Annotated in this window: 49 protein-coding genes, 1 pseudogene and 1 other annotated feature (1 of these 51 only partly in view); of the genes and pseudogenes, 14 read left to right on the top strand and 36 right to left on the bottom strand. The window is 64.9% G+C overall.

Features of this window, described 5'->3' with window-relative positions; genetic code table 11:
* The first annotated feature begins 137 nt into the window (after positions 1-137).
* On the top strand, positions 138-647 hold the full coding sequence (locus WBP07_RS23335; RefSeq protein WP_395397470.1) for a hypothetical protein: 510 nt from the start codon (positions 138-140) through the stop codon (positions 645-647).
* A gap of 182 nt (positions 648-829) precedes the next feature.
* Here the strand turns inward: WBP07_RS23335 and WBP07_RS23340 are convergent, their stop codons facing one another.
* Positions 830-1,063 carry a hypothetical protein gene (locus WBP07_RS23340; protein ID WP_395397471.1) on the bottom strand — a complete coding sequence of 78 codons (234 nt, stop codon included), beginning with the start codon at positions 1,061-1,063 and terminating at the stop codon, positions 830-832.
* 309 nt (positions 1,064-1,372) lie between these two features.
* Positions 1,373-1,711 (bottom strand): annotated as a pseudogene (gene fdxA / locus WBP07_RS23345) (ferredoxin FdxA); the annotation flags it as partial.
* 481 nt (positions 1,712-2,192) lie between these two features.
* Between fdxA and WBP07_RS23350 the strand changes: the two are divergent.
* Both WBP07_RS23350 and WBP07_RS23355 read left to right on the top strand, forming a co-directional pair.
* Entirely contained in the window at positions 2,193-3,866 is a 1,674-nt protein-coding gene (locus WBP07_RS23350; protein ID WP_395397472.1) for a YadA-like family protein, read from the top strand.
* 96 nt (positions 3,867-3,962) lie between these two features.
* On the top strand, positions 3,963-4,460 hold the full coding sequence (locus WBP07_RS23355; protein WP_395397473.1) for a hypothetical protein: 498 nt from the start codon (positions 3,963-3,965) through the stop codon (positions 4,458-4,460).
* Between the two features lie 92 nt (positions 4,461-4,552).
* Here the strand turns inward: WBP07_RS23355 and WBP07_RS23360 are convergent, their stop codons facing one another.
* A complete protein-coding gene (locus WBP07_RS23360; protein ID WP_395397474.1) occupies positions 4,553-5,119 on the bottom strand; it encodes a TetR/AcrR family transcriptional regulator in 567 nt (188 codons plus the stop codon).
* A 122-nt stretch (positions 5,120-5,241) separates the two neighbouring features.
* Between WBP07_RS23360 and WBP07_RS23365 the strand changes: the two genes are divergently transcribed.
* Positions 5,242-6,846, top strand: a complete 1,605-nt coding sequence (locus WBP07_RS23365; protein ID WP_395397475.1) for an ABC-F family ATP-binding cassette domain-containing protein — start codon at positions 5,242-5,244, stop codon at positions 6,844-6,846.
* Positions 6,847-7,123: 277 nt separating this feature from the next.
* Here WBP07_RS23365 and WBP07_RS23370 read toward each other — a convergent pair whose 3' ends face one another.
* The 21 genes from WBP07_RS23370 to WBP07_RS23470 all read right to left on the bottom strand — a co-directional run bounded on the left by WBP07_RS23370 (position 7,124) and on the right by WBP07_RS23470 (position 31,908).
* Complete coding sequence (locus tag WBP07_RS23370; RefSeq protein WP_395397476.1) at positions 7,124-8,602, bottom strand: aldehyde dehydrogenase; 1,479 nt, start codon at positions 8,600-8,602, stop codon at positions 7,124-7,126.
* Positions 8,603-8,604: 2 nt separating this feature from the next.
* Complete coding sequence (locus tag WBP07_RS23375; RefSeq protein ID WP_395397477.1) at positions 8,605-9,444, bottom strand: MaoC family dehydratase N-terminal domain-containing protein; 840 nt, start codon at positions 9,442-9,444, stop codon at positions 8,605-8,607.
* A gap of 3 nt (positions 9,445-9,447) precedes the next feature.
* Positions 9,448-10,413 (bottom strand): SMP-30/gluconolactonase/LRE family protein, encoded by a 966-nt coding sequence (locus WBP07_RS23380; RefSeq protein ID WP_395397478.1) that lies wholly within the window; start codon positions 10,411-10,413, stop codon positions 9,448-9,450.
* A gap of 25 nt (positions 10,414-10,438) precedes the next feature.
* Positions 10,439-11,317 carry an NAD(P)-dependent oxidoreductase gene (locus WBP07_RS23385; protein ID WP_395397479.1) on the bottom strand — a complete coding sequence of 293 codons (879 nt, stop codon included), beginning with the start codon at positions 11,315-11,317 and terminating at the stop codon, positions 10,439-10,441.
* Positions 11,318-11,377: 60 nt separating this feature from the next.
* A complete protein-coding gene (locus WBP07_RS23390) occupies positions 11,378-12,565 on the bottom strand; it encodes a CaiB/BaiF CoA transferase family protein (protein ID WP_395397480.1) in 1,188 nt (395 codons plus the stop codon).
* Complete coding sequence (locus tag WBP07_RS23395) at positions 12,562-13,734, bottom strand: CoA transferase (RefSeq protein WP_395397481.1); 1,173 nt, start codon at positions 13,732-13,734, stop codon at positions 12,562-12,564. The genes WBP07_RS23390 and WBP07_RS23395 overlap by 4 nt, the downstream gene beginning before the upstream one ends.
* A gap of 142 nt (positions 13,735-13,876) precedes the next feature.
* Positions 13,877-15,085 carry a MaoC family dehydratase N-terminal domain-containing protein gene (locus tag WBP07_RS23400; RefSeq protein WP_395397482.1) on the bottom strand — a complete coding sequence of 403 codons (1,209 nt, stop codon included), beginning with the start codon at positions 15,083-15,085 and terminating at the stop codon, positions 13,877-13,879.
* 259 nt (positions 15,086-15,344) lie between these two features.
* Positions 15,345-16,832 carry a SulP family inorganic anion transporter gene (locus WBP07_RS23405; RefSeq protein WP_395397483.1) on the bottom strand — a complete coding sequence of 496 codons (1,488 nt, stop codon included), beginning with the start codon at positions 16,830-16,832 and terminating at the stop codon, positions 15,345-15,347.
* A gap of 69 nt (positions 16,833-16,901) precedes the next feature.
* Positions 16,902-16,957: a sequence feature (sul1 is cis-regulatory element that is thought to sense ions involved in sulfur or methionine metabolism; They are found in Alphaproteobacteria), on the bottom strand.
* A gap of 95 nt (positions 16,958-17,052) precedes the next feature.
* A complete protein-coding gene (locus tag WBP07_RS23410; protein ID WP_395397484.1) occupies positions 17,053-17,634 on the bottom strand; it encodes a cysteine hydrolase family protein in 582 nt (193 codons plus the stop codon).
* A gap of 116 nt (positions 17,635-17,750) precedes the next feature.
* Positions 17,751-18,641: an SDR family NAD(P)-dependent oxidoreductase gene (locus WBP07_RS23415; RefSeq protein WP_395397485.1), complete on the bottom strand. Its 891-nt coding sequence runs from the start codon at positions 18,639-18,641 to the stop codon at positions 17,751-17,753.
* 5 nt (positions 18,642-18,646) lie between these two features.
* On the bottom strand, positions 18,647-19,225 hold the full coding sequence (locus WBP07_RS23420) for a nuclear transport factor 2 family protein (RefSeq protein ID WP_395397486.1): 579 nt from the start codon (positions 19,223-19,225) through the stop codon (positions 18,647-18,649).
* Positions 19,215-20,111: an SDR family NAD(P)-dependent oxidoreductase gene (locus WBP07_RS23425; protein ID WP_395397487.1), complete on the bottom strand. Its 897-nt coding sequence runs from the start codon at positions 20,109-20,111 to the stop codon at positions 19,215-19,217. The genes WBP07_RS23420 and WBP07_RS23425 overlap by 11 nt, the downstream gene beginning before the upstream one ends.
* Positions 20,108-20,638, bottom strand: a complete 531-nt coding sequence (locus WBP07_RS23430; RefSeq protein WP_395397488.1) for a nuclear transport factor 2 family protein — start codon at positions 20,636-20,638, stop codon at positions 20,108-20,110. The genes WBP07_RS23425 and WBP07_RS23430 overlap by 4 nt, the downstream gene beginning before the upstream one ends.
* Positions 20,639-20,674: 36 nt before the next feature.
* Positions 20,675-21,685, bottom strand: coding sequence for an NAD(P)-dependent alcohol dehydrogenase (locus WBP07_RS23435; RefSeq protein ID WP_395397489.1), 1,011 nt, complete (start codon positions 21,683-21,685; stop codon positions 20,675-20,677).
* Positions 21,682-24,033 (bottom strand): TonB-dependent receptor, encoded by a 2,352-nt coding sequence (locus WBP07_RS23440; protein ID WP_395397490.1) that lies wholly within the window; start codon positions 24,031-24,033, stop codon positions 21,682-21,684. Before WBP07_RS23440 ends, WBP07_RS23435 begins: the two co-directional genes overlap by 4 nt.
* A 400-nt stretch (positions 24,034-24,433) precedes the next feature.
* On the bottom strand, positions 24,434-25,621 hold the full coding sequence (locus WBP07_RS23445; RefSeq protein ID WP_395397491.1) for a MaoC family dehydratase N-terminal domain-containing protein: 1,188 nt from the start codon (positions 25,619-25,621) through the stop codon (positions 24,434-24,436).
* Positions 25,622-25,752: 131 nt separating this feature from the next.
* Positions 25,753-26,403 carry a GntR family transcriptional regulator gene (locus tag WBP07_RS23450; protein ID WP_395397492.1) on the bottom strand — a complete coding sequence of 217 codons (651 nt, stop codon included), beginning with the start codon at positions 26,401-26,403 and terminating at the stop codon, positions 25,753-25,755.
* A 3-nt stretch (positions 26,404-26,406) separates the two neighbouring features.
* On the bottom strand, positions 26,407-27,648 hold the full coding sequence (locus tag WBP07_RS23455; protein ID WP_395397493.1) for a CaiB/BaiF CoA transferase family protein: 1,242 nt from the start codon (positions 27,646-27,648) through the stop codon (positions 26,407-26,409).
* Positions 27,649-27,725: 77 nt separating this feature from the next.
* Entirely contained in the window at positions 27,726-29,294 is a 1,569-nt protein-coding gene (locus WBP07_RS23460; RefSeq protein ID WP_395397494.1) for a DHA2 family efflux MFS transporter permease subunit, read from the bottom strand.
* Complete coding sequence (locus WBP07_RS23465) at positions 29,291-30,427, bottom strand: HlyD family secretion protein (RefSeq protein WP_395397495.1); 1,137 nt, start codon at positions 30,425-30,427, stop codon at positions 29,291-29,293. The genes WBP07_RS23460 and WBP07_RS23465 overlap by 4 nt, the downstream gene beginning before the upstream one ends.
* A complete protein-coding gene (locus tag WBP07_RS23470) occupies positions 30,424-31,908 on the bottom strand; it encodes an efflux transporter outer membrane subunit (protein ID WP_395397496.1) in 1,485 nt (494 codons plus the stop codon). Before WBP07_RS23470 ends, WBP07_RS23465 begins: the two co-directional genes overlap by 4 nt.
* A gap of 92 nt (positions 31,909-32,000) precedes the next feature.
* Here WBP07_RS23470 and WBP07_RS23475 point away from each other — a divergent pair, with 92 nt between their 5' ends.
* From WBP07_RS23475 to kdsA, 4 genes are all read left to right on the top strand, one after another.
* Positions 32,001-32,789: an AraC family transcriptional regulator gene (locus tag WBP07_RS23475; RefSeq protein WP_395397497.1), complete on the top strand. Its 789-nt coding sequence runs from the start codon at positions 32,001-32,003 to the stop codon at positions 32,787-32,789.
* Positions 32,790-32,867: 78 nt separating this feature from the next.
* Entirely contained in the window at positions 32,868-33,656 is a 789-nt protein-coding gene (locus WBP07_RS23480; RefSeq protein WP_395397498.1) for a hypothetical protein, read from the top strand.
* Positions 33,657-33,861: 205 nt separating this feature from the next.
* On the top strand, positions 33,862-36,300 hold the full coding sequence (locus WBP07_RS23485) for an EAL domain-containing protein (RefSeq protein WP_395397499.1): 2,439 nt from the start codon (positions 33,862-33,864) through the stop codon (positions 36,298-36,300).
* 129 nt (positions 36,301-36,429) lie between these two features.
* Entirely contained in the window at positions 36,430-37,272 is an 843-nt protein-coding gene (gene kdsA / locus WBP07_RS23490) for a 3-deoxy-8-phosphooctulonate synthase (RefSeq protein WP_395397500.1), read from the top strand.
* Between the two features lie 73 nt (positions 37,273-37,345).
* Here the strand turns inward: kdsA and WBP07_RS23495 are convergent, their stop codons facing one another.
* Positions 37,346-38,377 (bottom strand): SIS domain-containing protein, encoded by a 1,032-nt coding sequence (locus tag WBP07_RS23495; protein ID WP_395397501.1) that lies wholly within the window; start codon positions 38,375-38,377, stop codon positions 37,346-37,348.
* Between the two features lie 234 nt (positions 38,378-38,611).
* On the bottom strand, positions 38,612-39,649 hold the full coding sequence (locus WBP07_RS23500; RefSeq protein ID WP_395398228.1) for a phytanoyl-CoA dioxygenase family protein: 1,038 nt from the start codon (positions 39,647-39,649) through the stop codon (positions 38,612-38,614).
* A gap of 175 nt (positions 39,650-39,824) precedes the next feature.
* On the opposite strand from WBP07_RS23500, the gene WBP07_RS23505 reads away from it, so the two are divergent.
* The 5 genes from WBP07_RS23505 to WBP07_RS23525 all read left to right on the top strand — a co-directional run bounded on the left by WBP07_RS23505 (position 39,825) and on the right by WBP07_RS23525 (position 45,369).
* Positions 39,825-41,030 (top strand): DUF2279 domain-containing protein, encoded by a 1,206-nt coding sequence (locus tag WBP07_RS23505; protein WP_395397502.1) that lies wholly within the window; start codon positions 39,825-39,827, stop codon positions 41,028-41,030.
* 38 nt (positions 41,031-41,068) lie between these two features.
* Complete coding sequence (locus WBP07_RS23510) at positions 41,069-41,914, top strand: inositol monophosphatase family protein (RefSeq protein ID WP_395397503.1); 846 nt, start codon at positions 41,069-41,071, stop codon at positions 41,912-41,914.
* Positions 41,915-42,071: 157 nt separating this feature from the next.
* Positions 42,072-43,703 carry a beta-3-deoxy-D-manno-oct-2-ulosonic acid transferase gene (locus WBP07_RS23515; RefSeq protein ID WP_395397504.1) on the top strand — a complete coding sequence of 544 codons (1,632 nt, stop codon included), beginning with the start codon at positions 42,072-42,074 and terminating at the stop codon, positions 43,701-43,703.
* 136 nt (positions 43,704-43,839) lie between these two features.
* Complete coding sequence (locus WBP07_RS23520) at positions 43,840-44,586, top strand: glycosyltransferase (RefSeq protein WP_395397505.1); 747 nt, start codon at positions 43,840-43,842, stop codon at positions 44,584-44,586.
* Positions 44,587-44,742: 156 nt separating this feature from the next.
* On the top strand, positions 44,743-45,369 hold the full coding sequence (locus WBP07_RS23525) for an outer membrane protein (RefSeq protein WP_395397506.1): 627 nt from the start codon (positions 44,743-44,745) through the stop codon (positions 45,367-45,369).
* Between the two features lie 67 nt (positions 45,370-45,436).
* Here WBP07_RS23525 and WBP07_RS23530 read toward each other — a convergent pair whose 3' ends face one another.
* Positions 45,437-46,786, bottom strand: a complete 1,350-nt coding sequence (locus WBP07_RS23530) for a sugar porter family MFS transporter (RefSeq protein WP_395398229.1) — start codon at positions 46,784-46,786, stop codon at positions 45,437-45,439.
* 111 nt (positions 46,787-46,897) lie between these two features.
* Positions 46,898-47,305, bottom strand: coding sequence for a MarR family winged helix-turn-helix transcriptional regulator (locus tag WBP07_RS23535; RefSeq protein ID WP_395397507.1), 408 nt, complete (start codon positions 47,303-47,305; stop codon positions 46,898-46,900).
* Positions 47,306-47,471: 166 nt separating this feature from the next.
* Here WBP07_RS23535 and WBP07_RS23540 point away from each other — a divergent pair, with 166 nt between their 5' ends.
* Positions 47,472-49,166, top strand: coding sequence for a chloride channel protein (locus tag WBP07_RS23540; protein ID WP_395398230.1), 1,695 nt, complete (start codon positions 47,472-47,474; stop codon positions 49,164-49,166).
* A 13-nt stretch (positions 49,167-49,179) separates the two neighbouring features.
* Here WBP07_RS23540 and WBP07_RS23545 read toward each other — a convergent pair whose 3' ends face one another.
* The 8 genes from WBP07_RS23545 to WBP07_RS23580 all read right to left on the bottom strand — a co-directional run.
* Positions 49,180-50,979, bottom strand: a complete 1,800-nt coding sequence (locus WBP07_RS23545) for a hypothetical protein (RefSeq protein WP_395397508.1) — start codon at positions 50,977-50,979, stop codon at positions 49,180-49,182.
* Positions 50,976-52,064 (bottom strand): chemotaxis response regulator protein-glutamate methylesterase, encoded by a 1,089-nt coding sequence (locus tag WBP07_RS23550; protein WP_395397509.1) that lies wholly within the window; start codon positions 52,062-52,064, stop codon positions 50,976-50,978. The genes WBP07_RS23545 and WBP07_RS23550 overlap by 4 nt, the downstream gene beginning before the upstream one ends.
* 4 nt (positions 52,065-52,068) lie before the next feature.
* Complete coding sequence (locus WBP07_RS23555; protein ID WP_395398231.1) at positions 52,069-52,878, bottom strand: CheR family methyltransferase; 810 nt, start codon at positions 52,876-52,878, stop codon at positions 52,069-52,071.
* A 129-nt stretch (positions 52,879-53,007) separates the two neighbouring features.
* Complete coding sequence (locus tag WBP07_RS23560; protein WP_395397510.1) at positions 53,008-53,493, bottom strand: chemotaxis protein CheW; 486 nt, start codon at positions 53,491-53,493, stop codon at positions 53,008-53,010.
* Positions 53,490-55,310: a methyl-accepting chemotaxis protein gene (locus WBP07_RS23565; RefSeq protein ID WP_395397511.1), complete on the bottom strand. Its 1,821-nt coding sequence runs from the start codon at positions 55,308-55,310 to the stop codon at positions 53,490-53,492. The genes WBP07_RS23560 and WBP07_RS23565 overlap by 4 nt, the downstream gene beginning before the upstream one ends.
* A gap of 57 nt (positions 55,311-55,367) precedes the next feature.
* A complete protein-coding gene (locus WBP07_RS23570) occupies positions 55,368-57,053 on the bottom strand; it encodes a methyl-accepting chemotaxis protein (protein WP_395397512.1) in 1,686 nt (561 codons plus the stop codon).
* 13 nt (positions 57,054-57,066) lie between these two features.
* The gene (locus WBP07_RS23575; RefSeq protein ID WP_395397513.1) at positions 57,067-57,585 is read right to left on the bottom strand and encodes a chemotaxis protein CheW; all 519 of its coding nucleotides are present in this window, start codon (positions 57,583-57,585) and stop codon (positions 57,067-57,069) included.
* Positions 57,586-57,590: 5 nt separating this feature from the next.
* Positions 57,591-57,671: the 3' portion of a chemotaxis protein CheA gene (locus WBP07_RS23580; protein ID WP_395397514.1), read on the bottom strand. Its footprint extends 1,959 nt past the window's final position; the window shows 81 of its 2,040 coding nt (coding positions 1,960-2,040); the start codon falls outside the window, past its right edge; it ends in the stop codon at positions 57,591-57,593.

Raw genomic sequence — 57,671 nt, forward strand, 5'->3', positions numbered from 1 at the left:
CGCCTGCTATCTGGCCCCGCGAATAAGCCACCCGCCGACCAAGCCCATCAGGAATGTCGCGGCTTTAGCCGAGACCAGTCGTTTCGAACGCGCCAACAACATTGCAGACAGACCGAGAGCATCTAATAGTCATGGGCATGACGAAATCGACCGGTACACGCTTTGTATCCTCAATCATTCTCGTATTGGCCGCTATCCCTACATTGTACCTCTTCGGCCTTGGCTTGAACCGCACCATCGCGCCAGTCGCAGACCCGCAGGAATCTGGGAACCTGCTTATTCAACTTGAAGCAGCCGACTTCCAGGAGACCGTCGGCATTTGGCCGATCGTTTCCACGGTCAGCTATCCGAACGCAGGACCTATCAGAGGACAAATTCGCAACCGGGCGGGGGGCAAACGCAGCGCAGACTATAAAATCACGATTTCCTCACAGGCAGGCGTAACAACGGAAACCCGATGCCATCAAGATTATCCTGATACCTGCTACTTCAATGCGGACCTCGGCCAGACTGACCTGACGAAAGGTATTCTAATCACGGTCACCGATGCCCATGATGGCCACGCACTCGCTCCTCCCCGGTTCGTCAATTTCGCGCGGAGGTCGACATATTCCTTCGCTCTATGGGACGGACTCATGGGTATTTGAAACGCATTGCGCGGAGGACGCTACATCCGCTTCCCCCAAAATAGGCGCCCTGTGGCGCTCTTCTCGGCTCTTCGAAAGCGGCGGCTCGTTGTCCCAACCACACCTGAACCGTTTGCCGCTTTGGATGCCTCGGTTCGAGGTTTGCTATTACCAGAATGTTGGGGGAAGCGGACGCAGGTGAACTAACCGAAGAGCTGAACAAAATTGTCGGTCTCTTCATCAGAAGCCTGCCAAGCCTCGCCTCTAACTTCCGCCATCGCGATCAAACCGAGAACAGCGACAGGGCCATCGGCTGCGAAAGAGTTTTCCGCGCGCTCCGCGAACATTAGGCCGCCTTCTGACCGCACCGAATACCCCCTCGACAAGATCGCCAGATAGGCTGGAGTCATCGTGTTCGCGGCGTCAACGAGGCGCATGTAGGTTTGCTCCGGTAGAATATTGCCAACGTATCAGCAGTAATCATGAAAATCTGCAACGTTGGCGTCTCCGGAACGGTAGCTCTCCGATAAAATTTCCAAAAGCTGCCCTTCAGTTGAACGAACGACGGCTCCTGGCGCTCGATCTAGTCGCCTTCAATGCCGGAAAAGTCGGGGGAAGCGGTCGGTTCAACAAATATCGTGCTATCTCCAAAATCTCCGGATCATCCGCATCATTTTGGCTAAAGTGGTTTCACTATCGCACCGATTACACGCACTGGACCGAGCAGGTCTGACTGGCGATGCGATATCCCCTGCACCGGGTTCAGGCGAAAAGTGGCGCTCAAACTTTCCAGACACGGACTGAAAATGATCTGCATCGGGGGGAGTTTGGCCTCCATCGAAGGTCACATTCGGCCACAAGGTCGAGTATTTTGCGTTGAGTTCAAGCCATGGTTCGGCGCGCGGTTCGGTGTCAAAAACGATTGCGTCGACAGGGCATGCCTCAATGCAACACCCGCAATCGACACATTCGAGGGGATTGATGACGAGCATGTTCTCGCCCTCGTAGAACGCGTCGACAGGGCACACTTCGACGCAATCCATATACTTGCACCTGATGCATGCGTCAGTGATCACCCCAGCCATGCGTTCCCTAACCCTGCTGTCAAACGACGATATAGCCACAAAAAGAAAACGTCGGCAAAGTCGGCGTCTCCGAACAGGTAGCTTTGCGGTTAAAATCTGACAAAGCCGCCATTTGACTGAACGAACGACCTCTCCCGACACCTCGATCTGGACCTCTCCAAAGTGGGAAGGGTCGAGGAAATCTGTCGTGACATGCACCTGATTATATAGTGTGATCGCTTCCAGCTTTTTCTTCTTTGGGCGGAGGCAGCGGCTATCCACGCCAACTCGTCGCTCTCAAAAGTTGATAGAGGCGTGCCTTGGCCTTTAAGGAAGATCGCTTCAGAGCCCTCCAGAAATATGTAACGTCAATTACGAGCATCCGCATTACGTGCAACTGACTAATTTTAAGAATTCTTAAAAATTTCTAGGTGTGATGCCGGAATTGATTTTCCGATCAACCTCAATACAGCACGTCCCTATTCTGGCGGGGGAATGCTGAATGCTTAAGCAATTCATGACATCCGGTGCGGCTGCTGGCCTTTCGCTCACCATGTGGCTCATTCCAGGTGAAGCCGACGCGCAGTCCGTTTGCGCGGTAAGCGCAACCGGCAGCATACCGGTCTCTGGATCCGGTTCAGCAGCTGCGAACCAGCATGACGTTGTCTGCGGCATCTCGTCGGTGGCGCAAGGCGCGGCTACCGGGACATCGGGCGGCGCCAGCGCGTTTGGCTTCGGCGCTTTCGCACTTGGCGACAGTTCCACTTCCATCGGCAGCTTTTCCGGTGCATCCACGCCGGCGGCCGGGGTGACGTCCATCGGGGCCAATGCGAACGCAACAGGCGCCGCCGCGGGGATCTACAGTACGGCAATCGGGGCAAGCACCAATCCGAATACGGCGGTTGTCCAATCCAGCGGCGCTTACAGCATCGCCATCGGCGGCGGCGATGAAGTGGGAGCGCAACCGGCGCGTTCTCTCGGAAACCTGAGCGTCGCCATCGGCGGCAGCACCGTGGCCTTCAGCGACGCCAGCACCGTGGTCGGCTCCAGCAGCAGCGTGACCGGGACGAGCGCAAGCTCCTTTGGCGCGGGCAATACCGTGAACGGCGCGAATTCCGGTGTTTTCGGCGCCGCCAACACAGTGACGGGCACGAATTCGGGCGCCTTCGGGACTGGTAACACAGTCAACGGCAACAGCAGTTTCGCGTTCGGCGATCCGAACGTCGTCAACGGCGACGGCTCGTTCGTGACCGGCAACAACAACAGCGTGAATGCACCGAACACCGCCGGGAATGGCGACAACGTCAACGTGCTCGGCTCGGGCAACACTCTTGCTTCGACGGATGCCGCTTCCGGCTCTGCGGTCGTCGGCAATGGCAATACGGTAAACGCGGCAAACGTGGTTGCGGTGGGCAATGGCTCGACCGTGACAGGAGCCGGCGGCATATCGATCGGCGGCGGGAACACCGTGACGCAGGCCGGTGCCGTGGCGATCGGCAACGGCGTTACCACAACCCGCGCCCAACAGATCGCGGTCGGCAATTCCAGCAACACTTATACCCTCGCCGGAATCAGTTCGGCGGACAGCCTGGCGGCCCAAAGCGGGGCCGTGCAGTTCGTGACCTCGGATGCGTCCGGAAATCTGGGGACCTCCAGCATTTCCGTTGCGGAAATTGCCGGACTCGGCACGCAAGTGACCTCGCTCGACGGACGGGTTGGAACCGTGGAGACCAACGTCGCCGGGCTAGGCACGCAGGTGACCTCGCTCGACGGGCGGGTTGGAACCGTGGAAAACAACGTCACTGGACTTACCACGGAAGTGGCTACGCTCGACAACCGGGTCGGGGCGCTGGGAACGCAAGTTACCGGCCTGTCCAACAAGGTGACCGCGCTGGACGGCCGGGTCGGCGCCGTGGAAAGCGACGTTGCACAGCTTCATAAGGAAGTGCGCCGCGGTTACGAAGGTAGCGCCATGGCCATGGCGATGGCCGGGGCGTTCTTGCCGGATGGCAAGTCTTTCGCGGTTTCCGGCGGCTGGGGTACCTACCGCGGCGAAAGCGCGTTTTCCGCCACGGGCGTCGGCCGGATCAGCAACAACGTCTACGCGCAGGGCGGCATCGGCTTTGGCGAAAGAGGCGGTGTCGGCGGCCGGGCCGGCATGACGTTCGCCTGGTAAAGCCGCAGGAAGTAAATGCTTGCCGGCAGGAACGGGGGACAGGGTTTGCGGTTGCTGAGTGGAACAAGGCGCGCGGCATTCGCGCTGGGGACAGTGATGTTTGCGGCCTGTTTCATTGCCCCCCCTGCCCTGGCGGCGCGGGCAGCGGCGGCGCCGGCCCAATCGGGAACCGCTCAGCCTGCCAGCAGGCCCGCGCAGATCGACAGGAATGGGATACTCATCCTAGTCCGCTCGACTTTGCTCGCGGTCGATCAGGCGAACAAGACCGGCAATTACACCGTTCTGCGCGATCTTGGCGCTCCCGGCTTTCAGGGAGCCAACAGCACGGCGCACCTTGGCGATGTCTTCGCCAATTTACGCAATCAGAATCTGGACTTGTCCGCAGTCGCCGTGCTGGAACCGCAGCTCACGATGGTTCCGACGATCGAGCCAAGCGGGATGATGCGCATGACGGGCTACTTTCCATCGGCCCCGCTGCAGATCAATTTCGATGTCCTCTACGAACCGGCAGCGGGCCGGTGGCGGCTCTACGGCGTTGCCATCAATGTCAGCCCGGCAGTGCCCGTGGCGCCCTCCCAACCGCAATCACGCTGAGCACGATCACCAGGGTATTTCGTGTGATCCATGGGGAGCCGCTCTTGCGGATGGCATCCACAACAGATGCCCGCTGTGCTCTGACCTGAACGTTACCGCAGCGCCCGCATGACCATATCGCCCAGCCCCTGCACATGCCCGGCATTGGCGCCACCGCGCGCGGCCAGCCGGATACCGGCGAAACTGGCGATCAAATATGACGCCGCCGCATCGGGATCGAGCCCCTCCGCCAGATCGCCTTCCTGCTGCGCCGCCTGCACCTGTTCGGCCATCGCAGCCCGCAAGGCCCGGTCGGCCGCCGCGTTGATCGCATTGAGTTCGCGGCGAGAGCAGCCGAATTCGGCGATGGAACCCACGCCCAGGCAGGCGACGTCCGCCTCCCGTACCACGCGCTCCACCATGGCCGCGATCCCGTCCACCGCACGCGGGCCCGCGCGCAAGGCAGCCCGATGCGCCTGCCCTTCCGCCAGCAAATAGCGGCGCAGCACCTGCTGGTAGAGCTGCCACTTGTCGCCGAAGGTATCGTAAAGGCTCTGCCGCCCGATCCCCATGGCGGAAACCAGCATCTGCGCCGAAGTCCCTTCATAGCCATGCTCCCGAAACACCGCGATCGCCGCATCGAGGGCGGCATCGACATCGAAGGTTCTGGGTCTTGCCATTTGGCCGATGTAGATTTAATGGAACGTCCATTCAAGAATTATCAAGCGAGCGATTCGAAACATGTGATCCAACCCTGATCCGCAACGCTGCCTTCTGCCTTGCTTCAGGGAATCCTTGTCTCGTGTCTTCCGTATCTTCGCTTGCCCGCGCGCTTTCGCTCGCCGACGTTTCGTGGTCCACGCCCGATGGCCACACCGTCCTTTCGCATCTCTCCATCGATTTCACGCAGGAGCGTGCCGGGATCGTCGGCCGCAACGGCGTGGGCAAATCCACGCTGCTGCGCCTGCTGTCCGGCGTGCTGGAGCCGGAACGCGGCCGCGTGATCCGCGCCGGCACCGTGGGCACAATGCGCCAGATCGTGCAGGTTTCCGCAGAGGAGACGATTGCCGACCTGATGGAAGTCGGCCCTGCCCTCGCCGTGCTGAAGCGCGCGGAGCAAGGCACCGCCACGCTGGACGAACTGGCTGAGGCCGACTGGACGCTGGAGGCACGCATGGCCGAAGCGCTGGCGCAAGTGGGGCTGGACATGGCGCCGGACACGCGCCTCGTCACGCTTTCCGGCGGGCAACGCACGCGCGTGGCGCTGGCGGGCGCGGTCTTCGCGGCCCCCGATTTCCTGCTGCTGGACGAACCGACCAACGATCTGGACCGCGAAGGCCGCCGCGCCGTGCGCGATCTGCTGGAGGGCTGGCGCGCCGGGGCGGTGGTCGTCAGCCACGACCGCGAATTGCTGGAAACGATGGACGCCATCGTCGAGATGACCACGCTGGGCGCGGCGCGCTATGGCGGCAACTGGAGCGCCTATCGCGAACGCAAGGCGGTGGAACTGGCCGCTGCCGAGCAGGACCTTGCAGCGGCTGAACGCAAGGTGGGCGAGGTGCGGCGCAAGGCGCAAGTCACGGTGGAACGCCAGCAGCGGCGCGATGCGGCCGGCAGCCGCAAGGCGGCGCGGGGCGACATGCCGCGCATTCTGGCCGGCGCGCGGCGGGACCGGGCCGAAAAGTCCGGCGGCGACAATGCCCGTCTGGCGGACCGGCTGGAAAGCGCCGCCACGCAGACGCTGAACGAGGCCAAGAGCCGCGTCGAAAGGCTGGAAACCCTCACGGTCTCGCTGGCATCGACAGGCCTTGCCGCCGAACGCGGAGTGGCCGAAGTGCGAGACCTCCGTTTCGGCCACGCACCGGACGCTCCGCTGTTGCGCGGCCTGACGTTCAAGATAATGGGCCCGGAACGCGTAGCGATCATCGGCCCGAACGGCACCGGAAAATCCACGCTGCTGGCGCTCATCGCCGGCAGCCTGACGCCCGAAACGGGGACAGCAGAAGCGCTGGTGCCGTTCGCCTTCCTCGACCAGCGGCTCTCGCTGCTCGATCCGGCCGAAACCATTGTCGAGAACTTCGCGCGGCTCAATCCCGGCATGGACGAGAACGCCCGCCGGGCCGCACTCGCCCGCTTCCAGTTCCGCGCGGCGGCGGCGGATCGCGTGGTGGGCACGCTCTCCGGCGGCCAGACGCTGCGCGCGGCGCTCGCCTGCGTGCTGGGCGGCCCCAAGCCCCCGCCGCTACTGATGCTGGACGAGCCGACAAACCACCTGGACCTCGACTCCATCGCCGCCATCGAAGCGGGCCTCAAAGCCTACGACGGGGCGCTGCTGGTGGTCAGCCACGATGAAGCGTTTCTCGATACCGTCGGCGTGACCCGGCGCATCGAACTGAAGCCCGAGTAATCAGGAGAAACACATATCTTCGATCACGCTCGGTGCCGGGGCTCTTGGATGGGCGTATGCCCTTCCCGTCGTCATCGCGAGCCCGCGAAGCGGGAGAAGCGATCCAGGGCCCTTTACCGCTCTGGATTGCCGCGCGACCTGCGGCCGCTCGCAATGACGAAGGAGGGTTATCGACCGAGATCGGAACAGCGGAAGGGATTTGGCGCGAGTCCCTCAACCCACCCCTCGTCGTCCCCGCGAAGGCGGGGACCCCGCTTCCTTCTTCCAGACCCGGACCTCAGAACTTCATCGAAAACGGATCGCGGCGATCGCCGGAGAAATCGATGAAGACGTTCTTGGTCTGAGTGAACTCCAGAATCCCCGCCTCCCCGCGCACACGGCCGAAGCCGGAATCCTTCATACCCCCAAACGGCGCCTGCGGGGCTGCCACGCGGTAGGTGTTGACCCAAACCACGCCCGACTGGATCGCCCGCATCATCCGCAGGCAGCGGCTGATGTTCTCCGACCAGACGCCGCTCGCCAGCCCATAAGGCGTGTCGTTGGCGATGGAGACCGCCTCGTCCTCGTCATCGAAGGGGATGATCGAGAGCACCGGCCCGAAGATCTCCTCGGCGGCGACTTTCATGTCGTTGCGCACATCGGCGAAGATGGTCGGCTCGATGAAGAAGCCCTTCTCCAGCCCCGGACCCTCCGCCCGATTGCCGCCCGCGACAAGGCGCGCGCCATCGCCCTTGGCGGCTTCGATGAAGGAGAGGATCTTTTCGAACTGCGGTTGGTTCGCGGCGGTGCCCATCTCGGTTTCGGGCAGGCGCGGGTCGCCCATGCGGATCATCTTCGCGCGCGCGGCAAGCCCCTCGACCATGCGGTCATAGACGCCGCGCTGCACCAGCAGGCGCGATCCGGCGATGCAGGTTTGCCCGGTCGCGCCGAAAATGCCCGCCAGCGCGCCGATCAGCGCGCGGTCGAAATCGGCATCGTCGAAAACGATGTTGGGCGACTTGCCGCCCAGTTCCATCGTCACCGGCTTCAGGTTCGCACCCGCCGCCTGCGCGATCATGCGGCCGACGCCGGGGCTGCCGGTGAAGCTGATCTTGTCCACCCGCTTGCTCTCGGTCAGCACGCGGCCAACGTCGCCTGCGCCGGTGACGACCTGCACGATCCCGGCGGGGAAGCCTGCCTTTTCGCACATCTTCGCCACTTCCAGCGTCGTGGTGGAGGCATGTTCGCTAGGCTTCAGGATCACGCAGTTGCCCGCCGCCAGCGCGGCGGGAAGCGTGTTGGTCAGGATCGCGACAGGCGAATTCCACGCGGTGATCGCCGCCACCACGCCGAACGGCACGCGGATCGCAAAATCCAGCGTATCCTTCTGGTCCAGCGGCACGACATCGCCGTGCATCTTGTCCGCCCAGCCCGCGTAATAGCGGAAGATGCGCGCGGCATAGCCCATCTGGTTGTGCGTTTCGCGGATGACCTTGCCGTTGTCGGTGGTTTCCAGCAGCGCCATGCGGTCGGCATCGGCGTCCAGCAGGTCCGCCACCTTGTTCAGCAGCTTCGCGCGCTCACCGGGCGTGGTCTTGCTCCACGTGCTGTCGAAAGCGCGGCGGGCGGCGGAGATCGCATCCTCCACGTCCCCGGCGGTGGCGACGGCGATATGGGCATGAACCGACTGGTCGTAGGGATTGATCGCCGGAAGCGTGCCGCCGTCCGAAGCGGGGCGCCACTTTCCGTCGATGAAGAGGCCGTAAGTCTCGGTCATTCTCAGTTCCCTACGAGCACGGATGTACGCACGGTGGCGACCATGTTCTTGCCCTCACCCTGCTGCGTCCAGACCTCGGTGCCGTCCTCGGTCGCCTGGCCGCAGACATGCAGCGGCACGCCGTCGAAAGCGGGCTGCTGCCCCCGGAAATCGAAGCCGGTAACCGGCGCATCCAGATTGCGCGCGGCAAGCGAACACAACAGCGTTGCCTGAAGCGGGCCGTGGACGACAAGGCCCGGATAGGCCTCCTCCTCCATCGCGTAGGGCCGGTCGTAATGGATGCGGTGGCCGTTCATGGTCAGCGCCGAATAGCGGAACAGCAGCACCGAATCGGGGTTCACTTCCTCTCGCCACGCCGCGTCGGGCGCAGGCGCGGCAACCGGCGCGGGCAGCATGGCCGACGCGGGTTCGCGATAGACCAGATCCTGCTCCTCGCTCACCGCCACGCCGTCACCCGCGTCCAGATCATGACGCACCGTCACGAAGACGAGGTGGCCGGTGCTGCCGGTCTTTTCCTTGATCGCGGTGATCGTGGAGGTCTTGGTGACGGTCTGCCCCAGCAGCAGCGGCTTCACGAACGATACACGCCCGCCCGCCCACATGCGGCGCGGCAGCGGCACGGGCGGCAGGAAACCGCCCTTCGCCGGATGCCCGTCCAGCCCGAGACCCTGCGGCGGCTTCACATCCCAGAAGTAAAGCCAATGGTGCAGCAGCGGCAGCGGATCGCCAGCCTTGCCCTCTCCCTCGCCGCCCAATGCGACATCGAGGGCATTGCTTCGCGCGGGTTCCAGCACGTCCGTCACGCACTGGCTGCGGCCGATCCAGTCTTCGAATTCGCTCACGATTTACGTCCTTTGATGAAGCAGCGGCAGGCCGGCGCGCGGCCAGTCGACGGCAATCAGCAGGCCGTGGCCGGATACGGTGATCCACGCCGTTTTCATGTCCGGCCCGCCGAAACAGATGTTGGTGCAATAGGGCTCCGGCCCCTGCCAATATTCGAGCTTCTCTCCCTCCGGAGAGAACACGGTGATGCCGCCGGTCACCAGCGTCGCCACGCAAATGTTGCCACTGGCTTCCAGAGCCATGGAATCGAAGCGCTGGTAACCGGTCGCCTGTCCCAGCATCGTCCCGCCATTGGGAGAGGGCCACGCAATCTTGCCCAGCTCGCGCTTTCCAGATTCTTTGGGCCCGGTAATCGGCCATTGCCACAGCCGCCCCGTCTCGGTTTCGGAGACATAGAGCGTCTTCTCGTCCGGAGAGAGGCCGCAGCCGTTGGGCGTCACCAGCGGAAACGCTGCCTGCCGGATCCACGAACCGTCCGCCGCCGCGTGATAGACCACGCCGCAATCCATCACCCGGTCGTAGGTCTTGCCGTGATCGGTGAACCACATGTCCCCGGCCGCATCGAACACGATGTCGTTCGGGCCGTTGATCTGCACGCCGTCGCAATGGGTGTAGAGCGTGGTCACTTCCCCGGTGTCGAGGTCCACCCGCTGGATGCCGCCGCCCGTATAGTCCGCCGCCCGGCCGTGCGGGCGGTTGTAGCCCTTCACGCCCTGGATATCCTCGCTGATCCAGTGGAAGCCACCGTTGTTGGCGACATAGCAGGCCCCGTCCGGGCCGATCGCCGCGCCGTTCGGCCCGCCGCCGAGATGGGCGACGACCTGCTTGGTCCCGTCCGGCTGCACGCGGATCAGGCGGGCGCCCTTGATCTCCACCACCAGCACCGATCCATCGGCCATGGCGATGGGGCCTTCGGGGAAGATCAAGCCATCGGTTACGACGCGATATTCCAGCTTGCGCAGTTCCATCGGTTCTCTCCTGCTCGGCGCCCTCTCAGCGGGGATCGACGACTTCGATGATCGCGGGGAAATAGGCCTGCCCGATCCCGGCATCGACCGCCGCCTGATAGTATTCGGCAGCCAGGCGCGGCAGGCGCGGCTCCACGCCCATCTGCTCGGCCAGTTCGATGGTGTAGCCCAGGTCCTTCAGCGCATAAGGCGCGGGGAAAGCCTTCTCCGGGAACTGGCGCGGTACCATCGCCTTCAGCCCGTGGTTGCGCAGGGCAAAGCTGTCTCCGGAGCCGAGCGAAACCGCCTCCACCAGCTTGGCCGGGGCAACGCCCGCACGTTCCGCCACCACGAACATCTCGGCCAGCGCGGCCACTTGTTCGAACAGCAGGGTGTTGTTGATCAGCTTCACCACTTGTCCGCAGCCCACTTCACCGCAGCGGGTGACGTCCGATCCGATGTAGCGCAGCAGCGGCTCGATCCGCGCGTAGAGTTCCTCCCCCGCGCCGACCATGATGGAGAGCGTGCCGTCGATCGCCGCCTGCCGCGTGCGCGCCACCGGAGCATCGGCGAAGGCAATGCCCTTTGCGGAAAGAAGCTGCGCCACCTCGCGCGCCTCGGCGACGCTGGTGGTGGACAGATCGATCACGGTGGAGCCCACCGAACCATGCTCGGCAATCTCCTCGCACACCGCGCGGACCTGCTTGCCGCCAGGCAGCGAGAGGAAGATCACTTTCGCGGCCTTGGCGACAGCCGCCACCGATCCCGCCGCCACCGCCCCGCCAGCGACCTGCACGGCCAGCGCCTCCGCATTCATGTCGAAGGCATGGAGCGGCGCGGCGTGCTTGCGGACCGCGTTCGCGCACATGCCGCTGCCCATCACGCCAAGGCCGATGAAGCCCAAGGTCGGTGCCGTCTCACTCATCTTCCCAAAGTCCCCAATATGTTTTTCAGGCGTATGCTTTTCAGGTACTTCGCGCGCATCTCACCAGATAACTTCGGCCTCTTCCAGTGCCTTGCGCTCATCGCGGCCCATGCCCAGCAGTTCGCCGTAGACATAGTCCTCATGCTCGCCGAGCGCAGGGGTGCCCCGCGTGATGCCGATCTCCGCGCCCTTCGATAGCCGCATCGGCACGCCCACGGCGGCGCGGCGCTTGCCGTCCGGCTCGGTGACTTCGACGATGGCGCCGCGCGCCCGCAAGTGCGGATCGGCGGCAATCTCCGGCGTCGTCCATGAGGCATGGGCAGCGACGCCCACCGCCTGCAAGCGCTGTGCTGCATCCTCTGCGGCAAGCGTTGCCGTCCACGCCGAAACCAGCGCATCCAGTTCGCGCCGATGGGCATGACGATCCGCCTCCCGCGCAAAGCGGGCCTCCGCCGCGATCCCGGTCACGCCGCAAAGCGCCTGCCACTGCGCGTCGCTTTCCACCGCGATCGCGATCCAGCGATCCTCCCCGGCCGAGGGATAGACGCCGTGCGGGGCCATGCGCGGATGGTCGTTGCCGGCGCGCCGGGTCTCTCCTCCCGCGGCGGCCAGCAACAGCGCCTCGCCTATCAGCGAAGCGGCAACTTCCCGTGCGGCCACGTCCACATGCCCGCCCTCGCCCGTCGCCCGGCGGCGGTGCAGCGCGGCCATCACCGCTACGGCGGCGTTCATGCCCACGGTGTGGTCCATCACGTGCCGCATTTCCACCGGCGGTCCGTCCTCATAGCCGGTCAATTCGCCCAGCCCGCCCCATGCGCCGAACAGCGGAGCATAACCGGCAAAGTGGCTGTCCGGCCCGCTCTGGCCGGAGGAGGAGACCGACAGCATCACCAGATCGCGGCGCACCGCCTGCAACGCGGCAAAGCCCAGCCCCAACCGGTCCATCACGCCGGGGCGAAAGCTTTCCGCCGCAATGTCGGACACGGCGACGAGCCGCTTGGCCAATGCCGCGCCTTCGGCCTTCTTCAGGTTGATGCGCACGGACAGCTTGTTGGAGGCAACCTGATCGAACGTCGCCGGGCCCATCCGGCCATAGACCGGGTGCGGCTTGCGGAAGGCATCGAGGCGCATCGCGCTCTCCACCTTCACCACTTCGGCGCCAAGCTGCGAGAGCAGTTGCGTGCAGAACGGCCCGGCGTTGTGCACGGTGAAATCGGCGATGCGGATACCCTTCAAGGGGAGCGTCATGACAGCACCTCCGCGCTCACCTTGTTCATTTCGCCCAGTTCGGGCGGGCCGCCGCGCAGCGATAGCGGCGCGCCATCGACGTGGACGGGCGAGACCAGCATGTCGACCAGACCACTGCCCGGAATGGCGACCGGCTGGAACAGCCCGCGATGATGCTCCTGCGGGTCGCGCAGGATTTCGGCCGGCGTCTTGTAGCGGCCGATCGGCACGGAAAGCTTCTGCCCCTCGGCCACGATATCATCCACCTTGCGCACGATCGCCCACTCGCGGATGTGGCGATTGATCTCCGGCCCACGCCGGCTGCGTTCAAGGCTATCCGCCAATGCCGGATCGAGCGCCCATTCCGGGCTGCCCAGCAGCTTGACCAGACCGTCCCACTGCCGCTGTTCCAGCGTCAGCAATTCGACATGGCCGTCCGCGCAGGGGATCACGCCGCCATAGCGGAAGGATCGCTCCACCCGGTGCTCGATGGAGCCGTCGCCAAGCCGCTGGATCGCAAAGGCACCCACCGCCAGCGCGGCATCCTGGCTGGCGATGTCCACGAACTGGCCGCCCACCTCGTCCCGCACCCAGAGCGCGGAAAGCGCGCCCAGCGCAGCGGCGATGCCGCCCTGCATCTCGGCAAAATGCCCGGCGATCTTCACCGGCGCGCGGTCCGGGAAAAGCTCCACCGAAAGCCCGTTGGGCAGCAGGTTACCCTCGCCCGAGGCGTGCTGGACGGTGATCTCGCTCGCCTGCCAGTCGGCCTTTGGCCCATGCGCGCCGAAGGGCAGGACCGAGACGTGGACGAGCTGCGGATGGCGCGCCGAAAGCGCCGCTTCGTCCAGGCTCAGGCCCGGGTTTGGATTCTGGCGCCCCGCACGCGGGGAATCGTCAATAAAGATGTCGCATTCGCTCAGCAGGGCACCGAGCGCGGCTTGACCGTCGCCTGTCGCCAGATCGCAAGTCATGCTGCGCGCGCCCGCCGCCAGATAGGCGAACAGGGCCGAGGTGGGCTTCGCTCCCTCCCCTGACACAAGGAATGGAGGTTCCCCGCGCAAGGCCGAACCGCATGGCGGTTCGACGAAGATCACCTCGGCCCCCTGCACGCCCAGCAGGCGCGCCGCGTAGGCCGCCGCCACGCCCGAAGCGTGAACGGCGACCATGAGCCCGTCGAGAGGCGCGGTCATACAGTCCTCCCCGCCCCGGGGAGGTGGCAGCCTGAAAGGCTGACGGAGGGGAGTCGCGTAATCGCGCGACGTCGCGTCGGGCTGAGAGTCCCCTCCACCACCCGCTGCGCGGGCGGTCCCCCTCCCCGTTTCGGGGAAAACATTAGCGAACCACCGGCAGTTCGAGATCGAGGCCGGAGCCGTCGACGAAAACCTTGGTCTGCGGATCGAGTGAAGGCAGCACCACCGTCGCCAGGCCCGGCGTGGTCAGTTCGCCGCGCTGGTTCTCACCCTTGATCTCGATATCGACCAGGGCGAAACCGTCCTTCATGTACTTGCGCGTCACGGTGCCGCGCGCCCAGGTGCAATCGCCCATGGTGTTGAAGCGGCTCATGCGGGTGCGGATGCGCTTCAGGAAGCCGGCGTCGCCCATCCAGTTGGTGATGAGCGATGCCATCCAGGCCGAACGCTGCGGGCCGTAATCGTACACGCCGGGCACACCCACTTCCTTGGCGGTGGATTCGCGGTGGTGGCCGATGCCGGTGTATTCGATGCCGCCGCCCGCTTCGGGGTTGCGGAAGAAGTGGCCGGGGTGCTTCACGGCGTTCTTGAAGATCACGCCGTGCGTATGGCCACGGCCGCAGCCGACCAGGAAGCCCATCGTGTCCATGAGGCTGAGCGGGCCGCGCACGATTTCCGGCAGGGTTTCGCCTTCCTGCACTTCTTCCCAGTAGCGCACATTGCCGCCGCGAATGTTCTTCTCTTCGTCGAGGATCGCGTTGTCGATCTTCTCGAATTCTTCGGCGGTATATTCGTGGGTCTTGATGTCGGCGTACTTGCCGGCCTCACGCGCGGCCTTGCGTTCGTGGCGGGTGCAGGTGCCGAGCGCGCGGGCGACCAGCTCGCCACGCTGGTTGTAGTAGCTGGCCTCGACATACTGGAGGACGAGGGTGCCGGAAAACTGGCTTTCCTTCACATCGACGCCGACCACGCGCTCGATCGCGTTGATGCGGTCACCGGGGCGTACGTGGCGGAACATTTCCCAGTCGTTCCCGGCGTAGAAACCGTGGACGCCCGGCAGGCCCCAGCGCGTGCGGCCGACCCAGCCGAACGCCATCGGGAAGTTGGGGTGTGCCAGCATGGAGCCATGGCGCGTCAGGCGGCCCACTTCCAGATCGCGGTAGAGCGGGTTGAGATCGCCGATGCCGTTGCAGAAGTTGCGGATCGTGTCCTCGGTCGCATCCTGAAGGTACGGGCCTTCGGGGCGAAGCTGCATGCCGATCATGTTCTCGGCCGCCTTGATCGCCTCGGGCGTGATCTTGCCCTCTGCCGGTGCGGCGCCGACTTCCTTTTCGCCGGTAATGGTAGCCATGTTTTGGAGATCCCTTTTCCCATCGGACAAGGGCACGCCCCCGCCGCATTTCCGTCAATGATGGATAATGCATTATTTTGGGGTGAGAGAGTCGTCCAGCGATGGCGAAGCGCCCCGGCGATGGATCGCGGGTGCGGTACGGGCGGATTTATGGAAAGCGCACATGCAAATGCGGGCAGGCAACAGGTCTGTGCCGCCTGCCCGCATCCAATGTCACGTTAGGTGTCGTTTAGGTACGCCTGCTTCGGCGCACCGAAAATCACGCCGCAGCCGGCCCTCCAAGAACCTGCGGCGCATGGCGATCCACCAGAATGGCGCTCGCTTCGTTCATGCCGACAAGCTCGACGGTGGCCCCATGGCGCCGCAGCTTGGCGACCACATCCTCCAGCGCACCGACGGCGGTGATGTCCCAGAAATGGGCCTGCGTCAGGTCGATATGGATGTGCCGCGCAGTGTCCGACAGGTCGAACCGGTCCGCGAAAATGTCCGCGCTGGCGAAGAAGATCTGGCCGGAAACCGTGTAGATTCGCGTGTCGCTGGCGGCATCGTAGGAGGCCGCCACGTCCATCATCCGCGTGACCTTGAACGCGAAGAACACGCCGCTCAGCAGCACGCCCACCACCACGCCGGCGGCAAGGTCGTGCGTCGCCACGGTCACCGCCACAGTCGCCAGCATCACCGCGCCGGAAACCTTGGGATGTCGGCCCAGATCGCGCAGCGAACCCCATGAGAACGTGCTGACCGAAACCATCACCATGATCGCCACCAACGCCGCCACCGGCACTTGCGCAACCCACGGCCGCAGCGGCACCAAGACCACCAGCAGAAACACACCCGCCGCCAAAGTCGACAACCGCCCGCGCCCGCCATAGCGCACATTGCCCACGGTCTGCCCGATCATCCCGCACCCGGCGATGCCGCCGAACAGGCCCGCCGCGATATTGGCAAGGCCAAGCCCGGTGCACTCGCGCGCCTTGGAACTGGTCGTCTCGGTCAGTTCGTCCACCACGCTGGCCGTCATCATCGATTCCAGCAGGCCCACCGCCGCGATCGCCAGCGAATAAGGCGCGACGATCTGCAGCGTCTCCCAGGAGAATGGCACGCCCGGAATTGCGAAAGACGGTAGCGAGGACGGCAGTTTCCCGAGGTCCGACACAACGTGCAGCGGCATCGGAAACGCCATGCTGATCGCCGTCAGCACCACGATGCAGATCAGCGGCGAAGGTACCGCCTTGGTCACGCGCGGGGCGAGGTAGATGATGGCAAGACCGCCCGCGATCATCGCGTAAGTATGCCAGGTAACCCCCAGCATCTGCGGCACTTGCGCCGAAAAGATCATGATCGCCAAGGCATTGACGAACCCCGTGCGGACCGATCGCGAAACGAAGCGCAGCAGCACGTCCAGCTTCAGCAGGCCGAACACCACCTGCAAAAGTCCGCCCAGAACGGACGCCGCCAGCAGGTATTGCAGGCCGTGGGCATGGACCAGCGTGCCGACGACCAGCGCCACCGATCCCGCCGCGCCGGAGATCATCGCCGGCCGACCGCCCGCAAAGGCAATGACGATGCCGATCACGAAGGAGGCGAACAGGCCCACCTGCGGATCGACGCCGGCCACGAAGGAGAAGGCGATGACTTCGGGGATCAGCGCAAAAGTGCCGACGAGGCCGGCCAGCACGTCGCGCCGCGCGGCACCAACGCCGCTGAACCATTCGGCGCGATAGCGAGCGAAAGACGGAGAATTCATGAGTTCGACAGGTCCGCGAAAATCGCAAGCCGCCCGCAGGGGCGTCAAAGGGGAATTGCTTGCGAAGTGCGTTGTCCGGCGGATCGGCGGCCGGAATAGCCACCCGGAATTTCACCGGGTCCTTGCGAATGAGCCACGCTCTAATCGCAGAAGCGGCGGAATTGCAAGCCCCGCCCAGAGCCCGTTTAAAGATACCCGCAGGGCATTTTCAAACGAACTCTCAGGCCGTCCAGTCGAATTCAGGACCGGCGACGATCCGCGCGTAGCGGCCAAGGCAGGCCAGCGCATGCATATGCTCGTCCGACGAAACGCCCGCGCAGCAGTCTTCCAGGATCACCACGTCATAGTCCCGGTCATGCGCCTCACGCGCGCCGGAATGGACCACGCCATTGGTGGAAACGCCGCTCATGACGATCCGCTCGATCCGATGCGCGCGCAGGATCGCCGCAAGGGACGTGGCGTAGAACGGGCTGACGCGGTGCTTCACGATATCGAAATCGCCGGGCTGCGGTGCCAGCGTGGGATGGACCTCGGTCCCCCAGGTGCCGAGTTGAAAGATCCCGTTCTTCCGCGCGCCCGAGAAGATCGGCGAACTCTCCGGTGCCTCGCGGTAATCGGGCGAGAAACCGACACGCACATAGCCAACCAGCGCCCCCGCCGCGCGGGCCGCGGCAATAGCGGCACGGGTGTTCTCCAACACCCCACGCTCACGCACCTGCACGCCGTAAGTCTGCGCGCTGAAGCCGTCCTCGGCCACGAGGTCGTTCATCATGTCCATCACGAGGAACAGGGTCTTGGTCATCGCGGTTCAGCTCCTTTCAAGCGCGTGCCGATCCGTCCCCGGAATCGGCACGCGAAGCGTCATAGCTACAAACGAAAGGGAATTGGCCGCAATTTCCAACGACGGTGCCGATATCGCTACGGGGTGCCATTCCAGGTGGTGTCGCCCGCGGACCACAGCGGATTTCCGCGCGTTTCCCGCAGCGAGGGGATTGTTCGGCCGTCCTTGTCGGTCACGCCATATTCGGCGGCGAGTTCGGCATTGATGAAAGTTCCGCCCGAGCGGGCCTTCACCGCCGGGTCCATCGCCAGCGCCGCGATCACCCGCCCCGGAAACTCGGGCGAGGAGCCGACCGCACTGTTCAGCTGGCTGGCCATGCCGGGCACCGTCTTCAGGTTCTCCGTCGCGCGCTCGGTATACGTGAACCCCTGCCAGAGCGAGACGGCGGTTACGCCGGTATCGCGCAGTTCGTGGCCCATGTCGCGCATCATCCGGTCGGTCGCGGTCTTGGTCGTGCCGAACACGACGTCATATGTGTAAGTCACGCCCACATACCCGGAAAGCGCGGCGATCAGGCCCGAACCTTGCGGCACCATGATCCGCGCGGCGTGCCAGGCGGCGATGTACGCCGCGCGCATGCCGGTATCCCAGATCTCCCACTCGGCCAGCGGCTTTTCCCAGAACCCGTCGCGCCGGGTCATCGCATCGGGAATGGCCATGGCGTTGTTGGCAAGGATATCGAGCCGCCCCTCGTCACGGCGCACCTGATCGAACAGCGCTGCGATCTGGTCATCGTCCTTCAGGTCGAGCGCCACGGCGACACCCTTGCCGCCGCGCGCGTTCACTTCCGCCACGGTTTCCGCCAAGGTGCCGGGCAGCGGGTTCTGCCCCGCGCCCGTGGTCCTGCCGGTGACGTAGACAGTCGCACCATGCTCGGCCAAAGCGCAGGCGATGCCCTTGCCGATCCCGCGCGTGGCGCCGGTGACAACCGCGACTTTGCCGGCCAGCCCATCCGAAATCCGCGCCATCCCGCTCACCCCTTCGCCGGATTGCTGGGCGCGCGCCGGTTGACGAGCGGGCGCTGGTAGGACGGATCGTCCTTGCTCCGACTGGAAACGCCGTTCAGCGCGATATCCGGCACGTCCGCGAAGGGGATCGGCATCGGCGGCGGCAGGCAGCCCCATTCGATGATGTTGGTCCGCAGGGCGATCTTCCAGACTCCGTCCCGCCGCTCCAGCCGGTCGACATAGCGGCCACCGGCGATCCACAGGCTCTCATCGCGATTGCGGCCGACGAACTGGTAGTAGGTTTCGGTATGCGCGTTGTCGCCGTCGAGGTCGATGGTGGTCTGGAGCAGCGCGTGATGGGTCAGAATCTGGCCGGCCTCGTGCATCGGCACCGCCCAGTCCCAGCAATCCGCCGCTGAGCCCACGAACGGACCCGCCGCCATCGTCGCATCGTCCCAGAAAGCCGAGAGGTAGGTTTCCCGGTCGAACCGGTCCATTCCGCGCGAAAAGCGGGCCAGGCATTCAAGGATATCCTGCTTGTCCAGCAGTTCGTCCAGCCGCGCCGCGCGGTCCCGCAGTGCTTTGGGGGGTGCTTCACTTGCCACGGTAGTCTACCTCCGCAATGGGCTTCCAGATCGGCGATCCGCGCGAGGCGCGGGCGGACTGGATCACTTGCCCGTCCACATCGGTCAGGCCATATTCCTGCGCGAGTTCGGCAGTGACGAACTCGCCACCAGAGCGCTTCATCACATCGGGATCGGCGGCCAGCGCGGCGATCACCCGGCCGGGATGCTCCACGCTGCTGCCATGCATCTGGGTGATCGAGGCGGTCATCTTGTCGCCCATCTTCGCAAGGTTGTCCTGCGCCTTCTCGGTCAAGGTCAGCCCCTGCCACAGCGTCAGCGAGGCGACACCGTGCGGTTCCAGCTCGATCGCCATGTCACGCGCCATGCGGTCCACCGCCGACTTGGACGTACCGAAGATCACGCTGTACGTGTACGTGACGGCTGCAAAGCCGGAAATCGCGACGATCAGCCCCGACTTCTGCGGCGCCATGATCCCCGCCGCATGCCAGGCCGCGACGTAGTTGGAGCGCACGCCCACGTCCCACATCTCCAGGTTGGAGAGCGGCTTTTCCCAGAAACCCTTGGGCTCCAGCAAGTCTTCCGACAACGTGAAGGCATTGTTCACCAGAATGTCCAGACGGCCCTGCTCAGCCGCGATCCGTTCGAACAGCGCGGCCACGGCGGCATCGTCGCCATGATCGCAGGCAACCGCGATGCCGCGTCCCCCGCTCTCCTTGCCGCGCGCGTCGCATTCGGCCGCCGTCCCGCCAACGGTGCCGGGCAGGTAGTAGTCCCCCTCCCGCACGGTGCGCCCGGTGACGTAGACGGTCGCCCCTTGTTCCGCGAGGACCAGCGCGATGCCTTTGCCAATGCCCCGGCTGGCGCCGGTAACCAGCGCGACTTTTCCGGTCAGTGGCGCGGTCATGCCGTTTCTCCGGAAAACCAGCGTTCGCTGAAATCGCCCTTGGCGCGGCCGGGGAAATGCTCAGCGGTGAAGGGATAGCCCATCACGCCCTTCGACCAATCGGCGGCGGCGCCCCAGTCCTGCTCCCAATCGTAGAGCATCACCCGGTCGGCGATCCGCCATTCGCCGTCGCGCTTCTCGAAAGTGTCGAGGTAGCGGCCGCCGATGCAGGTATCGCGATCTCCCTCACCCATATCCACGCGGTGGTAGGAGAAGACGTGGCTTTCGACGCGCGCGCTATCGCCGTCCAGTTCGATCACCGACTGGCCGATCAGGTGCTGCGTATCCTTGATGGCATCGGCGCCGGGCACGACCCAGGCGAGATAGGCGTCGAAATCGCCAGCATAGACGCCGTAGTCGAACCGCGCCTCCGGCCACCAGCAGGAGCGGATCAGCTCCGCGCTGCGCCGGTCCTCACCGCGCGCAAGGCGGGCGACGCAATCGCGGATCGCCTCGCGGTCGAGCAGGGTCTGGATCTCTGGAGTCATTGGTCCTCTCCGTTTTCGGTGTCAGCCCGAATTCATTCAAATTTCGATGCAGATCTTGCCGACCTGCTGCCCCGAACGCATGTGCACGATGGCATCTTCCAAGGCGTGAAGCGGGAACACCCGATCGATCACCGGATGAATATCATGGGCCTCGATCGCGCGAACCATCTCGATCTGGTCGCGCCGGCTGCCCACCGTCACCGCCTGAAGGCACAAGCGCTTGGCCTGCACGACGGCGAAGGGCATCGTATCGACGTCGAACCCGGCCACCGCGCCGATGATCGCGATGTGGCCGCCGGTCCGCGCCGCCTTGAAGCTCTGCGCAAGGGTATTGGGTCCGCCCACCTCGATCACGTGCTCGACGCCGAGACCGCCGGTCAGGCCCAGCACCGCTTCGCCCCATTCCGGCGTAGCGATACGGTCGATCACATGGTCCGCGCCCAGTTCGCGCAGGCGCTCCTGCTTTTCCGGAGTCGAGCCGATGGCGATGACGGTGGCCCCCGCCGCCTTGGCGAATTGCAGCGCGAACAGCGAAACGCCGCCGGTGCCCTGCACCAGCACATGCTGGCCGGGGCTAACGCGCCCGTCCGTCACCACCGCCCGCCACGCCGTCACGGCCGCACAGGGCAGGCTGGCAGCCTCCACCAAAGATAGATTGCGCGGTGCGTGAGTGAAGTGCGAGGCCGGGCGCACCGCTTCCTCGCAGGCAAAGCCATCCGCCGGGCCGCCCGGCGAGTTGTTCAGTTCCGCGCGGTCGACATGGCCATCGCGCCAGTTCGGGTGGAAAGTGCTGATCACCCGGTCACCCACGGCGAACCCGCTCACCCCCTCGCCCACTTCGATCACTTCGCCCGCGCAGTCAGAAAGCGAGATGAGCCCCGGCGGCGAGGGGAACACGCCCCCTATCACCAACCCGTCGCGAAAGTTCACCGATGCGCCGCGCACCCGGACGCGGATTTCGTCCGGCTTGAGGGCGGCCGCCACCGGCAGCTCCACCAACTCAAGCCGCCGATCGCCGCCAGCGGGCGCAAGGCGCACCGCCTTCATCGGAACTTCGCGCCCAGTTGGAGGCCGTAGGTCACCGGCGCGTTCCACACCGAGCCGGTGCCCAGCGTATTGAACAGCACCTGCGTGCGATAGCGCGTGTTGGTGACGTTATCGCCGAACACCGCCACGGTGTAGCGCTCCGACGGGTCCGTCCACTCCGCCCGCAGCGCCAGCACTTCGTAGCCCTTCTGCTTGAACTGCTGCTCGGGATCGAAATAGAAGCTGGAGGTGTAGTAGAGGTTGCCCGACAGCGTCAGCCCGCCGCCCGCCAGATCGAGGCGATAGCTGGCACCGATATTGCCGGTGAAATCGGGCGCGCGCTGCATCTTGTAGCCGGAGGCGTCGGTGGACGTCTGCGTGATCGCGCCCGGTCCGAAACCGCCCAGCGCTGTCGGGATGCAGGCCATCGCATTGCTCAGATCGGTCATGGCCGGATCGCAATAGCTGTAATAGGGCGCGTTGGTGAACGACTTGTAGCGCGCATGGGTCCAGGCCGCGCCACCCAGCAGCGAGAACGCGTCACTGACCTTGTAGCGAAGCTGCGCCTCCAGCCCGTAGATTTCCGAGGACGCCGCATTGCGGATCTGCGCCGCGCCATTCTGATAGCTGGACACCTGCAAGTTCTTGTAATCGTAGTAGAAGCCCGCAAGATCGGCGGAGAAGCGGCGGTCGTCGTACTTGAAGCCGACCTCGAACGCGTCGATCTTCTCGGGCTTCACCGGCTGCTGCGAATAGCCGCCGACGTTCAGGATGCCTGCCTTGTAGCCGCGCGTCCAAGATGCGTAGACGCTCGATTCCTCGCTGGGCTTGTAACGGACCACCACGCGCGGCGTGAAGCTGTCGTTCTTCAGCGTATTGACCGGGATGCGCACGCCCGCGCCACCCGAATAGGTCACCGGCAGACCGTCCGGCCCGATGTAGGATGTGGTCGTTTCGTTGGTGACGAAGTAGGCATCGCCCACCGTGTCATGGCTGTAACGGCCGCCCAGCGTGAAGAACAACTGGTCGTTCACCGCATAAGTCGCGTCCAGGAATGCAGCGTAGGACTTGGTCGTCGTGCTCGATCCGCCGAACGGGCCATAGGGCGATCCGCCGAAGCTGGCGCCGATGTCCCAAGTGTCGCGGATCTGGAAATAGTTGAGGCCGGCCGTCCATTGCAGCGGCGATCCCGCCTTTGAGTTGACCAGGAATTCCTGGCTCCACGTCTCGTCATTCACGCCGACGAAGATGTTGAAGAACGGCAGCGCCGTCGCGTCCAGATCGCCGTGATAGGGCGACAGGTCCTTGCGGTATTGGGTGTAGGAGGTGAAGTCCGCAAAGCCCAGATCGGCCTTCAGCGTCGCCTGCAGCGCGTCGGAGTTGGTGCGGAAATCGACCGGCGTGTTGAGCAACACCTGCCCCGGCTTGGTCGCATAAGTCGATGACGGCGCGTAGAAATAGACCAGCGGCAGCCCCTGCGAACTGGACGTGCCGTAGATCGCCTGACCGGCGGGCGAAACCTTGTCGAAGAAGCCCGCCCCGCCGGTCTTGTCTACATAGGCGTTCACCAGCTGCGTGGTCGGATCGTCGGTTTCCGCATGGACCCAGCGCAGCAGCAGCGAAACGTCGTCGGTAAGGTCCGCCTTCATGCCGACGCGCAGCGACCAGTTCTCGTACTTGCCGATATTGTCGTCATTGGTGGCAACGTCGGTGAAATAGCCGTCACCGCGGCGATAGAGCCCTTCCACGTCGATCGCCACGCGGTCGCTGATGCCGAATGTGGCATAGGCCTGCGCCTTCAGCGCGTTGAAACGGCCATAGCTGATCTTGGCCTCGGCACTCGTATCGGTGCTGGGTTCGGCCGTGGTGACAAGGATCGCGCCGCCCGTGGTGTTGCGCCCGAACAGCGTGCCCTGCGGCCCCTTCAACACCTGAATGTTGCGGACATTGAGCAAGTCGAAGTCCGACATGTAGGTGTTGGCCTGGAAGAACCCATCGACATAGATGCCGACGTTGGGTCCGCCGCCCGAAGTGGTGATGGCCGTGCCGACGCCGCGAATGGTGGGCTGCACTGCTGGCCCCTGGCTGTCGAAACGCAGGCCCGGCGTTATGCGGGCGGTGTCGGAAAGCTGCTGGACATTCGCGGTCGCCAGTTGGGCCGGCCCCAGCGAGGTGACGCTGATCGGCACGTCGCGCGACGCTTCCGAACGGCGCTGGGCGGTGACGATGATTTCGGAGGACGCGGCTGCCGGCTGCCCGGTCGATTCAACCTGCGGTCCCGCCTGCTCCTGCGCGCAGGCGGGATGCGCCGCCAGCGCGCCGGCCAGAGCAAATATCGAAACCGATCGCAGCGATCGCGAGCAAACCATCAAGACCTCCCCTGTGCGCCGTGCAAACCGGCGTCTGTTCACGGCCGGACCTCCCACGACGTCGGGAGCGGCCCTTGCAGCGGCATCGGTGCATCGGCGATCAGGTGCCGCGAAAACTTGACGAATCCGGACAAAATGCGCGAGCCCCAAGCATTCGCCCGAGCGATACCGCTTCGGCCAAAGCCTTCCGATGCCGGGCGCTTGCACCGCCACGGGCAGTGTAGGTACCCTTCCCCGCGCAGCGCCCCATTCCCCCAAACAATTCCGTCATCCCCGCGAAGGCGGGGATCCCGCTTCTCTTGCGCCAAACGAGAGGTCGCAGAAGGAAGCGGCCCCCCCGCCTTCGCGGGGGCGACGGAATTTAACGGTGCACTGCAATTCGAACGCGCTCCGCGCCCGCTCAGTACGGCAGCTGCACTTCGTTGACGGACTTGACGATGGTCTTGCCATCCTGGTCGGTCATCCGCACTTCCACGCGCACGACGGGAAAGCCCCATTCGGACTTCTCGATCTTCTCGACGACCTCACCCTCGATATAGGTAACGTCGCCCTCGAAGGCCGGGCCGCGGAATTCGCTCTTGGCATGGCGGACCATACCGTCATGCCCGGCCCAGAATGCCAGATAGTCGGTGTTCCATGCCGCCATCGTCGCGCCGTAGCCATAGGCGCGGTGCATGCCGATCTCGCTGGCGCGGCCATCGTCGATGTGCCCGCGCGAGGGGCCGAGGTAGAGCCCGTCCCGCAGGCGCGGATCGATCAGCGCGCCTACTTCGTCGAACGAGAAGCCCTCGATCCAGCCCATGTCCTGGTTGACCCAGCAATCGGGCACGCCTTCCACGCCCTGCCAGTAGAAGCTGCCCCAGATGTTGAAGATGAAGGCACGGTATTCGGTCGTGAAGCTGGCGATCGAGTGCGGCCCGATCACCCGGCGCGGCAGCTTCTGGCCTACAGAGACTTCCTCGAAATGCGGCGACTTGCCTTCCCGGTTGGAAAGGAACCAGTCGCGGCGGACCTGATCGATCTCCGCCAGTTCGGCCGCCGTCCATTTGCGCGGCGCGCCGGCGGTAGAGGCATACATGCCGCGCTTTTCCGCTTCCTTCGCCAGATAGCGGATCACCGTGGGGCAGGACTTGGCCACCAGATCGCCGCGCTGATTGCGGTGGATCGTGTCGCCACGCTGGAACAGCGTGGGGCCGGCGAACTTGGTGTCGGTCAGCTTGTAGCCGGTGAAGATGCGCTCATGGCTGAGTTGGTCGCCGGGACGGACGTGGGTGCCGTACCACCACCACTCCTCGCCGCCGAAGATCATGTGCTGGCCTTCGATCCGGCCGACGCAGGCCTGATTGTTGCCGTGCCCGTAATCGAGCGCGACGCAGATCGACTGCGGGGCGATGATGTCGCCGAACTTCGTTTCCTGCGCGAAGCGCTGGTCCCAGTGGAGCGGGTTCACGTAATCCATCGCCATGACCCAGCGGCGGATGTCGGTCTTGTTGCACGGCTCCCACAGCTCACCGCCGCCAACGCGGTGGCCCAGACGCCATTCGACGTCGCTGATATCCATGGTGGCGGTGTCTTCGTTGGCCGACATGTCCTGCTCCTGCGTGCGGTTGCTTGCGGCTATGGTGACGCAACCGCGATCGGCAGGACTTGACGGATCGTGACAAATTGGCCTCGTCCGAACCGCCCTCCGCCGGGGCGATGGAGGACGAGTGCCGCCCGCTACTGGCTCACTGATTCCCGCAACTCGCGGAATCCCGTCTCGATATGCTGGCGCGTCGCCAACATGGCGGCCCCGGTATCGCCTGCGATCAGGGCCGCCAGCATGTCGTCATGCTCATCCGCCGCGCGGCTGACGCGGCCTTCCAGCTTGTTGATGAGGTCGAACGGATAGCGCGCCCAGAGGATCTGCACGAAATGCAGCGTTTGCGGCATTGCCGCGATCTCGAACATGCGGTGGTGGAAACGATAGTTCGCCGCGCGCGCCGCCTCGTTATCGCCGGCGGCGAAGGCGGTGGCGAATTCGGCGCCCAACACTTTCAATTCGGCAATATCCGCGCCGGTGACTTTCTCCACCGCCCCGCGCACCAGCTGGGTTTCCAGCAGGATGCGCAAGTTCAGCACTTCGCTGGAGGCCTCGATGTCGAACGGAGCCACGGTGGCACCGCGATGGCTATCGCCGATCACATAGCCTTCGGCGGACAGCAGCTTCAGCGCCTCTCGCACCGGGGTGATGCTGGTCTTCAGCATCGTGGCGATTTCCTGCTGCTTCAGCCGCGATCCGCGCGGAATCCGGCCGGAAATGATGCCCTCACGCAGGAAGTCGGCGACCTGTTCCTCCTTCGTGCGGTACTGCATCATCCCCCCAAGCATGCTTCATCCCTCTGTTGCACCGGCTTTCTCGCGCACTGGTGCCCATGCAAAATCGCCCGGTTGATAGGCCTTTGCCGCCCCGGATGACAACAGCGCGCCCGCCTCGGCCGCGTCATATCCCAGTTCGGCCAGCAAAGCCTCGGTATGTTCGCCGATTTCCGGCGGCGGCAGGCCGGGCTCGACCGCGCCGGTTCCGGCGAATTCGGGCACTTCGAACTGCAGCCCGCGAAATTCGACATCGCGCAGCTTGCCTTCGGCGCGCGCCTGCGGCGCTTCCAGCACGCGTTCCAACGGCATGACCTCGTGGAAACCGAGCCCGGCCGCTTCCAGACGGGCGACCGCCTCCGCGAAAGTGAACTTGGCGACGGCGGTACGGACAGCCGCTTCCACCGCATCGCGTGCCTTCTTGCGATCGCGCAGGCGGGCATATTCGGGCGCACCATCCTCCGGCATTGCCAGCGCGCGGGTCAGCTTGGCCCAATGGGCGTCGGTCAGCACCAACAGGTAGATCCAGCGCTCGTCGGCGGTCAGATAGGCGCCATATCCGGGCATCGAGAACTCCCCGCCCCCTTCCTTTTCCAGTCGGCCGAGCAGCTGGGTCTTCAGCTGCATGCCCGCCAGATCGCGCGCGGCAAGGTGCAGGCCGGTTTCGTAAAGGCCCACCTCAATCCGGCGCGCTTCCTCATCGGCAGTGGGGTCCATCAGCGCGGCGAGCACGCGGATCACCGCATACGTACCCGCGAACTGGTCATGGTAGGAGGGGCCAAAGCGGGTGGGCCGGCCATCGACGCGGTGGTCGTCCATGGCGCCGGTCGCAGCCTCGGCAATCGGGTTGGTCATCAACCCTTCGGCCTGCGGGCCGTGGGTGTAGCCCTTGATATGCACGTGGACGAGCGCGGGGTTCACCGCCATGCAGTCATCCGCAGTCACCCCCAGCTTGCGCGCGGCAGAGGGCGCCAGGTTGTGGATCACCACGCGGGATGTGGCAACGAGGCGGCGGAACACCTCCTTGCCCTCATCCGTCGCCAGGTCGAGGCAGATCGCCTTCTTGGAATGGCTATAGGCGATGATCGTGCCCGACGGCCCGCCCCGTATCAGCGAACGCGTGGTGTCCCCCGCCGGCGGCTCGATCTTGATGACCTCCGCCCCCAATTGCGAAAGAATATGCGTCGCGAACGGCGCAGCGATCATGGTGCCGAGTTCCAGCACGCGCATGCCGGCGAGCGGCCTGTATCCATTGCTCATGCCGCTCAGATAACAATAATGCATTATCCATCATAGTGCGGGCGCATCCGCCCGGCGATATCGCCGGGCGGGCACTCTCACCGCGCGGTGCGTTTCAGGCAGAGGCTTCCCAGCGCGCACAGCCCCATGCCCAGCCCCGCAATCAGAAACGCGTCCGAATAGGCCAGCAGCAGTGCCTGATGATGGACCGCGCCGTCCAGCAGAGCCATCGCCTTCTGCCGCAAAGGCGCGGTGGAGGCTCCGTAAAGCGCCGTGTGGCGGTCCGCTTGTCCCTGCCCAAGCAGGCGCACGCCATCCACCATCCGTTCGCGAAAAGCTTCGGAAAACGGGGTGACCGCCTCTCCGATCCGGCCGGCGTGCAGCTTTTCGCGCTCGACCACGATCTGTCCCGCCAGCGCGATGCCGATCGCCCCGCCGACATTGCGCACCGTGGAGAACAGCCCGGATGCCGATCCCAGTTCCGCCTTCTCCAGCCCGTCTACGGCCATGACGCCCAGCGCCACGACGATGAAGGCTTGGCCCACGCCGCGCACTACCAGCGACGGCACGATCACATTCGCGGCAGCATCACCGTCGAGGTGGATGTTCATCAGGCAACCCACCGCCATGATCGCGAAGCCCAGCATCACCACGGCCCGCACGCCCAGCCATTTCATCAACCGGGGCGACGCGAAGGACATCACGAACTGCACCAGGCCATAGGGGATCATCGTCATGCCGATCTGCAACGCGTTATAGCCCTGCACTTCGGCGAAGTAGTTGGGCACCAGGAACACCACCCCAAACACCGCTGCGCCGAACGTGAACTGCATCAGGCTGGCGAGGCCGAAATTCCGCCTGCCAAGCAACCTGAGATTGATGAAAGGATCCTTGCCGCGCAGTTCGATCGCCACGAAAGCCGTCAGACAGAGCGCGGCACAGATGGCGGCGTTGACGATGAAGGTCGATGCGAACCAGTCTTCTCGCCCGCCCTCCTCCAGCATGATCTGCAAGGCGGAGAGGCCGACCGCCATGCTCGCTATTCCCGCCCAATCGCCATTGCGCAGCCGATCGAGCGCCATCGGCGTGCGCGGAGTCGCCCAACCGATCGCGGCCAGCAGCAGCAGGCCCGGCGGCACTTGCAGGTAGAAGATCCAGCGCCAGTCATACGCCGTCGTCAGCCATCCGCCCAGCGACGGCCCCGCCGCCTGCGCCACGTTGTTGGCAACGGCAAACAGCGCCATGCCCAGCGGATGCTTGGACGGCGGCAATTCGGTGACGATGATCTGGAAAGAAAGCGGGATCAGCACGCCGCCGAATGCCCCCTGCAACGCGCGTGCGACGATCATCGCGCCGATAGTGGGCGCCAGCGAGCAGGCGATAGAGAACAGCACGAAGCCGCCCGTCCCCACCATCAGCACGCGCCGCATCGAAAAGACCGAGACCAGCCAGCCCGCCAGCGGGATGACGACGATTTCCGCCACCAGATAGGCGGTGGTGATCCACGATCCCTCCTCGAAAGAGGCGCCCAACGATCCGCGCACATCGGGCAGGGATGCATTGGTGACGTGGACGTTCATGCCCGCCATGAAGCAGCCGACCACGCCGCCCAGCACCGCAACCCAGGCCCGCGCGGAGACGGCTTCCTCCGAACCGGTGGCCGTCATCGCGCGATATCTCGCGTATCGATAGTAACTTCTACCGACATGCCGGGGCGCAAGTCGCGCAGGCGCGGCTGGCCGGGATCGAAACGGATGCGGACGGGCATTCGCTGGACGATCTTGGTGAAGTTGCCGGTGGCATTATCCGGCGGCAGCAGCGCGAACTGGGCGCCGGACGCGGGTGCGAAGCTGTCCACCCGACCATCGAGCCGCCCGCCGCCGAATGCATCGACCGCGATCCGCACGGGCTGACCGGGACGCACCCCGTCGACTTGCGTTTCCTTGTAGTTGGCGACGACGAACACGGCTTCCGGCACGATCGCCAGCAACGGCGTGCCGGGCTCGACATATTGCCCCGCCCGCAGCGACCGTTGCCCGACCATACCCGCCGTCGCCGCGCGGATCACCGTCCGTTCGAGCTGCAGCTTGGCAAGCGTCAGGGCGGCATCGGCCCGGCGCAGAGTCGCCTGAGCCTTGTCCAGATCCGACCGCGCCGCCTGCCGTTCGGTGGCGAGAACCGGAAGACGGTCTTGCTCGGCACTCAGCGACGCCCGCGCCGCGGCCAGATCGGCCCGCGATCGACCGGCGGCGGCCTCGGCCCCTTCCATGGTCTGGGCGCTGGCGATGTCCTGCCGCACCAGCATGCGTTGGCGACGATATTCCAGATCGGCCTTGCGCGCGTCCGCCGCGCTGCCGTCGATCGCCGCAGCGCCGCGCGCAATGACGCTGCGCTGCTGGTTCGCCTGCGCATCGAGGTTGGCGATGCGTGCCTGCTGGGCCGCAATATCCGCCTGTGCCGCCGCCACGGCCGCTTCGGCATCCTGAAGGCGCGCGCGATAATCGCGATCGTCGATCCGTGCGAGCACCTGACCGGCCGCCACGCGCTGATTGTCCGCGACCTCGACGGCAATCAGACGCCCGGAAACCAACGGCGCCACCGTCACCACATCGGCACGGACATAGGCGTTGTCGGTATCGATCATGAACCGGCCAACGGACCACCAATGCAGCCCCCAGCCAACCGCACCCACCAGCACGACGGCTGCGGCCGAAAGCGTCACATATTGGCGGGCGGGGCGGCGGGAAAGGCAAATGCGGCGGGGCGGAATTGCGATATCGGTCATCGTCTCATCAGTCATCGGATGGTCGCTTCCTCGGATCGGGCGGAAATGGGGCGGATCGGAGCCGGCAGCGCGGGATCGGGGGCTTGTTCCCAACCGCCGCCAAGCGCGCGGAACAGCGCGATTTGCGCCGTCGCAAGCCCCAGATCGGCGTCGGCCAGCGCCTGCCGGTCAGCGAGCGCGGCCCGCTCTGCGGAAAGCGCGGCCACCGCATCAACGGCGCCGGCACCCCGGCTGCGGCGGGCAAGATCGGCCACCTTGGCGCTCCGTTCCGCCGCCCGGTTCCGGGCCGCCCGCAGTTGAACGGCCGCGTCCAGTTCGGCCGCCGCCTCGCCGGCTTCCTGAAGCGCGGTCAGGATCGCCGCGTCGAACTGCGCGAGCGCGCCCTGCTCGGCCGCGCGGGCCTGCGCGATATGTGCGCGGGCGGCGCTCACATTCGGGAAGCTCCACGAGAGCAGCGGGCCGACACGCCACACCATATTGTTCCGCTGGTCCAGAGCGCCGGGCGATGTCGCCGAACTGGCGATCCCGGCGGCCAGCACGATGCGCGGATAGAGTTCGCCCACGGCCACGCCGATGCGGGCGGTGCTGGCGGCAAGGCGGCGCTCCGCCGCGCGCACATCCGGCCGCCGTCGCAACAGTGCTTGCCCATCGAGATCGGAACGCGGCGGATCGGCCAAGGGCACGCGACTGCAAGCGGCAGCGGCCGGTGGAGTATCGGCCGGAACATGGCCAGTCAGCACCGCCAGCGCCGCCAAAGCGTCATGACGGTGCGCTTCCAGTTCGGGCCGTGCCGAGCCCGCGCGCGCCTCATCCGCCTCGGCCGCAGCGATATCGGCGGCCGAGGCGGCACCGGCCGTGCGCAAAGCCGAAACGATCTCGCTATTGCGCCGTCCGAGCGCCTCTTCATCCCGCGCCAGCGCCACCTGCTGCGACAGTCCGCAGGCATCGCTCCATGCCCGCACGACCCCTGCGACGACGCCGATGCGCGCGCCATCGAGCAGCGCCGCCTCAGCCTCACCATCCGCCTTTGCCGCGCGGACCGAGGCGGTGAGGCGACCGAACACATCCGCTTCCCAGGCCATGTCACCCCCCAGATCGAAGCGCCGCCCGGTGCGGATCGTCGACCCGTCATGCGCTGCCGCCGCGATCTGGTCCTGAAGCGTGCTGCCCCGCCCCGCGCCGGCCGAAAGCCCGGTCTGCGGCAGGCGTGCGCCCTCGGCATGATGAAGGATCGCCCGCGCTTCCAGCAGGTGAGCACGGGCGGCACGCAAGTCCCGGTTCTGGGTCAGCGCCTCCTGAACCAGAGCGTCCAGCGCCGGATCGTCATAGAGGCGCCACCACTGCGAAAACGATGCAGGACCGTCATCGGAAGGGCCGGCCGAGGCATCCGGGATTGGAATCGTGGAGCGCGGCGGCGCGGAAGGCGCACGCGCGCAGCCTGCCACCAATGCCAGCGCGGATATCGCGGCAAGGAACGAAGCATGCGGGTGGGACACGGTCGGTTCGATCTTTCACGGCTTGTGGGCCGGTTCCGTTAGGGCATCGCCGCTTGTCTATCTCCTCCAGTTAAGCCAACAATCGTCGTGAAATGGACAATCTGCGCACTCTTGAACAATGCCAGCATGCCACGCGGCCGATCGTCGCCTTCGCGAGCGAGCACCCGAACGGCGAGGATATCGCCGCGCACAGCCACGTCCGCGCACAGCTGATCCACACGTTGACCGGGGTGATGACGGTCAGTTGCGCAGAAGGAAGCTGGATCGTGCCGACCGGACAGGCCGTGTGGATGCCGCCGGAAATGGATCATGCGATCCGCATCGCCGGCGACGTTTCCATGCGCACGCTGTTCGTGCGATCCGACGCGCGCCCCGCCCTGCCATCGGCTTGCGAGGTGATCGCCGTCTCCGCCTTCCTGCGTGAAGCGCTGGTGGAGGCGACCGCAATCCCGCTCGACTATGCAACGGGCGGCAGGGACGAACGGGTGATGGAACTGATCCTTGACGAGATCGAGGCCGCGCCACGCCTGCACACGCATGTACCGCTACCCCGCGACACGCGGTTGATGCGATTGTGCCAGTCGATGATCGCAGATCCTTCGGCGCCGGTGACGTTGGAAGCGCTTGCCGCGCGAGTGCACGTCAGCGGCAGGACGCTCGCCCGCATGTTCCATCGCGAACTGGGTATGAGCTTCGGGGCGTGGCTGCGCCGCATGCGCCTGCTGCTCAGCCTTCCGCGCCTTGCCGCCGGCGTCTCCGTCCTCGAAGTCGCGCTGGAGCATGGGTATGACAGCCCCAGCGCCTTTACCGCGATGTTCCGCCGCGAACTGGGGGTTTCGCCCAATCGCTACTTCAAGGCGCGGGGCAAATCGGACGGATGAAGGCCGCGCGCAGGCTTTGTGGAATCGGAGTTGGGCGGTATGCGTTCCCGGTCCGGCTGCGGCATTGGAAGGAATATCATGCGCTTGGCTTCCAAATGGGCGCTCACCGCCTGCTTTATCCTGTCTGGTGCAGGAAGCGCCGCCCTTGCCGCGTCGGAAACGAACATCGCCGCGATGGACTTGTCCAAACCCTTCGCGACCCGCGCGCCATGGCGCTTCACGGCGCGACAGGGGCCGGACGTCGAAGATCCCGGCGGCAATGACGCACCCGGCGAAATTTCACTCTGCCTGACGCGGGACAACGGCAAAACCTGCCATTCCGCCCCCGGCAAGGCCCTACGCCTGCCTTCCGGCGACGATAGCTTTGCGGAGCCGCACTATATCGATGCGCTGAAAGTGGTGCATCCCCGCCCGGACGCCTCATTGCTGTTGCTGAGGGTCGCCAGCTTTCACGCAGGCAACGGGGACCAGCGGGCAGCGATGCAGCTCTATGCCTACGACCGCTCGAAGGACGATTTCGTGCTCGCCTACGAACATCGCACCGGGCGCAACAACAACCAGGAAATCCGCTTCGTCGAACAGGGACCGCTGCGGGGGGACATCATCTCATCCGAACCGACCAGCGATGCGCCGTTCGGCTACTGGATCACGGTCAATCGGCTTTCGCCCGCGCAGAAATACGAACAGGTCCTGCGCTTTCGCAGCGCCACGACCTATGGAGACGGCAATCCGCTGGCCGCGATCGATTCCGAAATGCCGAATATCCACCGCCGCCTCGGCCTCTGGCGGACGGGCATGCCACTGCCGTTACCGGCCCGTGCGTGCCCTCATCCACACCTTGTGAACGAGGCGCTCTGGTGCAGCTAGCGTTCCTTGCCTGAAAATATCCGCCGCGCCAGATGCAGCGATGCCGCCCGGCAAGCCTCTCCGGATCGACATTTTTCCCTTTGCAATCAATGCGGCAAACGGTCCCCCGCCGTCCACACCAAAGATCCTCTGACGAGTTAACCGAATCTACCGTATTTTCCCGCAAAACATTGGCAAAAGGTCGCAGATCTCCGAAGAAAGTTCGATGCTCTCCATCCTGCACTGCATTCGTGACCAGCACGATTCCTCCCTCGTTTGTCTTGCTGCACTCGTGTGCGTCCTCACCGCGCTGGGGATGGTGCGCCTTTGCCGGCAGGTTCAATGGGCGCGCGGGTCTGCCCGGACAGGTTGGTTAACGACAGCGGGCGTAGTCGCCGGGCTGGGCATCTGGGCGACCCACTTCATCGCCATGCTGGGCTACGATCCAGGCTTCGTCATCGGGTACGATCTTGTCGGCACGGTCACGTCGCTTGCCATCGTGCTGGTCACATCGATCGCCGCCCTTGTGATTGCCGCGCGCCTGCGTTCGCGGCCGGGTTATGCGATAGGGGCCCTGCTGATGGGCGGCGGCCTGGCGACAATGCACTACGTCGGCATGGCCGCGCTCGAAATGCCCGCGCTGATCCGCTGGAACCCGGGCTATGTACTGACATCGGCAATCTTCGCGGTGGCGCCTTTCGCTCTGGTTCTGCCGCTGGCGCTGCACGGAAAGTCTATGGGCACAGGCGCGGTGGCTGCCACCCTGATGACGCTTGCCGTCGTACTTCTGCACTTCACCGGCATGACCGCGATCTCGCTGGTTCCTTCGCGCGCCGAATTTTCATCCGACACCATGATGTCGCCCCGCGAAATGTCGCTGTGGGTCTTCGTAACCGCTGCCTGCACGCTGGGTATAGCCGCAACCGCCGCCATGATCAGCCGGCGCGCCGAAATCGCCCGGCGCACGTCCGAACGGCTGAACAACGAGCGGCTAGAACTGATCGGGCGCCGGTTGGACATGGCGCTGGAGAACATGCATCAGGGCCTGTGCCTGTTCGGTGCGGACGGCGGCCTGATCCTGTGGAACCAGCGCTTCGTCGAAATGTACGGGCTCGCACCGCAGGACATCCGATCCGGCATGACCATGGCCGAAATGGCCCGGGTCGCCATCGCCAACCGCGCCCCTGCCGACGAGTTGGATCAACGCGTAGGGCGCGTTCTCCATAACCTCGAAGCGGCGCGCAATGGGCGTACCCATGCACCGGACGTGTCGGAATACGACGATTTCATCGTCGCCGTCCGCTCGCGCCCGCTGCCGGATGGTGGATGGGTATCGACGTTCGACGACATCACCGAGCAGCGGAAGTCGGAGGCCCGCATCCAGCATCTGGCCCTGCATGACGGGCTGACCGGACTGCCGAACCGCAGCAAATTCAACGACCTTATGGACCGGGCGCTGGCCATTGCCGCCCATTCCGGAGAGCGGCTGGGCGTCGTCGTGCTCGATCTCGACGGGTTCAAGGAAATCAACGACTCGCGCGGCCATGCCGCCGGCGACGAAGCACTCAAGACGGTTGCCACGATGCTGCGCGGCGTACTTCTCGAAGGGGAAGGCGTGGCCCGCCTCGGCGGGGACGAGTTTGCCGCCACGATCCTGTTCAACGAAACGCATGAACTGGCGGACTTCGTCGATCGCGTCGCCTCTTGCTTCGAAGGCACGGCGACATCGGCCGCGGGCGACTTCGTCATCAAGGCCAGCCTCGGCGTCGCGTCCTATCCCGAGGATGGTCAGGATCGCGAGCAGCTCTGCAACAATGCCGACCTTGCCATGTATCGCGCCAAGGACAACCTGGGCGAACGCATCTGCTATTACGAAAAGGGCATGGACGAGAGCGCGCGCCACCGGCGCCAGATCGCTGCCGACTTGCGCGGCGCCGCAGGACGCGGGGAACTGGTGATCCTCTATCAGGTGCAGCGCTCGCTCAAGGACGAATGCATCAACGGCTACGAAGCGCTGCTGCGCTGGCAGCATCCGGTTCGCGGGCTGGTCACGCCTTGCGAATTCATTCCCATTGCCGAGGAAACCGGCGAAATCTTCGCGATCGGCGAATGGGTCCTGCGCGAGGCTTGCCGGGAAGCCGCCCTTTGGCCCGAACACCAGATGGTCGCCGTCAATCTTTCCGCCGTCCAACTGGGCCAGCCCAACCTGCCCGAGATCGTGGCCGGCATCCTGGTCGAGACCGGCCTGTCGCCCCGCCGGCTTGAACTGGAAATCACCGAAACCGCCATCATCGGCGACAAGGCCCGCGCCCTGCATATCCTGCGCAAGCTGAAGAGCATGGGCGTCAGCATCGCCATCGACGATTTCGGCACCGGATACTCCTCGCTCGATACGCTGAACTCCTTCCCGTTCGACAAGATCAAGATCGACAAGTCCTTCGTCACTTGTTCCGACGAACGCCCACAGGCCCGCGCCATCATCCGCGCCGTCTTGGCGCTGGGCCGCAGTCTGGACGTCCCGGTGCTTGCGGAAGGGGTGGAGACGCGATCACATGTGGACCTGCTGCAGGCCGAGGGCTGCGATCAGGTGCAGGGCTTCCTGTTCGGCCGCCCGCAAAGCGCGCCCAGCCTTGCCGACAGGGGCGTAACCGCCGATATCGCCTGAGATCGATCTCACCCGTCCACATCGAAGACGCCGCCCAAGCTTGACACGATTGCCCACAGGTTGCTGTGAGCCTTTCGAACCTGCACGGCGCGGATCGGTGTCCGCCCTGCAAAGACGAGGGACTTCGCCTTGCCTACCGCTGTCAGCATCGCCCATGGAATAACTTTCGCCAACGACCGCCCCATGGTGCTGATAGGCGGCATGAACGTGATCGAAGGGCGAGAGATCGTGCTTGAGGTCGCCGCGGAATTCGTGCGGGTGACCGGCGAACTCGGCATTCCCTACGTGTTCAAGGCAAGTTTCGACAAGGCGAACCGATCCTCCATCAACTCGTTCCGGGGGCCGGGCCTTGAGGCTGGCCTGGCCGTCCTTGCCGAAGTCAGGGACCGCTTCGGGGTTCCCGTGCTGACCGACGTGCATGAGCCGTTTCAGGCCGAGGCAGTAGCGGAAGTGGCCGATATCCTGCAGCTTCCCGCCTTTCTGGCGCGCCAGACCGATCTGGTCGTGGCACTGGCACGCACGGGCAAGGTCATCAACGTCAAGAAGCCCCAGTTCCTTGCCCCCCAGGAAATGCGGCACATCATCCGCAAGTGCGAAGAGGCCGGAAACGATCGCGTGCTGCTGTGCGAACGCGGCAGTTCGTTCGGCTACAACAACCTCGTCGTCGACATGCTCGGCATGGATGACATGAAGGCGATGGCCCCGGTCGTGTTCGACGCAACCCATGCGCTGCAACGGCCCGGCGGACGTGAAGCCAGCGCCGATGGCCGGCGAACGCAGGCCGCTGCCTTGGCACGGTCCGGCATGGCGCTCGGCATTGCCGGCCTGTTCCTGGAAGCCCATCCCGATCCGGAGGCAGCGCTGTGCGACGGACCTTGCGCGCTGCCTCTGGACAGGCTCCGCTCATACCTGGAACAGATGCAGGCGATCGATCGGCTGGTTAAGCAATTCCCCCCGCTCGATATCGACTGAGGCTGCGACGGCACCGCGGAGCGGTGCAATCCGTTTTCGCCCGAATGCCGTTACGTTCGGGCGAAAGCGGTTGTCAGGTCAGGCCCATGCGCAGAAAATCATGCAGATGGATGATGCCCACGGGCGGACGGCTATCCTGCCCGTCATCCTCCACGGGAACGCAAATCGCCTCATCGTCGTCGATGACGAAGGCACAGGTGATCTTGGCATCGTTTAGGAAGCGCAAGGCATCCTCCGCCGTCATGCCGGCCCGTACGACCTTCGGCTGGCGGGTCATCACATCGCACGCCTGAAGCTGGCCCAAATCACGGAAATGGCGGCGCAAGTCGCCATCGGTAATGATGCCGACCAGCCTGCCCAGCGCATCGATGACGCCGGCAATGCCGAAGCCCATCGACGTCATCCGCGAGATGACTTCCTCCATCGCCAGGTCCAGATCGACCAGCGGCAGCTTGTCCGCCCCGTGCATGAGCTGACCGACCGAAGAGAGCCGCAAGCCGATCGCGCCGCCGGGATGCAATTCCTTGAAGCTGTCGCGCGAGAAGCCGCGCGCATCCATCAGGACCATGGCCAACGCATCGCCCAGCGCAAGTTGCTGCGTCGTAGAACTGGTCGGCGCGATGTTCGAGGCGCACGCTTCCTTCGCCTGCGGCATAAGAATGCAGACGGTGGAACGACGCTCTACCAGCGACCCTGCTCCCGACGTGAGGCCGACCACCGGGATGCCGCGCCTTTCGGCATGATCGAAAAGGACCTGAAATTCGGCGGTATTGCCGGAATTGGACAGGGCGAGGATCACGTCCCCCTCAACCACCATACCGAGGTCACCATGCGCGGCCTCGCCAGGATGGAGGTAGATCGCGGGCGAGCCTGTAGCCGCGAAAGTCGCTGCAACCTTGCGGCCCACATGGCCGGACTTGCCGATGCCGGCAACCACGATGCGTCCGGTGGCCAAGCTGAGCAGTTCACAGGCGCTGACGAAGTTCCGGTCAAGCGCAGCCGCAAGCTGGTCGAGGGTTCTCGCCTCGATCCGGATAACTTCGCGCGCCCTCGATAGAACCCCTTCGCTTGCCCCGACCGCCTTCAGGACCACTGAAGATGTCAAATTGACTCCCCTTTTAAAAAGCAAAGGAAGATAAAGACTTATCCCACCCTTGGTGGGAGAAATTCAAAAGACGGTCAGCACATCGTGCCGGATAACTCACCGATTATACACAACAGCAAAGTCACTTCTGCGTAAGCCTCACAATAAGGTATGTAAATCCCCGCTAACCCTGAGGCTGGCCGGTTCGTCGCAATTCCCGGTAGGTCTCCCGCAAAACCGCGATGCCATTGAAACTTACCCGGAATGATGCGACTCGGCAGCGTCCCGACCGATCGACGCGTTCACCGGTCTGCGCACGCCAACCGGTTGCCACGGCTGACCGATAAAGCCAGCGAGACGGTCTCTTGCCGCCCAGATCCAGCCAATGCGCCGTTCCGCAAGGCCGCGCACACTCAACAGATCACCCCCCAGCCAAGGCAGGAACGGATTGCGCCGCGCATAGGACCATATCTCAACCCTTTCGATGGGACGGACAGAGGCCCCGCGCGCATGAAAACCAAGCGTATCGGCAACGACAAGCGTATTGCCCGGCACCGCAAGCGCCTCTCCTTCTCCCAGCCCCATGGCCGCGAGGTCTTCCTGCTCCACCCGGGGCGAGCCGCGAGCTGTAAGGCGGCTCATTTCGCGCGGATCGATCAGGCTGCGTCGATATTCCCAATCGAGTCGTTCAGGCGTCAGGCGGTGCGAACCGCGAACATAATTGAACGGCGCTTCATCAGGCTCCACCGGATTGAGAAAAAGCCAGGCCTTGAGCGAGGAATGGAACGCATCCGCGTGGAGCGCCTCCTGCGGATCGGCATTCACGTCCCCATCATGAGTGACGATGGTCTGGACATAGTGCAGCGGGGTGATCCGGAAGCTCGCCACATAATGGAAAAGCGCCAGCAGATCCTCGCGCTCCAATTGCTTGCGTAATTCGGGGATCGCACCGAGCATGGCGGGATCAATGGCGAGGCGCCGGGTCACCGCATCGCCCTGCCGCATCTCGCGGGCTTCGCCCTGGTACTCCAGAATCGCCTTTCGCAAGTCCTGGAAAGTATCCGGCGCGACAAAATCATGAATCGCCACGAAACCATCGCGGTCAAAGGCTTCCCGCCAATCCACAGGCACACGGCTTGCCAATCGCCGACGACGCCACGCACAGATCGCGCCGGCACATTTCACGCGCGCCTTGTGAAGACCGAGACGATTCAGTCGGCGCGATCCGATCAGGGGATTGTCCAGAAAGCTCTTCGCACCGGTCACTAACTGGAATAGCCAAATCGGAAACATAAAGAACGACTTGACCAATTTGAGAACAATCATATGAAAAGAGAACCAATCTTGGGGCCAAACAAATGGCCCCAATGAAGGGTATTTGGCAACTGCTTTCACAGGGCTTGCCGCGCGGATCATAAATCCTCCGCGTCAACCATACGAAAGCGTGGCTTCGAGGCGACACGCATCTATGAACATGGGCTCGGGCGTTGGGACCGTGCTGGCGCTGGCCGGCTTCATGACAGCAGTTCCGGCCCATGCCGAAGTTTCTGCCTCACCCGACGAAACCACGCCCATGCTTCCCGGCATTCCGCGTGCAGCCATTCTGCTGCCAACGCTGTCGCCGCCTGCCCCCGTGGTTCCGGTGGACGCGCTGGTCGGTGTCGAACCGATGACGTGGAGCCTTGCGCAACTGTCCGCGAATGGCGACGCGCCCAATGCCTCGGCCGAAATCGCCGCCCTTGCCGCTGCCGTTCCCAGCGACGCGCCCGGCATCATCGACAGCAGAAACGTCGTCGGAGAGCAACCGACTGGGGACGACAGCGCCACGATCGCCGGTCCGGCCGAGCCGCGCGCGCTTCGCTGGTCCGATCACATCCCGCGCGATCAGGCCGCCTATCGCGGTTTCTGGGCCCAGGCAGGAACGGTGAAGACCGAAGTACTGGTCGGGCTCGCCTATTTCACCCTTATCAGTTCCCACAAGTTCTTCGAGGATACGGCTCCGTTCCATTTCAAGAACGAAGGCTGGTTCGGCAAGGACACTGAGAATATCGGCGTCGACAAGCTCACCCACGCATTCGACACTTATCTTCTTGCCGAGTTCTTCCACAGCCGCATTCACGAACGCACCGGCGCGTCGCAAGGCGATGCGGTGACCGGGGCGATCATCGCCTCCGGCCTCATGGCCTTCAACGAGATTTCGGACGCCATCGAACCGGACAGCGGCTATTCGCTGCAGGACGTCACGATGAACATCGCCGGCGCGACACTATCGGTCCTGCGCAACACGATCCCCGGCATGAAGGAGAAGTTCTCCTTCAAGGTCGAGGTCGTGCCTGATAAGAACGTCTACAGCATCCAGGGCAAGTCGCACTACGCCCAGCAGCGCTTCATGTTCTCGCTGAAAGGGGCCGGTTTCGAAAAGCTCCACAACACGCCGCTTCGCTTCCTGGACTTGCAGCTTGGCTATTTCGCGACGGATTTCTCCAACGCGGACAAGGCAGCCGGCGTCGATCCCAAACGGCACATCTTCGTGGGCGTGGGCCTGAACCTGGGCGAACTGCTGTTTTCCGGATCGCGTTCGCGCCTTGGAAAAGCGGCCTATACTGTGCTTGACTACTTCCAGATCCCTTATACGTCGGTCCGCTACGATACGACCGGCCGGTTCGATTTTTGACGGCGCGCATGCGCTGAATTTAAACCACGAGGATAACTATGACGGACCCGCTCACGCGCGCCGTGGAACAGGCGATGCGCGAAGCGGCCGAAAGAGCCATCATGCCGCGCTTTCGCACGACGGATGCGCGCGTTCTGGCAGACAAGGGATCCGGCCCGGACAACGCCGAGCCGGTGACGGCGGCCGATCGCGAAAGCGAGGCGATCCTGGCCAACCGCCTTTCAACGCTTGTCCCGGGCGCCGGGATCGTTGGCGAGGAGGCGGTTGATGCCGATCCCCGATTGCTCGACCGGCTGGGCTCCGGCGCGTGCTGGCTGATCGACCCCCTGGACGGCACCAGCAACTTCGCTGCAGGCGTCGGACCGTTCGGAATGCTTGTTGCCCTTGTGGTGGATGGAGACCCCGTCGGCGGGTGGATATTCGATCCGCTCTCCGGCCGGTTCTGCGCGGCGCGGGCGGGACTTGGCGCCAGTATCGACGGCCGCCCGTTCCAGGCCGTTCCGGCATCGCGCGAACGGCCCGTTATCGCCGTGACCCGCCTGTTTTCGGACAATGCCGCGCGCGCGGACCTGATGACTGCATTGGCCGTGGATCACGACCTCGTCGACAGCCCGCGGTGTGCCGCCGACCAGTACCCCCGCATCGCGACCGGCGGCAACGATATCACGCTGTTCACGCGCACTCTGCCCTGGGACCATGCCGCCGGAATCGTCTTCCTCAACGAAGCGGGCGGCAAGGCCGCACGCCCCGATGGACGCGCCTTTCGCTGCGACGAGAATGCGGAGGGACTGATCGCAGCCACTTCCCCCGGACTTTGGGATGCGATGGCCGGCAGGCTCGAACACACCGGACACGACCTTGCATCGGCCAACCAGCCTCGGTGATAGACCAAGGTGACAGATCGATAGGCACGCCCTATCGGGTTGGCATCATGATCTTTTGCCCCCAGCCTGATGTTCGCCAAGAAAGGCATGTAACCGCCTCGAATGGCGGCACTTTCGAAGGACCGGTTCCGGTTGGACCGATTTGGTCGGCCATCCCGTGAGCCACTCGTCCTTCCTGCGCATTCCCCCTTTCCCCGGCCACCGGGCGCAACCGCTTGCGTCGGCAAGCTCGGCCGAAGCCACGCCGCCTTCCGGCGAACTGGCCGAAGCCCTGATCGAAGCTCTGAAGCGGCAGCGGGTTGGCGGCACGTTCTGGGGCCAAGAATATCGGCGCCCGGCCGGGCGGGACGTCGTTCTGGTGGCACCTTCTTCCGTAGCGGCGGCGGCTTGCATCGCACAAGCACGCAAGGACGGTGTGCTCGATCGCGCGGTGCTGGTGGGCAGTTCCGCTCCGGGCATGCCTGCGCTGCCGAACGAGGGCGACCCCTGGTCCATCTGCGCGGGTGCAAGCCGCGTGATCGCCTCGGCCGACGACGAGATCGCCCTTGTGGCCGCCATTCTGGACGTGCCCCTGACGCTGATCGGCGAAGGCCGCTTCGCGGCACTTGCCGAGGCCGGTTCGCTGGCTTCCGTCATTTCGGCCGAACTGTGCGGGCGCTGGCAGTATCGCAATCCGTTCGACGGGCGCCCGATCGATCCGCTTACGGCCATCGACATGCTGGGCAACTGGCGCCGCCTCATGGATGCCAATCGTCAGGTGGCGACCGTGCACGGCATCGCGCGCTGGAAGCGCGTCACGGCGGACAACCTGCTTTGGGATGGATCGCGCCCGGTGCCGCATGACCGGGCGCCCCGCTCAGGCAATCAGGCGCTCGCCTGGATCGCCCGCAGCAATCCGGCGGCTCTTGCCAGGCTCAAGGCCAAGGGCCTGGCCATCGGCGAGATCGAGGACGGCATGATCCGCTCCACCGGCCTCGGCGCCAATTGCGTGCCGCCGCTTTCCATCGTGGTCGACACGCAGGGCCCGCATTTCGATCCGGCCCAGGCCAGCATGCTGGAGACGATCCTGCAAACCGCCGAGATCGATGAGCAGATCATTGCCCGCGCAGCGTTCCTGCGCGAACGGCTGGTTCGGGGTGGCATCAGCAAATACGGGCACGACAGCGCCCGCCCCACCACCACCGGCAACGCCGATGGCGATGGCCGCCGCAAGGTTCTGGTGACCGGGCAGGTGGAAGACGACCGTTCCGTGCTCTGCGGCGGCGCGGGGCTCGGCAATCTTGCGCTTCTGCGCCGTGCGCGCGAGCAGGAGCCCCATGCGCATATCATTTTCAAACCGCATCCCGATGTAGAGGCCGGACACCGCAAGGGCCATGTGCCGGATGCCCTGGCGCGTGAATTCGCGGACGAGATCGACCGCACGTCCTCGATCGCGGCCTTGCTCGACCGGGTGGATGCAGTCCACGTCCTCACCTCGCTCGCCGGGTTCGAGGCCCTGATGCGCGGACGCGAAGTGGTAACGCACGGCGTGCCCTTCTACGCCGGCTGGGGCCTGACACGCGATCTCGGCGAGGTTCCCGAACGGCGCCAACGCCGGCGCACGCTGGATGAACTGGTGGCCGCCACGTTGATCCTCTATCCGCGCTATCTCGATCCGGTAACCCGCCTACCCTGCGAGCCGGAGGTGCTGGTCGATCGCATAGCCACCGGACAGACCGGCGTGCGTTCGCCGCTCATCCTCCTGCGTGAATGGCAGGGAAGGCTGAAGAGGCTGCTGGGTGGCCACTGATCGTGTGCCAAGGCAGCTTGCCAATGGATTGATGCAATTGCTAAACGCCCACCGCACGGACCCGAACGGCACTCCCGGCCGGTTCTGACAGTATCGCACCCGCCCCCCCGACGAGAAAGCCAAGCATTCGGTGCGGATGCGCAATGCGCTGGTCAGCGCCAGCGGGATAATCGTCAATTCGGCGGATACCGGCCGCGCGCTTGAGCGTTTTGCGCGAGAGGAACGCCTGCCCGCTCCGCCGCAGCTGGTCGCCCACCTCGGGATCCAGCCCGCCGGAAGCGGGGGTGGCGCCCCTCTCCAGGCGAAACCCTATTTCCTGTCCATCGGCACCATCGAAGGCCGCAAGAACCACAAGCTGCTGCTGGACGCGTGGGACAAGTTGCGGGTGCAACTGGGCGCCGATACGCCCGACCTCGTGCTTGTGGGCCAGCGCGGATGGATGGCGGAGGAGACCTTCGCCCGCCTGGACGCTTCTCCGGCCGAACATGGCCGCATCGTCGAACTGGCGCGCTGCAGCGATGCCGAACTGGATGCCTGGATCTGCCACGCCCGGGCATTGCTGATGCCCAGCAAGGTCGAAGGCTATGGCCTGCCGGTGTTCGAGGCCATGCTGCGCGGCACGCCCGTCATCGCCGCCGATCTGGCCATCTATCGCGAGATTGCCGGGGGCGTTCCACTGCTGCTCGATCCGGACGATGCCCCGGCCTGGGCGGACGCCGCGCGCGATTATCTGCACGACTGCCCGGACCGTTTGCGCCAGAAAGCCGCGATGGAAAAAACCATTACCACCGGCTGGGCCGATCACATGGCCCTGGTGGATTCCTGGCTTTCAGACCTTGGCGCGAAAGGCCCAGAAACGGCGCTCGAAACGGTGCGAAACTAGGATCTCTTGCCGCTCCAACCCGGCGATTCCAGCGCAAAAGGATTGTTGCCTTTGCGCCACAGCCTACGCGCCTTCCCCATTCTGCGACCAATTTTTCTGAAACCAAACCTTGGCCTCTCCTGTTGGGCAACCAGCGACAACCAAAGGAAGTTGGCTATGACCATCAGATCCCTCACGCTCGCGGCGGTGCTGATTGCAGGCATCGCGTCTCAACCCGCACTAGCCCAGGATGACAGTACCCCCACCACAAGTTCGAACGGCACCACGTTCCGCGGCATTCGTGTCGAAGGCAATATCGGCGCCGACCGCTTTCGATCGGAAGGCACCCATAACGACGAGTTCGGCTACGGCGGAACGATCGGTTTCGACGGCACTTTCGGCGAACGCATCGTCATCGGTGCCGAAGGCAGCTATTGGCGGGCAAACAACTGGAACGAGAACTGCCAGGGCCTGCCTGACGACAACAGCATCTGCCACAAGGCGTTCGAGGAATGGGGCGCCGCCGTCCGCGCCGGCTACCTTGTCACCCCGCAGTTGCTGGTCTTCGCGAAGGGCGGATACGTCAATTCCGAGCAGCGCCGCAGGATCGACGATCCCGACGGTGCCCAGCTGGTCTACGATCACTACCGCGCAGATGGTTATCAACTGGGCGGGGGCGCAGAATACACGATCACCCAGGGACGCATGCCCATCTACGTCAATGCGCAGTACGTCTATTCCAACTACCACGGCCACACCGCGCGCCAGCGCCTGATGGGCGGCGTGGGCATCCGCTTCAAGTAAGCGATTGGCAGCGGCGATAGCTCAGGTCGCCGCTTTCGCCCGATGCCGGGCATTCCGCACAAGCACGCTACATCGTCTCCCCGATCGCTTCCAGCGAGCGGCGCTTGGTTTCCGGGAAGAACAGGGCAACCACCACAAACTGCAGGGCCATCATCGCCGCGAACAGCCAGAACGGCAGCGCCCGGGCATGGGCGGCGGCAAGGGGGAAGCCGAAGGCGATGATCGCGTCCATGAACCAATGGACCGAAGACCCCAGGCTTTGCCCGCGCGCGCGCACGTCGGTAGGAAAGATCTCGCTAATATAGACCCAGATGACAGCGCCCTGCGAAAAGGCGAAGAAAGCGATGAAGCCGATCAGCAGCCAAAGCAGCCAATCCTGGTGCGTGCCGCTCGCGAAGATCGCCGCCACTCCGGCCAGTGCCGCAGTGAGGCCCACCGAACCGATCAGCAGCAGCGTCTTGCGGCCGATCCGGTCGATCACGGTGAGCGCCAGTGCGGTGAAGACAAGATTGCAGGCACCGATGACGATGGCCTGCCGATCCGCCGAAACGCCGGAAAATCCGGCAGCGGCAAATATGTCGTTGAGATAATAGAGGATCGCGTTGATTCCGGACAGCTGGTTGAACGCCGCAATGCCGATTGCCAGCAGCATCGGCCGGCGATGGCGCTTCCAGCTGAGCCGGACGGCGTGCGTTTCCGCCTCCGCCCGGCGCCATACCGCCATTTCCCCCGCAACGTCGGCATTGCCCAGCTTGCCGAGCACGGCGGCGGCCTCAGCCTCTCGTCCTTTCGCGAACAGCCAGCGCGGACTGTCGGGAATGGTGCGGATCAGGGTGAGCAGCAAGACGGCCGGCACTGCGGTGATGCCGAACTTCACATGCCAGTCCATCGCGCCAAGGTGCAGCCCGGAAACGAAGTAGTTGCTGAGATAGGCGACCAGGATGCCCAGCACGACGTTCAGCTGGAACGCACCCACCATCATCCCGCGCCGCTCCGGCGGAGCGATTTCGGCGATGTAGACCGGCGCCAGCACCGAAGACGCGCCGACCGCAAAGCCCGCCAGCACGCGCATCGCCAGCAACATGGGCCAGTTCAACGCCAAGAGGCAGCCGATGCCAGAGACGAGATAGAGCATCGCGATCACCGACAGCGAAGCGCGCGCGCCATAGCGGTCCCCCGGAATGCCGGCCAGCAGTGCGCCGGCCAGGGTGCCCCAGAGCGCGCTGGATACGGTGATCCCCACCCCTGTCGCCTGCAGGTCGAACGCGGCGCGGATACCATCGGTCGTGCCGGCGATGACAGCGGTGTCGAAACCGAACAACAGCCCGGCCAGCGCGCCGACCAGCACACCGCGAAATAGCGTAACATTCATGGAAGACGCGCTTTCAGAACAATAGGTTGTTTTTTTCAGACCGATCTCAACCTGTCGCGGGCGTCTCCCGAACACCCCGAATTGCCGCCAGATTTTCGATCGCCCCGACGGTGCAAAATTCGGGTCACCTCGTCAAGAGCGCCACGGGACCGCAGGCTAGCCGCCCATGCGATCCAGCAGTTCCATCAGGAGCGGCCGCAGCCTCACGATTTCCTCGCGATGGGTGGCGCTTAGCTGTTCCAGGATCGCATGGGCCCGAGGCGTCAATTCCAGCACCGCCTGCCGCCTGTCGTGGCGGGATGTGCCCCGCACGACAAGGTCCAGCGCCACCAGGCGGTCGATCAGGCCGGTAGCGCTGTGCGGTTTCAGGATCAGCCGTTCGGCCACATGGCCCACCGTTGCCGTTTCGGCCGGCGCCGCACGGATGACCAGCAGGGCCTGATGCTGCTGCGGCTTCAGCCCGCATTCGGCGGCCTTGCCTTCGCTGAAGGCCTGGAATTCCCGCAAGGAGAAACGGAAATCGGCAAGGGCGGCATAGTCCGCATCGGTCAGTTCGCTTGGCATCGTCCCAGTCCCGCCGAAGCGCGGTTCATGTCAATCGTTGATAAATATCGCAATGCGATATATCTGCCACCACAACCGAATCCATAACCAAGAGCACCGCATGAATTCCGCAGCCAATTCCCATACCGCCCATAGACCGTTGGCCGATCACAGTGCCGACCGCCGCATGCTGCTGCTTGCGGCCGGGGCATTGGTTGTCGGCAGTGGCGGTGCGGCCGGCGCCTGGCTGCTGCTGAAATCCATTGCGATTGCCACCAACCTCTTCTGGTTCGGGCGCCTGTCGGCTGCGCCCGCCGCGATCACGGACAATACCCTTGGTCTGTGGCTGGTCGCTGTGCCGGTGCTGGGCAGCCTGATCGTGGGTCTCATGGCCCGGTTCGGATCGGACAAGATCAGAGGCCACGGCATCCCGGAAGCGATCGAGGCGATCCTTTACGGCGAAAGCCGATTGTCCCCGAAAGTGGCCGTGCTGAAGCCGCTTTCCTCTGCGATCTCGATCGGCAGCGGCGGTCCTTTCGGCGCGGAAGGGCCGATCATCATGACCGGCGGCGCTATCGGATCACTGTTCGCGCAGGCGTTCCATCTCAGCGCGGCCGAACGCAAGACGCTGCTGGTTTCCGGTGCGGCTGCGGGGATGACCGCGATCTTCGGAACGCCGATGGCGGCGATCCTGCTGGCGATCGAAGTACTGCTGTTCGAATGGAAGCCGCGCAGCTTCGTGCCCGTCGTCGTTGCCGTGCTGGTGTCGTGGCTCTGGCGGCCGCTGCTGATCGACGCGGGCCCGCTGTTTCCGGCGCATCATGTGCTGGCGCTGTCCGCCATGCACGTGGGCATTGCCGTTGGCGTCGGTCTTGCCGCAGGGACCCAGGCGACATTGCTTTCGAACCTGCTGTACAAGGTTGAAGACCTGTTTGCCCGCCTGCCGCTGCACTGGATGTGGTGGCCCGCCATCGGCGGCCTAGCCGTGGGACTGGGCGGGCTGATCGACGCTCACGTGCTCGGCGCGGGGTACGATAGCATTCGCGGCCTGCTGGACGGTTCGATCGCCATGCGCGTGGCTCTGGCGCTGATCGTGGTCAAGGCGACGGTCTGGCTGATCGCGCTGGGGTCCGGCACATCGGGCGGCGTCCTTGCGCCGCTGCTGCTGGTCGGGGGAGCGCTGGGCTTCCTGCTCGGACAGTTCCTGCCCGGTGGTAGCGCGCTCTGGGCGCTGGCGGGCATGGCCGGCATTCTCAGCGGCGCCATGCGCGCGCCCTTGACGGCAGCACTGTTCGCGGTGGAATTGACCGGCGACTTCGCGATGCTTCCGCTCACCCTGGCCGCATCGGCCGGCGCTTACGCCATCAGCGTGCTGGTAATGCGCCGCTCCATCCTGACGGAAAAGATCGCGCGTCGCGGCCGGCATATCCTTCAGGAATACACGGTGGACCCGCTGGATTTCCTCCAGGCCGGGCAAGTCATGACCCCCTCCCCCGAGGTGCTGCCCGGCACCATGACGGTTGCGGAAACGGTCGCGTTCTTTCAGCGTGAGGCGCGCCACCGCACTTATCCGGTCGTGACCGGCAATGGCGCGCTTGAAGGCCTCGTCTCCCGATCGGACGCCCTGCGCTGGCAGACAGAGGGCGCCCCGCGCGAGGCTACGCTTGCCGAGGCACTGTCAGACGCGTCGCACCCCTTCGGAACGCCGCAGGCACCGCTCAGCACGATCGCGGACCTCATGGTGGAGACGGGACTGGGCAGGATTCCCATCGTCGACCCCGCGCGGGGCGCCGTCGTAGGGATCGTCACCCGGCATGACCTACTGAAAGTCCGCCACGTCCATCATGGTGCGGAGCGGGAACGCAGCCAGCGATCCCGCTGACCGCGCATCGCCGTCAGAACAGCCCGTCGTCGAAATCGTCGTCGTCGTCGCCAAACATGTCGACCGCCGGTGCGGCATCCTCGCCGGCGGTCGGCGCGAAGGCCCGATGCACTTCGCGCTCGCGCGCCATCGTGTAGCGCGCCGCGATCGTGCCGAGCAGTTCGCCAAGCGGTGCCAAGGCGTCCTCAGGCAGTTCGGCGCATTCCCGGCCAAGCATCGCCAAACGATCGGCAATTTCCAGCAGCGGATCGCCGACGTCAGCCTCGCAATCGATCCTGTCGGTCGTTTCCTGCAGGATCTCCGCCACAGCCGAAGCGCCATGATCGAGTTCGGACAGCCCGCGACGCATGCGCTGGCCGCCATCCCGGATACAGTCCAGCGACTCCTTCAGGGCCTGCCCGGCATCCACCGGCTCGTCCTCTTCGGTTCCCCGGATCGTGGCGGCGGCAGCGGTCAGCCCGTCGAACGATTGCGCGATGGCCGAGGCGATCGTTGCCAGGGTGGCGGCAAATCCACGAATTTCGGCTGCCACCACGGCCAGGCCGCGCCCTTCGGTACCCATGCGGTAGCAGCGCAAGTCAGTGTTCCACGCCATCTGCTGCACGTCGCTGGTGATGCGATGCACCGTCGCCAACCGCTTCGCAAGGTTGCGCGCCGTGGTTGAGGCAACACTGCTGAGCTGGTTCGAGCGCGCGTCCGCCTCGCGCAGTTGCTCGGTCACGCTGGCCACTTCGGCAACGCTGCTTTCGAGCATCTGCAGGAACACGCCCTCACCGTCCGGCTCGTCCGCATTGTCGCTCACGCGCAGTTCCAGCAGCGCCGCCGCATTCGGGCCGATGCCGCGCAGGCTGCTAGTCAACAGGCGCGCCTCGTTCCGGAAAATGTCCAGCGTATCCGCCGCCTGTGCCGCCAGCAGCGCCGTCGCATGACCAGCGATGGTCTCCGTCACATCAGGCGTCAGGTCCGAAGGCGTTTCCAGGAACATGTCCAGGTCGCGCAAGCCATCGGCAACATGCTCAAGCCGTTGCCGCGTGATGTCGCCCACTTGCAGCGCGCCGAGCGCGGTTCCGACCTGGCTGCGGATGCGCCGCGCAACGTCGGAAATCTGCACCGCGCGCTCGGCAAGCTCCACCTGATGGTCCTGCAGGGCCAGCGCATCGTCCGCCAGCTTGCACGGCACCTGCGGAACCACCAGCGCACATTCGGCGGCGAGTTGGTCCTCCACTTCGAACATGCCCGGCACCGCCTCGGCCAGCCAGGCGATCTCGCGCGAGATGCTTTCCATCTCCTGTTCGCCAAGGTCGATCTTTGCGAACATCATGTCCGCAAAGCCTGAGAAATCGCCGGATCCGGCCGCAGCCACCTTGATGTTGAGGCCGCAGATACGCAGGAAGCTGAGCGTGCGATTGACCTGCTCGATCTGCCCCGAAAGCGCCGCGCTCGACTGCTCGATCGAGACCAGCGCCTGGCGCCGGGAAGACTGGATCACCGGCAAGCGCATCAGCCGGTCGGCAGTGCCGCGCATATTGTCCACCGCGGCCTCGGCCGCATCGCGTTCGAAAGCGTTGGTGACGCTCTCCAGCGCACCGATCAGCGCTTCGACGATCTCATAGGCACGGGCAAGCGCCGTTCCGGCGGCAACGAAGCGCGCGTCAAGCCCGCTCGCCACGGCGACGAGCGCGTCGTGAAGCTCCATGCGCGAAGGCGCGGCTTCAAGAGTATCCTCAGAGATGGTGGCGAGTAACAATGCATCCTCCAGACCGGACGTTGCCGGATCGTCCGAGACAGGCTCGGGAAAACAGACGGTGGTCATCGCGCGGTGGCCGTCAGCACTTCGCGGGCAATGGAGCCGAGCGGGATCACCCGATCCGCCGCGCCGCGCGCGATGGCTTCCTTGGGCATGCCGAACACGATCGAGGTCGCCTCGTCCTGCGCGAACGTGCGCGCGCCGGCCTGCTTCATTTCCAGCAAGCCGCGCGCACCGTCGTCGCCCATGCCGGTCATGATCACGCCCACCGCATTCGATCCGGCCGAGCGCGCGGCGGAACGGAACAGCACGTCGACCGAGGGGCGATGGCGCGAAACCAGGGGGCCGTCCTTCACCGCCACGCAGTAGCGCGCGCCCTGCCGTTCCAGCATAAGGTGCTTGCCGCCCGGCGCGATCAGAACGTGGCCGCGTAGCACGGGATCGCCGTCCACCGCTTCCTTCACGTCAACCTCGCACAACCCATTGAGCCGCTTGGCAAAGGCGCGCGTAAAATTCTCCGGCATATGCTGAACGACGACGACGCCCGGCGCATTGGCAGGCAGCGCCTCCAGCACTTCGCGCAGCGCTTCGGTTCCGCCCGTGGAGGCGCCGAGGCAGACCACCATCTCGGTCGTGCGGCTCATCGCGCGGCCGCTGGGCGGGGGCAGTACGGCATCGGCGGTCAGCTTCTTGGGCGGGCCGTCCGACTTCACTTCACGCACGGCGGGGCGGCCGCGAACGCGGGCACGGGAGGCGCCCTTCACCACGTCGCGGATCTGCAGGTTGTGTTCGGCCAGATGGTCGGCCACGCCGATACGCGGCTTCAGGATCACGTCCACCGCGCCGGCTTCCATCGCCTGAAGCAGTGTTTCGGAGCCTTCCTCGGTCAGCGAGGAGCACATGACCACCGGCACCGGGCACTGCGACATCAGCTTGCGCAGGAACGTGATGCCATCCATGCGCGGCATTTCGACGTCCAGCGTGATGACGTCGGGCACTTCCTCCTGAATCCGGCGCGCGGCGCTGAACGGATCGGGGGCGGCACCGATCACCTCTATCTCCGGATCTTCCTGGAGGATCGTGGTCATCGCCTGGCGGACGCTGGCGGAATCGTCGATGACGAGGACGCGGATCTTCTTGCCCGTCAGCATCGGCTCAGCCCTTCCGGAACACGGTGTTGGCAACCTGCGTCAGCGGCAGATCGTGCCCGGAGATCGATTCCGAATGGCCCAGGAACAGATACCCTCCCGGCTTCAGGCAATCGACCAGTTGTGCCACCACCTTGCGCTGCGTCGGCTTGTCGAAATAGATCAGCACGTTGCGGCAGAAGATCAGGTGCATGGGTTCGCCCACTGGATAGTGGTCGTCCATCAGGTTGAGCCGGGCGAAGCCGATCGCGCTGCGCAGCGCGGGCACCATGCGCACATCGCGCCGCTTCGGATCGCGCGAGGACATGACGTACTTGCGCAGCAAGGACGCAGGCACCGGCTCCACCAGTTCGGCCGGGTAGATGCCGCCGCGCGCAGTTTCCAGCACGTCGGTATCAAGGTCGGTGGCAAGGATGCCATAGGCCGGGCCGCCGCTTTCGGCGAAATCGTCCAGCACCATGGCCATCGTGTAAGGCTCCGGCCCGGTCGAGCAGGCCGCGCTCCATGCGCGAATGCTGCGCACACCGCGCGCTGCCATGTCGGGCAGGATCACATTGGTCAGATAATCGAAATGGCCGGGTTCGCGAAAGAAATCGGTCTTGTTGGTGGTCACCGCGTTGATCAGCGCCAGCCCTTCCTGCGGCAGATTTTCGCCACTGAACAAGAGGTCGCAATAGGCGTCCAGCGTGGCCGCACCGGTTACGCGCTGACGGCGGCGCAGGCGACCTTCCAGCATCGTCTGCTTGCTTTCGGGCATCTTGATACCCGATTCTTCATAGATATAGGCCGCCAGCCGCGCAAAGTTGCGCTTGCTCATGCGATCGCTGCCAAGGGGCTGCGCGGCGGACGAACTGCGTGTGGCAAGGGCGGCTGCGGACATCGTGGCGGCTTTCAGGATAGAAGAAGGGTGGGCGCCCGCAGCGGGGCACCCGGTTTCGCAGGGGAATCAGGCGGGAAGCGCGGCGGGCGCGGAGAGCTGGGCGACATCTTCGGTCGTGAAGATACGCGCCATGTCCACCAGCACCGTGAACCCTTCCTCACGCTTCATCACGCCGCCGATGTAGTCCGACGGCCAGCGCACGCCCACGTCGGGCGCGGCGCCGATCTGGTCGGCGCGGAAGCTGGTGACTTCGATCACGCGATCGACCACCAGCCCCAGCACCAGCACGCGGTCCTCCAACGGAATGTCGATCACCAGGATCCGCGTCGCCGGGGTCGGCTCCACCGGCGGCATGCCAAGCCGCAGGCGAAAGTCGATCGTAGTGACGCCCTCCCCCCGCATGTCCGTCAGGCCGAGCAGGTAATCCGGGCCGTTGGGGATGCGGAAGGTTTCCCGATAGTCCAGGATCTCGCGGACCAGTGCCACCGGCACCGCGAAGATCTCTGCCCCCAGCCCGAAGGTTACGGCCTGGATTTCCTGCCCGCTCGTCATGCGCTCTGCATCCCGAAGGCGTCGTCGTGGTCGTCCGCCCCACCCATGGTGAGATCGAGCGCGAAACCGTTCGGACGGGCATGGCCATTGGTGGCCGGACGCTTCGCAGCCGTCTTGATAGGAGCCTTCATCGGTGCCTTTACCGGCGCCGGCTTGCGCGCGGCGGGTGCGGTGCGGGCCACGGCGGCCCCACGGCCCGGCTTGCCGGCATCTTCGACCTTGAAATAGGCCATGCTTGCCTGAAGCTCCTCGGCCTGCGCCGCCAGCTCTTCCGACGTGGCCGAGATTTCCTCGGACGCACCGGCGTTCTGCTGGGTGACCTGATCGAGCTGCTGGATCGCCTGGTTGATCTGGCCCGCGCCGATGTCCTGTTCGCGGCAGGCGGCGCTGATTTCGGAAATCAGCTCGGCCGTGCGGCGAATGTCGGGCACCAGGCGGGAGAGCATCTCACCCGCTTCGGTGGCGGCATCGACGGTGTTGGACGAAACCGCGCTGATCTCGGCGGCGGCACCCTGGCTGCGTTCGGCCAGCTTGCGCACTTCCGAAGCGACGACCGCGAAGCCACGGCCATGCTCGCCCGCGCGCGCTGCCTCAACGGCCGCGTTCAGGGCAAGAAGGTCGGTCTGGCGGGCGATTTCCTGCACGATGCCGATCTTCTCGGCGATGGTGCGCATGGCGCCGACGGCACGATCGACCGCGACGCCGCTGGCTTCGGCATCCTGTGCCGACTGGCGCGCGATCTTCTCGGTCTGCGCCGCGTTCTCGGCGTTCTGCTTGATGTTGGCCGACATCTCTTCCATCGAAGCCGATGCCTGCTCGGCCGCAGCCGCCTGCTCGGTAGCGCCCTGCGAAACCTGTTCGGAGGTCGAGGAAAGCTCCTGGCTACCGCTGGCCACATTGTTGGCCGCGACGGTGGCATCGCCCACCACGCCGCGCAGACGCTCGATCATGCGGACGAGGGCGTGGCCCAGCTTGTCCTCTTCGGACAGCGGCTTGTGCGTCACGGTCAGATCGCCGTCGGCGATCTTGTCGGCCAGGCCGGCGCTGACGCGCAGGTTCGCAGTCATCTTGTTGACGGTGTCGACCAGATCCTTGATCTCGTCGTTCGAAGTGACTTCCACGTCCTGGTCGAGGTCGCCGATGGCCACCGCGTTGATCACGGTGCTGACACGGGCAAGGCCGCGCGACACGATCAGCGAGATCCAGACGCCACCCGCCAGCGCGCCCAGAATGGCGATCGCGGCAACGGTAAGCAGCATGTAGCGGGCAGAGGCATAGAGCGCGTCGGTATCGGTATCGACCTGCTTCATGTCGTCACGCGCACGGTCGACAAGGGCATCGGCCTGCTTGTTGACGCGGTCCAGCACGGCGCGTGCCGGGCCAAGCGCCAGTCGGGCCGCTTCGTCATTCTGATTTGCGCGCGCCAGATCGCGAACCCGCGTATCCATCGGCTTGAAGCTGTCGAGTGCGGCGCGCATCTCCTGCCAGGTCTGCCGGGTCTCCGGAAGGGCGTTGGATTCGCCTTCGTCGATCAGCTGCTCGAACTCGGCGAGCGAGCGCGTCGCCTTGTCGTCGAATTCCTTCAACTGTGCCGGATCGTTGGTCATCGTCATGCTGCGCTCGTTACGGGCGAGCGTGCCGAACACGACCTGGATCCGCTGCGCGCGGTCAAGACGCGCGGCAGGGCCGGAAATCAGGTCTGTAATCGCCGTGTTCAGCGTGCTGAGACGGGTAAGGCTGACGCCCACCAGCACGGCCAGCAGTAGCAGGATTATGCCGAACGTGACGCCCAGCTTCATTTTTATGGTTGCACGCATGGGTAAGGTAACCTTGCAAACCCGAATGGGGGGAAAGACGGAAAAAAACGGTGCGGATCAGGCCGCGTTGCTGCTGAAGGCCTCGTCCTCGCTATCCGGACCGCCGGTAGAGAGATCGAGCGCGAAACCGCGCGCACGGGCCTGCTGATCCGAAACGGAAAGCGAACGGGTGGAGCGCGAAACCTGCGGGGCCTTGCGCGCCGGGGCCGCCGCCGGGCGGACCGCGATGGCGGGCGCCTTGCGGCGAACCGGCGCGTCGGTCACACGGAAGTAGGCGATGGAGGCCTGAAGCTCCTCTGCCTGCGCAGCCAGTTCCTCGGAAGTCGTCGAAATCTGCTCGGAGGCGCCGGCGTTCTGCTGGGTCACCTGGTCAAGCTGCTGGATCGCCTCGTTGATCTGCGAGGCGCCGATGTCCTGTTCGCGGCAAGCGACGCTGATTTCGGAAACCAATTCGGCGGTGCGGCGAATATCGGGCACCAGCTTGGACAGCATCTCGCCCGCTTCGGCGGCGGCCTGCACCGTCTCCGTGGAAACGGCGCTGATCTCTGCCGATGCCTGCTGGCTGCGCTCGGCCAGCTTGCGTACTTCGGAAGCGACCACGGCGAAGCCACGGCCATGCTCACCCGCGCGCGCCGCTTCTACTGCCGCGTTGAGCGCCAGCAGATCGGTCTGACGGGCGATTTCCTGGACGATGCCGATCTTCTCGGCAATCGTGCGCATCGCACCGACCGCGCGGTTCACTGCAACGCCGCTGCTTTCGGCATCCTTGGAGGACTGACGCGCGATCTTCTCTGTCTGCGCGGCGTTGTCGGCGTTCTGCTTGATGTTGGCCGCCATCTCTTCCATCGAGGCGGAAGCCTGTTCGGCAGCGGCGGCCTGCTCGGTTGCGCCTTGCGACACCTGCTCGGAATTGGCCGACAGTTCCTGGCTACCGGTGGACACGTTCTCCGCCGCAACGGTGGCATCGCCCACCACGCCGCGCAGGCGTTCGATCATCGTGTTCACGTGGCCCAGCAAGTCGCCGATTTCGTCGTTCGACTTCACCTCGACCGTGCGGGTCAGATCGCCATCGGCCACCTGGCTCATCGCATCGCCGGCCGATTTCAGGCCGCGAGCGATCAGCAGCGCCAGATAGGCGGCTGCGGCCACGGTGATCAGGACAGCAACACCCCCCATGGTGATCATCAACGTCCGCGCGGAATCGTAGGTCACTTCGGTATCGTCGTCAGCCTTCGCCATGGTCTGCTGTTCGACCTGCACCAGTTCCTCGACCTTTGCGGTCACGGCATGGGCACGATCGCGCGATTCACCCATGGTCAGGGTCACGGCGGCGGAATGATCGGTCTTGCTGAGCGCGGCGACTTGCGCGTTCACCGGCTTGAATGCGTTCCACTGATCGCGCAGTTGCGACCACGCCGCACGCGTCTCGCCAGAGGCGCCGGTATTGCCCTGCTCTACCGTCTGCTCGATCTTCGCACGCCAGGTATCGATCTCGGTTTCAAGATCGCGGCGCGTGGCGGGATCGTCCGTCAACGTCAGGTTCTTTTCCGCACGCACCATCATGCTGACGCCGCCGTCGATGCTGCGGGCACGGTCGAGCTGCTTGGCGGGGCCGGTGACAAGATTGCCGATGGCGTCGTTGAGGATCGTCAGGCGGGAAATGCCGACGACGATCGTGGCGGTCATGATAATCAGAAGGAGAACGAAAGTTCCCACCAGCTTCAGCTTGATGGTCGCGCGCATGATGCCCCCCGGCTCAGTGAAGTGTGGATGGCTGGGCGACGGCGGAATCCGCGCTGTCGACCAGTGAACGGAAGATTGCGGCCAGATCGGGCAGGACGACCACGCCATCCTGCCGGCGAACCAGTTCGCGAACGAAATCGCGGCGCCAGCGCATGCCGACGGCGGGCGGTTCCTCGCTGGCGGCGCGCTGCAGCGTCGCCACTTCGTGGACCTTGTCGGTGCGGATGCCGATCTGGAACGTCTCGCCTTCCGCTTCCGTCTCGATCACGACGATGCGGCTGTCGACGGTCGCTTCGGCCGCGGGCATGGCGAATGCCAGCCGGAGATCCGCGATCGGGATGATCTTGCCGCGAAAGTTGACGACACTGCCCAGCAGCGGTGCCGCACCGGGAACGCGCGTTTCGGGCAGCAGGTCCAGGATTTCGCGGACCAAAGTGGCCTCCAGCGCGAAAGTTTCCTCGCCCAGGTTGAAGGTCAGCACTTCGAGATTGCCCTCGGCATCCCACTGCGTGGTGGTTGGTTGTTCGGACATCGTGCTTATCCGGCGGCGCGAAGCCGCTCCTCCTGGTTCTGGCCGAGCATGACGAGCTGCGCGACGTCGAGGATCAGGGCGACACC

Source organism: Novosphingobium oxfordense, from assembly GCF_044029435.1.
Lineage (GTDB): Bacteria > Pseudomonadota > Alphaproteobacteria > Sphingomonadales > Sphingomonadaceae > Novosphingobium.

Bases quoted from the DNA above. Each gene is read 5' to 3' on its own strand.
- WBP07_RS23335 (WP_395397470.1), top strand. From the start codon at position 138: ATGACGAAATCGACCGGTACACGCTTTGTATCCTCAATCATTCTCGTA.
- WBP07_RS23340 (WP_395397471.1), bottom strand. From the start codon at position 1,063: ATGCGCCTCGTTGACGCCGCGAACACGATGACTCCAGCCTATCTGGCG.
- WBP07_RS23350 (WP_395397472.1), top strand. From the start codon at position 2,193: ATGCTTAAGCAATTCATGACATCCGGTGCGGCTGCTGGCCTTTCGCTC.
- WBP07_RS23355 (WP_395397473.1), top strand. From the start codon at position 3,963: ATGTTTGCGGCCTGTTTCATTGCCCCCCCTGCCCTGGCGGCGCGGGCA.
- WBP07_RS23360 (WP_395397474.1), bottom strand. From the start codon at position 5,119: ATGGCAAGACCCAGAACCTTCGATGTCGATGCCGCCCTCGATGCGGCG.
- WBP07_RS23370 (WP_395397476.1), bottom strand. From the start codon at position 8,602: ATGACCGAGACTTACGGCCTCTTCATCGACGGAAAGTGGCGCCCCGCT.
- WBP07_RS23380 (WP_395397478.1), bottom strand. From the start codon at position 10,413: ATGGAACTGCGCAAGCTGGAATATCGCGTCGTAACCGATGGCTTGATC.
- WBP07_RS23385 (WP_395397479.1), bottom strand. From the start codon at position 11,317: ATGAGTGAGACGGCACCGACCTTGGGCTTCATCGGCCTTGGCGTGATG.
- WBP07_RS23390 (WP_395397480.1), bottom strand. From the start codon at position 12,565: ATGACGCTCCCCTTGAAGGGTATCCGCATCGCCGATTTCACCGTGCAC.
- WBP07_RS23395 (WP_395397481.1), bottom strand. From the start codon at position 13,734: ATGACCGCGCCTCTCGACGGGCTCATGGTCGCCGTTCACGCTTCGGGC.
- WBP07_RS23400 (WP_395397482.1), bottom strand. From the start codon at position 15,085: ATGGCTACCATTACCGGCGAAAAGGAAGTCGGCGCCGCACCGGCAGAG.
- WBP07_RS23405 (WP_395397483.1), bottom strand. From the start codon at position 16,832: ATGAATTCTCCGTCTTTCGCTCGCTATCGCGCCGAATGGTTCAGCGGC.
- WBP07_RS23410 (WP_395397484.1), bottom strand. From the start codon at position 17,634: ATGACCAAGACCCTGTTCCTCGTGATGGACATGATGAACGACCTCGTG.
- WBP07_RS23415 (WP_395397485.1), bottom strand. From the start codon at position 18,641: ATGGCGCGGATTTCGGATGGGCTGGCCGGCAAAGTCGCGGTTGTCACC.
- WBP07_RS23425 (WP_395397487.1), bottom strand. From the start codon at position 20,111: ATGACCGCGCCACTGACCGGAAAAGTCGCGCTGGTTACCGGCGCCAGC.
- WBP07_RS23430 (WP_395397488.1), bottom strand. From the start codon at position 20,638: ATGACTCCAGAGATCCAGACCCTGCTCGACCGCGAGGCGATCCGCGAT.
- WBP07_RS23435 (WP_395397489.1), bottom strand. From the start codon at position 21,685: ATGAAGGCGGTGCGCCTTGCGCCCGCTGGCGGCGATCGGCGGCTTGAG.
- WBP07_RS23440 (WP_395397490.1), bottom strand. From the start codon at position 24,033: ATGGTTTGCTCGCGATCGCTGCGATCGGTTTCGATATTTGCTCTGGCC.
- WBP07_RS23445 (WP_395397491.1), bottom strand. From the start codon at position 25,621: ATGTCGGCCAACGAAGACACCGCCACCATGGATATCAGCGACGTCGAA.
- WBP07_RS23450 (WP_395397492.1), bottom strand. From the start codon at position 26,403: ATGCTTGGGGGGATGATGCAGTACCGCACGAAGGAGGAACAGGTCGCC.
- WBP07_RS23455 (WP_395397493.1), bottom strand. From the start codon at position 27,648: ATGAGCAATGGATACAGGCCGCTCGCCGGCATGCGCGTGCTGGAACTC.
- WBP07_RS23460 (WP_395397494.1), bottom strand. From the start codon at position 29,294: ATGACGGCCACCGGTTCGGAGGAAGCCGTCTCCGCGCGGGCCTGGGTT.
- WBP07_RS23465 (WP_395397495.1), bottom strand. From the start codon at position 30,427: ATGACTGATGAGACGATGACCGATATCGCAATTCCGCCCCGCCGCATT.
- WBP07_RS23475 (WP_395397497.1), top strand. From the start codon at position 32,001: ATGGACAATCTGCGCACTCTTGAACAATGCCAGCATGCCACGCGGCCG.
- WBP07_RS23480 (WP_395397498.1), top strand. From the start codon at position 32,868: ATGCGCTTGGCTTCCAAATGGGCGCTCACCGCCTGCTTTATCCTGTCT.
- WBP07_RS23485 (WP_395397499.1), top strand. From the start codon at position 33,862: ATGCTCTCCATCCTGCACTGCATTCGTGACCAGCACGATTCCTCCCTC.
- WBP07_RS23500 (WP_395398228.1), bottom strand. From the start codon at position 39,649: ATGTTTCCGATTTGGCTATTCCAGTTAGTGACCGGTGCGAAGAGCTTT.
- WBP07_RS23505 (WP_395397502.1), top strand. From the start codon at position 39,825: ATGAACATGGGCTCGGGCGTTGGGACCGTGCTGGCGCTGGCCGGCTTC.
- WBP07_RS23510 (WP_395397503.1), top strand. From the start codon at position 41,069: ATGACGGACCCGCTCACGCGCGCCGTGGAACAGGCGATGCGCGAAGCG.
- WBP07_RS23520 (WP_395397505.1), top strand. From the start codon at position 43,840: ATGCGCAATGCGCTGGTCAGCGCCAGCGGGATAATCGTCAATTCGGCG.
- WBP07_RS23525 (WP_395397506.1), top strand. From the start codon at position 44,743: ATGACCATCAGATCCCTCACGCTCGCGGCGGTGCTGATTGCAGGCATC.
- WBP07_RS23535 (WP_395397507.1), bottom strand. From the start codon at position 47,305: ATGCCAAGCGAACTGACCGATGCGGACTATGCCGCCCTTGCCGATTTC.
- WBP07_RS23540 (WP_395398230.1), top strand. From the start codon at position 47,472: ATGCTGCTGCTTGCGGCCGGGGCATTGGTTGTCGGCAGTGGCGGTGCG.
- WBP07_RS23545 (WP_395397508.1), bottom strand. From the start codon at position 50,979: ATGACCACCGTCTGTTTTCCCGAGCCTGTCTCGGACGATCCGGCAACG.
- WBP07_RS23550 (WP_395397509.1), bottom strand. From the start codon at position 52,064: ATGCTGACGGGCAAGAAGATCCGCGTCCTCGTCATCGACGATTCCGCC.
- WBP07_RS23555 (WP_395398231.1), bottom strand. From the start codon at position 52,878: ATGAGCAAGCGCAACTTTGCGCGGCTGGCGGCCTATATCTATGAAGAA.
- WBP07_RS23560 (WP_395397510.1), bottom strand. From the start codon at position 53,493: ATGACGAGCGGGCAGGAAATCCAGGCCGTAACCTTCGGGCTGGGGGCA.
- WBP07_RS23565 (WP_395397511.1), bottom strand. From the start codon at position 55,310: ATGCGTGCAACCATAAAAATGAAGCTGGGCGTCACGTTCGGCATAATC.
- WBP07_RS23570 (WP_395397512.1), bottom strand. From the start codon at position 57,053: ATGCGCGCGACCATCAAGCTGAAGCTGGTGGGAACTTTCGTTCTCCTT.
- WBP07_RS23575 (WP_395397513.1), bottom strand. From the start codon at position 57,585: ATGTCCGAACAACCAACCACCACGCAGTGGGATGCCGAGGGCAATCTC.